53 protein-coding genes (1 of these 53 cut by a window edge) are annotated in these 57,127 nt (G+C 72.1%); 39 read left to right on the forward strand and 14 right to left on the reverse strand.

Going from position 1 to position 57,127, the window contains the following annotated elements:
- Positions 1-90 precede the first annotated feature (90 nt).
- Positions 91-423: a DUF1800 family protein gene (locus ACIG87_RS29155; RefSeq protein WP_396854822.1), complete on the reverse strand. Its 333-nt coding sequence runs from the start codon at positions 421-423 to the stop codon at positions 91-93.
- Positions 424-693: 270 nt separating this feature from the next.
- Here ACIG87_RS29155 and ACIG87_RS29160 point away from each other — a divergent pair, with 270 nt between their 5' ends.
- Genes ACIG87_RS29160 through ACIG87_RS29185 form a run of 6 tightly spaced genes read left to right on the forward strand, consistent with a single transcriptional unit; the run spans position 694 to position 8,229 of the window.
- A complete protein-coding gene (locus tag ACIG87_RS29160; RefSeq protein WP_396854823.1) occupies positions 694-1,848 on the forward strand; it encodes a glycosyltransferase in 1,155 nt (384 codons plus the stop codon).
- Complete coding sequence (locus ACIG87_RS29165) at positions 1,835-3,016, forward strand: glycosyltransferase (RefSeq protein WP_396854824.1); 1,182 nt, start codon at positions 1,835-1,837, stop codon at positions 3,014-3,016. The genes ACIG87_RS29160 and ACIG87_RS29165 overlap by 14 nt, the downstream gene beginning before the upstream one ends.
- The gene (locus tag ACIG87_RS29170; protein WP_396854825.1) at positions 3,013-4,266 is read left to right on the forward strand and encodes a glycosyltransferase; all 1,254 of its coding nucleotides are present in this window, start codon (positions 3,013-3,015) and stop codon (positions 4,264-4,266) included. The genes ACIG87_RS29165 and ACIG87_RS29170 overlap by 4 nt, the downstream gene beginning before the upstream one ends.
- A complete protein-coding gene (locus tag ACIG87_RS29175; protein WP_396854826.1) occupies positions 4,263-5,459 on the forward strand; it encodes a glycosyltransferase family 4 protein in 1,197 nt (398 codons plus the stop codon). The genes ACIG87_RS29170 and ACIG87_RS29175 overlap by 4 nt, the downstream gene beginning before the upstream one ends.
- Complete coding sequence (locus tag ACIG87_RS29180; RefSeq protein ID WP_396854827.1) at positions 5,456-6,880, forward strand: lipopolysaccharide biosynthesis protein; 1,425 nt, start codon at positions 5,456-5,458, stop codon at positions 6,878-6,880. Before ACIG87_RS29175 ends, ACIG87_RS29180 begins: the two co-directional genes overlap by 4 nt.
- 2 nt (positions 6,881-6,882) lie before the next feature.
- Positions 6,883-8,229, forward strand: coding sequence for an O-antigen ligase family protein (locus ACIG87_RS29185; protein WP_396854885.1), 1,347 nt, complete (start codon positions 6,883-6,885; stop codon positions 8,227-8,229).
- Here the strand turns inward: ACIG87_RS29185 and ACIG87_RS29190 are convergent.
- Positions 8,168-9,370 (reverse strand): hypothetical protein, encoded by a 1,203-nt coding sequence (locus ACIG87_RS29190; protein ID WP_396854828.1) that lies wholly within the window; start codon positions 9,368-9,370, stop codon positions 8,168-8,170. The genes ACIG87_RS29185 and ACIG87_RS29190 overlap by 62 nt on opposite strands.
- Positions 9,371-9,871: 501 nt before the next feature.
- Between ACIG87_RS29190 and ACIG87_RS29195 the strand changes: the two genes are divergently transcribed.
- Positions 9,872-11,359, forward strand: coding sequence for an endo-1,4-beta-xylanase (locus ACIG87_RS29195; protein ID WP_396854886.1), 1,488 nt, complete (start codon positions 9,872-9,874; stop codon positions 11,357-11,359).
- A gap of 166 nt (positions 11,360-11,525) precedes the next feature.
- Here ACIG87_RS29195 and ACIG87_RS29200 read toward each other — a convergent pair whose 3' ends face one another.
- On the reverse strand, positions 11,526-11,771 hold the full coding sequence (locus ACIG87_RS29200; RefSeq protein WP_396854829.1) for a hypothetical protein: 246 nt from the start codon (positions 11,769-11,771) through the stop codon (positions 11,526-11,528).
- A gap of 307 nt (positions 11,772-12,078) precedes the next feature.
- Here ACIG87_RS29200 and ACIG87_RS29205 point away from each other — a divergent pair, with 307 nt between their 5' ends.
- The 10 genes from ACIG87_RS29205 to ACIG87_RS29250 are packed head-to-tail and all read left to right on the forward strand — an operon-like array spanning position 12,079 to position 22,526.
- Positions 12,079-13,071 (forward strand): Gfo/Idh/MocA family protein, encoded by a 993-nt coding sequence (locus tag ACIG87_RS29205; RefSeq protein ID WP_396854830.1) that lies wholly within the window; start codon positions 12,079-12,081, stop codon positions 13,069-13,071.
- Positions 13,072-13,080: 9 nt separating this feature from the next.
- Positions 13,081-14,004 (forward strand): ABC transporter permease, encoded by a 924-nt coding sequence (locus ACIG87_RS29210; RefSeq protein WP_396854831.1) that lies wholly within the window; start codon positions 13,081-13,083, stop codon positions 14,002-14,004.
- Positions 14,005-14,007: 3 nt separating this feature from the next.
- Positions 14,008-14,958 carry an ABC transporter permease gene (locus ACIG87_RS29215; RefSeq protein WP_396854832.1) on the forward strand — a complete coding sequence of 317 codons (951 nt, stop codon included), beginning with the start codon at positions 14,008-14,010 and terminating at the stop codon, positions 14,956-14,958.
- A gap of 21 nt (positions 14,959-14,979) precedes the next feature.
- On the forward strand, positions 14,980-16,497 hold the full coding sequence (locus ACIG87_RS29220; protein WP_396854833.1) for an ABC transporter substrate-binding protein: 1,518 nt from the start codon (positions 14,980-14,982) through the stop codon (positions 16,495-16,497).
- A 26-nt stretch (positions 16,498-16,523) separates the two neighbouring features.
- Complete coding sequence (locus ACIG87_RS29225) at positions 16,524-17,546, forward strand: ABC transporter ATP-binding protein (RefSeq protein WP_396854834.1); 1,023 nt, start codon at positions 16,524-16,526, stop codon at positions 17,544-17,546.
- Positions 17,521-18,543, forward strand: a complete 1,023-nt coding sequence (locus tag ACIG87_RS29230; RefSeq protein ID WP_396854835.1) for an ABC transporter ATP-binding protein — start codon at positions 17,521-17,523, stop codon at positions 18,541-18,543. The genes ACIG87_RS29225 and ACIG87_RS29230 overlap by 26 nt, the downstream gene beginning before the upstream one ends.
- Positions 18,540-19,502, forward strand: a complete 963-nt coding sequence (locus tag ACIG87_RS29235; protein WP_396854836.1) for an N-acetylglucosamine kinase — start codon at positions 18,540-18,542, stop codon at positions 19,500-19,502. Before ACIG87_RS29230 ends, ACIG87_RS29235 begins: the two co-directional genes overlap by 4 nt.
- Positions 19,502-20,185 carry an N-acetylmannosamine-6-phosphate 2-epimerase gene (locus ACIG87_RS29240; protein ID WP_396854837.1) on the forward strand — a complete coding sequence of 228 codons (684 nt, stop codon included), beginning with the start codon at positions 19,502-19,504 and terminating at the stop codon, positions 20,183-20,185. The genes ACIG87_RS29235 and ACIG87_RS29240 overlap by 1 nt, the downstream gene beginning before the upstream one ends.
- A complete protein-coding gene (locus tag ACIG87_RS29245; protein ID WP_396854838.1) occupies positions 20,185-20,892 on the forward strand; it encodes a GntR family transcriptional regulator in 708 nt (235 codons plus the stop codon). The genes ACIG87_RS29240 and ACIG87_RS29245 overlap by 1 nt, the downstream gene beginning before the upstream one ends.
- The gene (locus ACIG87_RS29250; protein ID WP_396854839.1) at positions 20,892-22,526 is read left to right on the forward strand and encodes an FAD-dependent oxidoreductase; all 1,635 of its coding nucleotides are present in this window, start codon (positions 20,892-20,894) and stop codon (positions 22,524-22,526) included. The genes ACIG87_RS29245 and ACIG87_RS29250 overlap by 1 nt, the downstream gene beginning before the upstream one ends.
- Positions 22,527-22,562: 36 nt before the next feature.
- Here ACIG87_RS29250 and ACIG87_RS29255 read toward each other — a convergent pair whose 3' ends face one another.
- Both ACIG87_RS29255 and ACIG87_RS29260 read right to left on the reverse strand, forming a co-directional pair.
- Positions 22,563-23,636, reverse strand: coding sequence for an alkene reductase (locus tag ACIG87_RS29255; RefSeq protein ID WP_396854840.1), 1,074 nt, complete (start codon positions 23,634-23,636; stop codon positions 22,563-22,565).
- 228 nt (positions 23,637-23,864) lie between these two features.
- Positions 23,865-24,041: a hypothetical protein gene (locus ACIG87_RS29260; protein ID WP_396854841.1), complete on the reverse strand. Its 177-nt coding sequence runs from the start codon at positions 24,039-24,041 to the stop codon at positions 23,865-23,867.
- A gap of 297 nt (positions 24,042-24,338) precedes the next feature.
- Here ACIG87_RS29260 and ACIG87_RS29265 point away from each other — a divergent pair, with 297 nt between their 5' ends.
- Positions 24,339-25,799 (forward strand): hypothetical protein, encoded by a 1,461-nt coding sequence (locus ACIG87_RS29265; RefSeq protein WP_396854842.1) that lies wholly within the window; start codon positions 24,339-24,341, stop codon positions 25,797-25,799.
- On the opposite strand, the gene ACIG87_RS29270 is transcribed toward ACIG87_RS29265, so the two are convergent.
- On the reverse strand, positions 25,778-27,739 hold the full coding sequence (locus ACIG87_RS29270; RefSeq protein ID WP_396854843.1) for a hypothetical protein: 1,962 nt from the start codon (positions 27,737-27,739) through the stop codon (positions 25,778-25,780). The genes ACIG87_RS29265 and ACIG87_RS29270 overlap by 22 nt on opposite strands.
- A 293-nt stretch (positions 27,740-28,032) precedes the next feature.
- On the opposite strand from ACIG87_RS29270, the gene ACIG87_RS29275 reads away from it, so the two are divergent.
- Positions 28,033-29,481, forward strand: coding sequence for a S8 family serine peptidase (locus ACIG87_RS29275; protein WP_396854844.1), 1,449 nt, complete (start codon positions 28,033-28,035; stop codon positions 29,479-29,481).
- Between the two features lie 51 nt (positions 29,482-29,532).
- On the opposite strand, the gene ACIG87_RS29280 is transcribed toward ACIG87_RS29275, so the two are convergent.
- The gene (locus tag ACIG87_RS29280) at positions 29,533-31,104 is read right to left on the reverse strand and encodes a ricin-type beta-trefoil lectin domain protein (protein ID WP_396854845.1); all 1,572 of its coding nucleotides are present in this window, start codon (positions 31,102-31,104) and stop codon (positions 29,533-29,535) included.
- 208 nt (positions 31,105-31,312) lie between these two features.
- Here ACIG87_RS29280 and ACIG87_RS29285 point away from each other — a divergent pair, with 208 nt between their 5' ends.
- The 4 genes from ACIG87_RS29285 to ACIG87_RS29300 all read left to right on the forward strand — a co-directional run bounded on the left by ACIG87_RS29285 (position 31,313) and on the right by ACIG87_RS29300 (position 35,627).
- Positions 31,313-32,986: a beta-1,3-glucanase family protein gene (locus ACIG87_RS29285; protein ID WP_396854846.1), complete on the forward strand. Its 1,674-nt coding sequence runs from the start codon at positions 31,313-31,315 to the stop codon at positions 32,984-32,986.
- A 184-nt stretch (positions 32,987-33,170) separates the two neighbouring features.
- Positions 33,171-33,731 (forward strand): sigma-70 family RNA polymerase sigma factor, encoded by a 561-nt coding sequence (locus tag ACIG87_RS29290; RefSeq protein WP_396854887.1) that lies wholly within the window; start codon positions 33,171-33,173, stop codon positions 33,729-33,731.
- Between the two features lie 100 nt (positions 33,732-33,831).
- Positions 33,832-34,809: a zf-HC2 domain-containing protein gene (locus ACIG87_RS29295; protein WP_396854847.1), complete on the forward strand. Its 978-nt coding sequence runs from the start codon at positions 33,832-33,834 to the stop codon at positions 34,807-34,809.
- Positions 34,810-34,880: 71 nt separating this feature from the next.
- Positions 34,881-35,627, forward strand: a complete 747-nt coding sequence (locus tag ACIG87_RS29300) for a hypothetical protein (protein WP_396854848.1) — start codon at positions 34,881-34,883, stop codon at positions 35,625-35,627.
- A gap of 48 nt (positions 35,628-35,675) precedes the next feature.
- Here the strand turns inward: ACIG87_RS29300 and ACIG87_RS29305 are convergent, their stop codons facing one another.
- Positions 35,676-36,458: a lytic transglycosylase domain-containing protein gene (locus tag ACIG87_RS29305; RefSeq protein ID WP_396854849.1), complete on the reverse strand. Its 783-nt coding sequence runs from the start codon at positions 36,456-36,458 to the stop codon at positions 35,676-35,678.
- 214 nt (positions 36,459-36,672) lie between these two features.
- Between ACIG87_RS29305 and ACIG87_RS29310 the strand changes: the two genes are divergently transcribed.
- The 12 genes from ACIG87_RS29310 (at position 36,673) to ACIG87_RS29365 (ending at position 48,464) form a co-directional block, all read left to right on the forward strand.
- A complete protein-coding gene (locus ACIG87_RS29310) occupies positions 36,673-37,212 on the forward strand; it encodes a DUF6668 family protein (protein ID WP_396854850.1) in 540 nt (179 codons plus the stop codon).
- Positions 37,209-37,529 carry a hypothetical protein gene (locus ACIG87_RS29315; protein ID WP_396854851.1) on the forward strand — a complete coding sequence of 107 codons (321 nt, stop codon included), beginning with the start codon at positions 37,209-37,211 and terminating at the stop codon, positions 37,527-37,529. Before ACIG87_RS29310 ends, ACIG87_RS29315 begins: the two co-directional genes overlap by 4 nt.
- 110 nt (positions 37,530-37,639) lie before the next feature.
- A complete protein-coding gene (locus tag ACIG87_RS29320) occupies positions 37,640-37,960 on the forward strand; it encodes a hypothetical protein (protein WP_396854852.1) in 321 nt (106 codons plus the stop codon).
- A gap of 33 nt (positions 37,961-37,993) precedes the next feature.
- A complete protein-coding gene (locus tag ACIG87_RS29325) occupies positions 37,994-38,704 on the forward strand; it encodes a hypothetical protein (RefSeq protein WP_396854853.1) in 711 nt (236 codons plus the stop codon).
- Between the two features lie 93 nt (positions 38,705-38,797).
- A complete protein-coding gene (locus tag ACIG87_RS29330; protein ID WP_396854889.1) occupies positions 38,798-39,943 on the forward strand; it encodes a hypothetical protein in 1,146 nt (381 codons plus the stop codon).
- A gap of 84 nt (positions 39,944-40,027) precedes the next feature.
- The gene (locus ACIG87_RS29335) at positions 40,028-41,521 is read left to right on the forward strand and encodes an SCO6880 family protein (RefSeq protein ID WP_396854854.1); all 1,494 of its coding nucleotides are present in this window, start codon (positions 40,028-40,030) and stop codon (positions 41,519-41,521) included.
- Positions 41,518-43,260: an ATP/GTP-binding protein gene (locus ACIG87_RS29340; protein WP_396854855.1), complete on the forward strand. Its 1,743-nt coding sequence runs from the start codon at positions 41,518-41,520 to the stop codon at positions 43,258-43,260. Before ACIG87_RS29335 ends, ACIG87_RS29340 begins: the two co-directional genes overlap by 4 nt.
- Positions 43,257-45,065: a type IV secretory system conjugative DNA transfer family protein gene (locus tag ACIG87_RS29345; RefSeq protein WP_396854856.1), complete on the forward strand. Its 1,809-nt coding sequence runs from the start codon at positions 43,257-43,259 to the stop codon at positions 45,063-45,065. Before ACIG87_RS29340 ends, ACIG87_RS29345 begins: the two co-directional genes overlap by 4 nt.
- A 377-nt stretch (positions 45,066-45,442) precedes the next feature.
- Positions 45,443-46,513 carry a Rieske 2Fe-2S domain-containing protein gene (locus ACIG87_RS29350; RefSeq protein WP_396854857.1) on the forward strand — a complete coding sequence of 357 codons (1,071 nt, stop codon included), beginning with the start codon at positions 45,443-45,445 and terminating at the stop codon, positions 46,511-46,513.
- Complete coding sequence (locus ACIG87_RS29355; protein ID WP_396854858.1) at positions 46,510-46,728, forward strand: hypothetical protein; 219 nt, start codon at positions 46,510-46,512, stop codon at positions 46,726-46,728. Before ACIG87_RS29350 ends, ACIG87_RS29355 begins: the two co-directional genes overlap by 4 nt.
- Entirely contained in the window at positions 46,725-47,678 is a 954-nt protein-coding gene (locus ACIG87_RS29360) for a PDR/VanB family oxidoreductase (RefSeq protein WP_396854859.1), read from the forward strand. The genes ACIG87_RS29355 and ACIG87_RS29360 overlap by 4 nt, the downstream gene beginning before the upstream one ends.
- A 30-nt stretch (positions 47,679-47,708) precedes the next feature.
- Positions 47,709-48,464 (forward strand): IclR family transcriptional regulator, encoded by a 756-nt coding sequence (locus tag ACIG87_RS29365; RefSeq protein WP_396854860.1) that lies wholly within the window; start codon positions 47,709-47,711, stop codon positions 48,462-48,464.
- Positions 48,465-48,607: 143 nt separating this feature from the next.
- On the opposite strand, the gene ACIG87_RS29370 is transcribed toward ACIG87_RS29365, so the two are convergent.
- Positions 48,608-49,075, reverse strand: a complete 468-nt coding sequence (locus tag ACIG87_RS29370; protein WP_396854861.1) for a MarR family winged helix-turn-helix transcriptional regulator — start codon at positions 49,073-49,075, stop codon at positions 48,608-48,610.
- A gap of 84 nt (positions 49,076-49,159) precedes the next feature.
- Between ACIG87_RS29370 and ACIG87_RS29375 the strand changes: the two genes are divergently transcribed.
- The 4 genes from ACIG87_RS29375 (at position 49,160) to ACIG87_RS29390 (ending at position 53,130) form a co-directional block, all read left to right on the forward strand.
- Positions 49,160-50,086: an SDR family oxidoreductase gene (locus ACIG87_RS29375; RefSeq protein ID WP_396854862.1), complete on the forward strand. Its 927-nt coding sequence runs from the start codon at positions 49,160-49,162 to the stop codon at positions 50,084-50,086.
- Between the two features lie 106 nt (positions 50,087-50,192).
- Positions 50,193-51,074: an amidohydrolase family protein gene (locus ACIG87_RS29380; protein ID WP_396854863.1), complete on the forward strand. Its 882-nt coding sequence runs from the start codon at positions 50,193-50,195 to the stop codon at positions 51,072-51,074.
- A gap of 17 nt (positions 51,075-51,091) precedes the next feature.
- Entirely contained in the window at positions 51,092-51,544 is a 453-nt protein-coding gene (locus ACIG87_RS29385; protein ID WP_396854864.1) for a MaoC family dehydratase, read from the forward strand.
- Positions 51,545-51,603: 59 nt separating this feature from the next.
- Positions 51,604-53,130: a long-chain fatty acid--CoA ligase gene (locus ACIG87_RS29390; protein WP_396854865.1), complete on the forward strand. Its 1,527-nt coding sequence runs from the start codon at positions 51,604-51,606 to the stop codon at positions 53,128-53,130.
- On the opposite strand, the gene ACIG87_RS29395 is transcribed toward ACIG87_RS29390, so the two are convergent.
- From ACIG87_RS29395 to ACIG87_RS29415, 5 genes are all read right to left on the reverse strand, one after another.
- Positions 53,054-53,941 carry a PaaX family transcriptional regulator C-terminal domain-containing protein gene (locus tag ACIG87_RS29395; protein ID WP_396854866.1) on the reverse strand — a complete coding sequence of 296 codons (888 nt, stop codon included), beginning with the start codon at positions 53,939-53,941 and terminating at the stop codon, positions 53,054-53,056. The two genes, ACIG87_RS29390 and ACIG87_RS29395, sit on opposite strands and share 77 nt — an antisense overlap.
- 38 nt (positions 53,942-53,979) lie before the next feature.
- On the reverse strand, positions 53,980-54,792 hold the full coding sequence (locus ACIG87_RS29400) for an ABC transporter ATP-binding protein (protein ID WP_396854867.1): 813 nt from the start codon (positions 54,790-54,792) through the stop codon (positions 53,980-53,982).
- Positions 54,785-55,609, reverse strand: coding sequence for an ABC transporter permease (locus tag ACIG87_RS29405; RefSeq protein ID WP_396854868.1), 825 nt, complete (start codon positions 55,607-55,609; stop codon positions 54,785-54,787). The genes ACIG87_RS29400 and ACIG87_RS29405 overlap by 8 nt, the downstream gene beginning before the upstream one ends.
- Complete coding sequence (locus ACIG87_RS29410; protein ID WP_396854869.1) at positions 55,606-56,409, reverse strand: ABC transporter permease; 804 nt, start codon at positions 56,407-56,409, stop codon at positions 55,606-55,608. The genes ACIG87_RS29405 and ACIG87_RS29410 overlap by 4 nt, the downstream gene beginning before the upstream one ends.
- A gap of 65 nt (positions 56,410-56,474) precedes the next feature.
- Positions 56,475-57,127, reverse strand: the 3' portion of a protein-coding gene (locus ACIG87_RS29415) for an ABC transporter substrate-binding protein (RefSeq protein ID WP_396854870.1). 322 nt of this gene lie beyond the right edge of the window; the window shows 653 of its 975 coding nt (coding positions 323-975); the start codon falls outside the window, past its right edge; the stop codon is at positions 56,475-56,477.

A 57,127-nucleotide genomic window follows, 5' to 3' on the forward strand; every position in this document is an offset into this window, starting at 1 on the left:
GGATCACCGCAGCGGCCCTCGTACTCCTGCACGTCGAGCACAACCGCACAACCTGATCACCCAACGCCACGACCCGTTACGCGGAAAGGCTCAGTGGCCGTGCCAGAAGAAAATCAGTTTCTCCGTGGCCTGATGGTCGGCGACGGTCATCCGGTCCAGCCACCATCGGGTGAGGACCGTTGCCTGCACGCGCCGTCGCTCGTCGGCGGAGACCCGTTGCGCGTCGGTGGGCTCGGGTCTGCCGGCGTACGGGTCGGAGCCGAGCGGGGGCACGGGCGACCGGGTGGCGCCGATGTCGGGCCCGACGGGGGCGGTCAGCGCAGCCAGAGTGGCGGTGAAGCCGGCCCGCCGGGCGGCGGCCAGTTCGTTGGCGGTCGGCCCGAACCCTGTCCGGCGCAGCAGCAGCGCCACGTCGTCGGTCATGGTGACACCACGGGTGAAGATTCCCACCGGGAATGACGTCTGGAGCTCATCACGATGTTCCGCCGATGGTCGGCGAGCGGATCAGCGTCGCGACCGTGGCTTTCTCCGCCGCGGCCGGAATCGAGTCTAGTGGATAGGTATCTGCGCGACGAACCGGTGTCCGGTTGCCGATCTCCGTGCGCCAACTGATGCGTCCCGTTGAATGTATTCGCTATCATCGGCGTCTTCGCGATTCGCCGATCGTCCACACTCTTGCGGGGGTACGAGGTGATGGGTCAGCGTGTTCCGCCCGACCGGCACCAGTTGCCCGGGCGGACGCCGGTGGCGCTCGCGGGGGTCGAGGCGTCGACCGGTTGTTCGATCGCGTTGGTGCACGAGTGGTTCACCGCGACCGGCGGCGCGGAACAGGTCTTCCGGCACCTGATCGAGGTCTTCCCGACCGCCGAGCGTTTCGCGCTGTGGAGCGACGACGACTCCGACCCGCCCCGACTGCGGGTGTCGTGGCTGGCCCGGACCCCGCTACGGGGCAACAAGGCAGCCGCCCTGCCGTTCATGCCGTTGGTCTGGCGGACCCTCACCCGCGAGCGGTTCGACGTGGTGATCTCCTCCAGCCACGCCTTCGCGCACACCGTCCGGCTCGGGCGACCCGAACGCACCCGGCACCTCAGCTACGTCCACGCCCCCGCCCGCTACCTGTGGAATCCCGCGGTCGACGACCGGGCGGCCGGCCCGTTGCTGGCCGTTCCCCGCCGGGTGATGCGCGCCCTCGACGTCGGGCTCAGCCAGCACGTGCACAGCTACGCCGCCAACTCCGTCGAGGTGCGGAACCGGATCCGACGCCACTGGCAGCGCGACGCCCGGGTGATCAACCCGCCGGTGGACGTCGACTTCTTCGCCGCCGCCCCGGCCACCGACCGGGCCCAACCGCGCGACTACCTGCTCGGCGTCGGGCGCTGGGTGCGCTACAAGAACTTCGACCTGGTCGTCGCGATCGCCGAGGCGGCCGGCATGCCGCTGGTCATCGCCGGGTCGGGACCGGAGGAGACCCGGCTGCGGCGCCTGGCGCACCACGCCGGGGTGCCGGTCACCTTCGAAGTCCGCCCGGACCGGATCCGACTGCGGCAGCTCTACTGGGGCGCTCGCGCCCTGCTCTTCCCGGTCCACGAGGACTTCGGCATCGTCCCGGTCGAGGCGCAGGCCTGTCGTACCCCGGTTCTCGGGTGGCGACGCGGCGGCCTGCTGGAGACGGTCGTCGATGGCGAGACCGGCATCCTGACCGACTCGGCAGATCCCCGCGACCACGCGGCGGCGCTTCCCCGGCTCGACGGGCTCGATCCGACCAGGATGCCCGTCCAGGCGGCCCGGTTCTCCGCGCAGACCTTCGCCCGCCGAGTGACCGAGTGGGTCGCCCATGAGTGCGGCTGAGCCGATGCGGGTGCTGCACGTCACGCACACCGCGCAACCCGGCGGCGCCGAGTTGGCCCTGGCCCGGCTGCTCACCCAGCCGCATCCCTGGCGGGCGGCCCTCTCCGGCCCCGCCCCCGGCGCTGCCTTCGACCACCTTTCCACCGAGGAGATACCGCAGGCCCGGGACCTGCCGACACTGCCGACCGGCGGCACCCGGAGCCGGGCGCCGCTGCTGGCGGCCCGCTACCTGGCGGGCCTGCGGGACGCCGCCCGGGTGCTGCGGCGGAGCCCGTTGTTCCGCGAGGCCGACCTGGTGCACGCGAACACCGCCGCCGCCGCGATCATCTGCGCGCTCGCCGACCGGGCCCGACGCCGGCCCCTCGTGGCGCACCTGCGCGGCCCGTTGACCGTCGAGAGCCTGGGGCCGATCGGTCTGCCCGCGTTCCGCGCGCTGGCCGTACGCCGTGCCGACGGGCTCATCGCCAACTCCCGGTTCACCCTCGCCAGCGTTCCCCAGGGCGCGCGGTTCCCGGCCCACCGGACGGTGATCCAGAGCCCCAGCGGGATCACCGACCGGGTCCGGCGCCCCGAGATCCGTCCGCAGGTGCGGGCCATCGGCATGGTCGGTCGCCTCCAGCACTGGAAGGGCCAGCACGTCTTCCTCCACGCGTTCGCCGCCGGCCTGCGCGGGACCGGTGTGCGGGCGTACCTCTGCGGTGCGCCGCTCTTCGGCGAGGGGGCCTACGAGACGCGGCTGCGGGAACTCGCCGCCGAACTCGGCATCAGCGAGCAGGTGACGTTCCTCGGACACGTCGAGGATCTCACCGGCTTCTTCGACTCGATCGACATTCTGGTGCACGCCTCGCTCGGGCCCGAACCGCTGGGACAGACGGTGCTGCAGGGGCTGGCCCGGGCGCTGCCGGTGGTGGCCACGAAAGGCGGCGGGCCGGGGGAGTGGATCCGCTCGGGGGTCAACGGGATACTGCTCCGCCCCGGCGACCAGGACGCGCTGGCCTCGGTGCTGCGTACCCTGGTCGCCTCGCCGCGGCTGCGGCACGACCTGGCGACCGCCGCCGCCGGCACTCCCGGCCTGCTCTCCGACGCCGAATGCGTCGCTCGGCACGCCGAGTTCTTCGCGACCGTCCAGCGTGCCCACCACCCGGTCGTGGCGGGACGCGCCAGGTGAACGGAACGGCCCTGCGGATCGGGTACGTCCTGGCCCGCCCACCCGGGCTCACCGAGACCTTCGTCCCGGCCGAGATCCGGGCGGTGCGGGCGGCCGGGGCGACCGTCGAGGTGTTCGTGGTCGCCCCGGACGGCAACCGGTACGCCCTGCTGCGTCGTACCGCCGCCCGGTTGCTCCGTCGTCCCGCCGGGCTCCCGGCCGACCTGCGCCTGCTCGGGCTGCCGTCGTCCGCCGGTGGATGCTCGTCGTCGGCTCGCGGCGTGCTGGCCAGTGCCGCCGCCACCGCACTCGCCGCCGAGGTCGCCCGCTTCGCCCCGGACGTCCTGCACGCCCACTTCGTCAACCTGCCCACCTCGGTCGCACTCCTGCTCGGGCAGCGGCTCGGACGCCCGGTGACGGCGACCGCGCACGCCGCCGACTTCCTGCTCGACCCGGACCCCACCGCCCTGCGTCGGCGGCTGACCCGACTGCGGCACCTCTTCGTCGTCTCCGCCGCGACGGCCGACCAACTCGCGGACCGGGGAGCGCCGATGTCGACGATCCCGCACCAGATCGTCCGGGCCGCCGTCGACGCCCGGCTCCTCGACGCCCCACCGGTCGGCGCCGTCCCCGCGACCGCGCCGGGCGTCCCGACGAGGCCGGGCAGCCCGACGAGACTCGTCACGGTCGCCCGGCTCATCCCCAAGAAGGGGGTGGAGACCGCCGTCGACGCGGTGGCCAGGCTTCTGGACGCCGGCCGGCCCGTCCGGTACGACATCTACGGCGACGGCCCGCTACGCGACAGCCTGAGTCGCCGGATCGCCTCGGCGGGCCTGACCGACGCGGTGACGCTGCACGGCGCGGTGCCGCACCCGGTGGCGACGTCCGCGCTGGCCGGCGCGGACGTCGCCGTCCTGCCCTGCCGTCCCGCCCCCGACGGCGACCTCGACGGCATTCCGGTGTTCCTGATGGAGGCAGCCAGCCAGGGCGTGCCCGTGGTCACCACCGGCGTCTCCGGCATCCCGGAACTGGTCGGTCCGGGCAGCGGCTGGCTGGTGCCCCCGGACGACCCGGCCGCCCTCGCCGCCGCGATCCGGGCGGTGGTCGACGACCCGGTCACGGCCCGGCGACGGGCCGGGGCCTTGCTGACCCGGCTCCGGTCGGAGTTCGCCCCGTCGGTGCAGGCCGACCGGTTGCTCACCGCCTGGCGGGACCTGGCCGGGACCGGCCCGACCTCGCCGGTCACACCACCCGGAGGTGGCTACCGGTGAGCCTCACGATCGTCTCGTCCTACTTCCCCGTTCCGCCCGACCGGGGCGACCCGGTGCGGGTGTCGATGATGCTGCGCGCCCTGGCTCAACTGCCGGGCTGCACCCTGCTGGTGGTCCGTCGCCCGACCACCACCTCGGCGCAGGTGGAGCAGCTGCGCCGGATGCTCGTCCCGATGCCGGTCCACGCCTTCCCGGCCACCCCGTTCCGCTACGACCGCTTCGGGCCGGTGGGCCGGTACCCGGAGGCCCTCGCGTACGGGCTGCCGACCTGGATCAGGAGCCGCTACAGCGCACCCCTGCACGACGAACTCCGGCGACGTGACGGTGCCGCGCTAGCCCTCGGCGAGGCGGCCGGAGCCTACTTCCGGGGGACCGGGCTGCGCTGGCACTGGGACAAGGCCAACGTGCTCGCCGCCAGTGTCCGGCAGGAGATCGGGACGGCCGGCGACCCGGTGCACCGGCTGCGCGCCCGCTATCTGTCGGTGGTCTCGACCCGGTTCGAGCGACGGGCCCTGGCGTCCTGCGCCACGGTGTCGGTGACCAGCGAGGCCGAGGCCGACCGGCTGCGCCGGCACCACGGCCGGGCCGCCGCCTTCGTGCTGCCCAGCAGCGTCCCGCTTCCCGCGGGCCACCAGCCCGGACCCCGGGAACGGGAGCTGGCCTGGCTGGGCAGCTTCGCGTACGAGCCGAACCTGGCCGGCCTGCGGCGTTTCCTGGCCGAGGGATGGCCGCCGCTGGCCCGAGCCGGCTTCACGCTCACCCTCCTCGGTTCGGGGCTTGCCGCGCCGACGCGGGCCGAACTGGAGCGGCACCCCGGGGTACGGGTCCGGGGTTACGTCGAGGACCTGAGCATGGCGCTCGCCGGCGTCCGGGCCGGCGTCGTGCCACTGTGGAGCGGCGCCGGCGTGAAGCTGAAGACGCTCACCCTGTTGGCCCACGCGGTTCCGGTCTTCACCACGGCGGTGGGCGCCGAGGGGCTACCGGCGAGCCCCGCCGTCCGGATCGCCCCGGACCCGGCCGCGATGGCCGGGCAGATCCTCGGCACCGCACCGGGCGCGCTCGACGCGATGGCCGTCGAGGCGACCCGGTTGGTGGAGCAGGGGTTCTCCGAGGCCCGGTTCGCCGAGCGACTGCTCAGGGCGCTCACCGCGCACGGGTGCCTCACCGGTGGCGACACCGGGCCAGGGCGATGAGGGCCGCCGGTCGGCTGGTCACCGCCACCGCCGCGAACCTGCTCGTCCCGGTCAGCGGGCTGCTCGTCAGCCCCTTCCTCTCCCGTGAGCTCGGACCGGAGGGACGGGGACTCTACGCCGCGCTCACCCTGCCGATCGTGGTCTGCGGCTGGCTGGGCACCTACGGCCTGCAGGACGCGCTCGCCTTCCACGTCCGGCAACGCCGGTTGTCCCCGCGCGACGCTGCCCGGGTCAGCGTGCTGGCCGCCGTACCGCTGGGCCTGGCCGCCGTGCTGCTGCTGGGCGTCCTGGGTCTCTTCGTCTTCGACCGGACGGCCGACGAACGGCAGCAGTTCATGGCGCTGACCCTGCTCGCGCCGCTGCACCTGGTGGTGAACCTGGTCATCGGAGCCCTCACCGGGGCGTCGGACGTCGGCGGCGTCAACCTGATGAAGGCCGTGCCGGCCCTGATCCGGACGGTGTTGATGGTCGTCGCCTGCGTGGCGTTCGACCTGAGCGCCTTCTGGGCAGCGCTGCTCTTCCTGACGTCGACGGCCGGTGGCATCCTCATCGGCCTGCCCCGGCTGCGTCGCGGGGCGGGCGCGGCGAGGTGCGCCGGACCGGGGAACAGGGCCGGGCCGACGGCACCGCCTGAGCCGGCCGACCATGCAGGGCCGGCCGACCAGAGCGGGCCGATCCCGGTGGGATCGTTGGTCCGGTATTCGTTCGTCTGCCTGCCGGGAGTGCTGGCGGCGACGTCCAGCGCCCGACTCGACCAGGTCGTCGGCCTGCCGCTGCTCGGTGCCCGCGAACTCGGCTTCTACGCGGTCGCGGTGAGCGTGGCGGAACTGCCGACCGTGGTCGCGACCGCAGCCCGGACCATCCTGATGGGCGGGCCGGGCGACGAGGGCGGCGCGTCGGTGCTGTGGGTGGCCCGGATGGCCGTGCCGGCGGCGGCGTTCGGCTGCGCGGTCCTCGCCGCGAGCGCGGGGCTCCTGGTGCCCCGGTTCTTCGGCGTCGCGTTCGCCCCGGCGGTGCTGCCCACCGTCATCCTCTGCGCGGCCACCATCGTCTACACCTGCGTGCAGGTCTTCAGCGCCCTGCTGCTCGCCAACGGCGAGCCGGCCAGGTCCTCGACCGCTCTGGTTGCCGGCTCGCTCACCGGCGTGCTGCTGCTCGTGGTGCTGGCCCCGTCGGGCGCGGTCGGTGCGGCCCTGGCGAGCCTGGCCGGGTACGCCGTCGCGGCCGGCATCGCAGCCCGGTCGGTGCACAGGCTGGCGGCGGTACCGTCGCTGCGCGCGGTGACCGTGCCGTACGCCGCCGATCTCCGCCGGTTGTACGCCTGGCTTGCGAAGGCCCGGCGGGGTCGCCGGAGCAGCCCGAGCGAGGGGCGGGACGACGTCGGTTCACGGGTGGTCGACACCGGCAGGAGTGAGTGGTGAGCATGCTGTCCCGGGATCGGATGGCCACCGCTGTGCAGCGGGCGGTCGCCCTGCGCCGATCGGACTCCGCCATCTCGGACCGGGTCGCCACCGGGGGCGTGGCCGTGCTCCTGAGCCTCGCGTGGGCGAGGGTCACCTTTCCCCCGCTCCTGGACGTCCTGGCCAACGGCCGACCGGTCTTCAACTCCCCGGTGGACTCCATGCCGGCCACCGGCCGTGTCCTCGGCGACACCATCACCGCGAGCGTCATCGGGCTGTCCCTGCTCCTTGCCGGGTACGGGCTGCGGCGGCGACGCGCCCGTCGGCCCGGTGAACTCGTCGTGGTCCTCGCCCCGCTGTGCGCCCTGCACCTTGCCGGGCTGGTCAACGGCGAACACCCCGGGCCGGTGGCGTTGGCCCTGCCGGCCGCCGTCCTCGCGATCTGGGCGCTCCGACCGGGGACGCACGCCCTGGCCACGATCGGGGTCCTCGGGGCGGTCACCGCCGCTGGCGCGCTCCTGCTGGCGGCGCTACGGCCTGATCTGGCGCTGCTCACCGGAGCCGGGCTGGGGGCCAAGAGCTGGGCTGTCGGCGGACTGCTCACCGGACCGTACCCGCACTCGAACGTGCTCGGACTCATGCTCGCGCTCAGCCTGCCGTTCGTGTTCAGCCTGCGGCATGCGTGGTCGCGTCGGGCCGCACTGGTGACGATCCTGGTCGTGTTGGTCTGGACCGGTTCCCGGACCAGTCAACTGGCGGCCCTCGTCGCCCTGCTGACCTGGGGACTGCTCCACCCGCGGGTGGCTGGCCGGGCGGCGGTGGGTTGGCGGCCGTCGGTGCTCGTCGGCGTACCGGCGGCGGCCGGGCTCGCCCTGACCGTGTTCAGCCCGCTCCTCGTCACCGACCCGACCATGTTCACCAAGCGGGGGCGGATCTGGCGTGCCCTGCTGAGCCGGTGGGCCGAACGACCCCTGATCGGCCACGGACCCGGGTACTTCGAGCGGCGGCCGGAGTTGGCCGAGGCGCTCGGTGGCCGGTACACCCACGGGCACAACGTGCTGGTCCACCTGCTGGCCGTCGGGGGCCTGCTCACCCTCGTGCTCTTCGCGGTGCTGCTCGGCCTCGTCTGGCGGCGGTCGACGCTCCTGGCCGGGCTGGGCGCCCCGGCCCCGGCGCTCTTCCTGATCTCACTCGTCTGGATCTCCTGGCTGGAGGCGTCGCACCTGGCAGTCACCCTCGCCGGATTCCTGACCTGGCTGCCGCTCTGCCTGATCATGTGGGCTGGCCCGCCCGGGGGCCACGACCGGGTTAGAACACCAGCACGTCCCGAAGATAGTTGGCGACCCGGCGTAGCAGATTCGCGTTGGTGACCGGCGCCGTCATCCGCAGTACCAACTGCTGGTCGATGTCGCCCTCGCCGCTACGCCAGTAGGCGACCACCACCAGGCCGTACCGTCGCGCGCCGTCGACCGTGAGACTGCTGGTTTCGGCGTACGCGCAGGATAACCCGCAACGGATCCACTGCAGCCCCCAGGCCTCCTCAGCGGTACGCAGGGCGGTCTGTCGCGGCCCATCGCACGGCGTCGGGCACTCGCGTACGACCAGCTCACCGCCGAGTTCCCCGCCGCCGCCCGCCGGCCCGCCGCACCGGTGTCTGCTGAGCCCTTCGGCCCGCTCGACGGGCGTGCACTGCCATTGCGGCGGCAGTCTGACCGGGAAGCTCAACCCATCCAGCCCGGTCACGGTGCGGATCCGGTCGGCGGGGGTGAACCGCACCCACCCGGCAGGCCAGCGGCCGTCGGCCGGTGGTTCGAGCCCGGGGCTGAGCGGTGCGGCAGCGGGAGCCGGTGCCGGCAACGGCGAGCCGCTCGCGGTCGAGGGTGGCCGTGGCGGGTCCGTGCCCGGATCGACGAGCGTGACCAGGCCGCCGCCGGCCAGCAGCCCCAGGACGAGGCCGATGGCGAGGGATGGCCACCGGCCGACCCGAGGCCGGGGCAGTGACGGCGGCAGTTCGGCGGCCGGCGAGCGAGGTGGGGAGCCCGGCGGGGGTGACGCAACGGTCTGCGGGGGCTGTCCGGTCTGTCCCGTCGGGGGTGGCTGCTCGACCGCCGTCACCGGTCGGTTGGTCGGTGCCGGCGTCGGCCCGGCGTCCGGGTGCAGGTGTCGCCCTGCCGGTGCTGGCTCGGCGGCGTGGGCCGGAACCGGCTCGTAGGTCATTCCGAGAGCGAGGAAGGTGCGTTCCGCCGTGGGGAGACGTTCCTTCGGGTAGGCGACCCACGGTGTGTCGGCGGAGAAGTCCGCGGCGACGTAGGCCGGGCCGGCCGAGGCCGACTGCGCGATGGCGTTGGTGGTGGCCGCGAAGGCGTCCCGCCATCGTGACTCGCCGGCGACACCGGCGTCGAGCACCGCCACGACGAGAGAACGCTCCTGCTCGTCGACGGCGGACCAGACGCCGCCGATCTGGCAGGCGCCGAGCTTCGCGATGAGTTGGTACGGAATGACCGGCTGCACCCGCGACCTCCTCCGTTCCCCAGCGATGATATCCGGGCTGATCTATCGGGGGCAGTCCCGCAGCGCGCGCCGACCCGGTGTCCGGCCGGCAGACCGCCGATCGGCCGGATCACGCATTCCCCGGTGCCAGAGCTCGGTACGCAGCGTCAGCCAGCTCACGAGGTTCCCGCCCCGCTCGCGGCGGCAGCCCCGCAATGTTTCGACATCTGTGCCGTCGAGGATGGACGCGATCGAGCGTCGTCCCCTTGCCCCCGGTGCGGCGTCTGACCACGCTCTTTCTCCACCTGCGCGAACATGCGCCCGTCGAGGCCCTGACCTCCAAGGTGGTTTCCGAAATATTTCCGGAAGTTGTTGACATTATGGCCGGCCGGTATCGATACTGACCCCTCGAAGGGCATATATGAATATCGATCATTGGTGTCATGTGTTCAAGGAGGGCCCGTGGACAGCAGCCTGAGACGGCGTAGGAAAGTGGCGAGGACGGCCTTGCCGGTAGCGGTGTTGTTGCTGGTGGGCAGCGCTGTGACGGTCCAGTCCACCGCCCCGGCCGCCGCAGCCGAGACCACCCTGCGGGCCGCGGCCGCCAAGGCCGGGTTGTTCTTCGGCGTCGCCGCCTCACCCAACCGGCTCTATTCGATCGTCGGTCAGGAATTCAACCAACTGACCCCTGAGAACGACATGAAGCCGGACCGGATCGCCACGTCGAGCGGTGGGCTGCAGAACACCAGCGGCGCGGACACCCTGGTCAACCACGCCCAGAGCAACAACATGGTGGTCCGGGGGCACACCCTGGTGTGGCACTCGCAGGCCGGCGCGTTGCAGGGCGCCAGCCAGGCGACGCTGAACACCTTCATCGGCAACGCCATCAACCGCTGGGGCAGCAAGATCGCGTACTGGGACGTCGTCAACGAGGCGCTGGAGGACAACAACACCGGCCGACGCCGGAACCAGTGGCCGCACACCATGAACCGGGACGCGAACGGCGACGGTGACTACTTCGACGCCGGCGACACCGACGTCATCCGGGACTCGTTCATACGCGCCAAGCAGGTCGTGCAGGCCGGCGGGCTGACCACCAAGCTCTGCATCAACGACTACGACGTCGAGGGCCTGACGGTCCAGGGCGGTGGCCAGAACCGCAAGGCCAACGCGCTGTACGACATCGTCCGCACCTACCGGCAGTACATCGACTGCGTCGGGTTCCAGTCGCACTTCAACGACAACCCGAACAGCATCATCACCAACGACCTGCAGGCCAACATCCAGCGTTTCGCCGACCTCGGCGTCGAGGTGCACCTGTCCGAGGTGGACATCGACGACGACCTGAGCAACAACGACATCGGCACGGGCCAGGCGGAGAACTACCGCAAGGTCGTCCGGGCCTGCCTGAACGTCGCGAAGTGCACCGGCATCACCGTGTGGGGCATCTCCGACAGCGAGTCGTGGCGTTCCTCCGAGCGGGGCCTGCTGTTCACCGGGGGCAACGGGAGCTACCAGAAGAAGTCCGCCTACTACGCGGTCCTGGACGAGCTGAACAAGGGCCGTGGCTCCACCCCGCCGACGACCACCCCGCCGCCGACCACGCCCCCGGTGACGCCGACCGTCCCGCCGACCACGCCCCCGGTCGACCCGACCACCGTGCCGCCGACGACCCCGCCGGTGACGACCGCCCCGCCGACCACGCCGCCGAACCCGACGACCGGCTGCTCGGCCACGGTCTCGCTGAACTCCTGGACCGGTGGCTTCGTCGCCACCGTGCGGGTCACCGCCGGCACCTCGCCGATCAGCGGGTGGAGCGTCCAGCTCACCCTGCCGTCCGGGGCCGCGGTGACCAACGCGTGGAACGCCAACACCAGCGGCGCCAGTGGCACCGTGCGGTTCAGCAACGTCAACTACAACGGCTCGGTGAACGCGGGCCAGTACACCGAGTTCGGCTTCCAGGGCACCGGGGCCGCCACCGGCCTGACCCCGGTGTGCACCGCCTCCTGACGCACCACCTGTCCTGGGCGGGCGGCCTGCGCCCGTCCAGGACAGGCAAGACGTGACGACGGTGCTCGGCATCGACGTCTGCTCGGCCGGCGGCACGTCGTCGCCGGTGTTCTCGACGATCAGCGGCCCAGCCGCACCTCGAAGGTGCCGCACTGCCGGTGGTATTTCAGGCCGTTCCGCCCCAGATTGACGACCAGCCGCTCCCGCAGCCCCTCGACCAGGCGTTCCTGCGCTCACTGGTCTCGAGCAGTTGCGCGGTGAGCAGCGCGGGTTCGTCGTCGTTGGGGGAACTGGCCGTACCGACCTCGATCAGGGCGCGCTGGACGGCGAGCGGAGTCCGCAGGTCGGTCCCGAAGCTCTGTCGAAGCCTCCGGTCGGGGAGCCCCGCCCGGACACCGGCCCGTGTCCGCACGACTCCGTGGACCCTGCTCCCGGGGGCAGTCGGACGGGACGGCCGGTCCTGGTGGCGGTCGTCGGCACCGGCCCGAGCTGTCCCCACCCGGGTCCTGACGTCAGCGCCCGCCCTCGTTGCGGTGAGGGTCGAGCTGCGCGAGACAGCTTCCTTCCGGGTCAGGTGACCCCACTCTTGTTCGATTCCGCAGGTCGGCGCGGTGTGTGCCGGCAGATCCGGTCTTGCGCAGCCCTGATCGCAGGTGTACAACTATCGCAGCTAGGTACACATCTAGCTTTACATTGGTATGCAACAGTGGGGGCCGGGTGTGGACCGCTTAAGGATCGGTGTCGTCGGGATCGGGGTCCAGGGGCAGTTGCACGCCCGCGCGTTGCGCGACGTGCGGCAGGCCGAACTGGTCGCGGTCGCCGACGTCTCGCCGCGCAACCGCGACTGGGCCGAGACCAACCTCGGCGTCCGGGCCGTCCCGGACCTCGCCGACCTCCTCGACGAGGTCGACGCGGTCAGCATCTGCACGCCCGATCATCTGCACGAGGACGCGACCCTCGCCGCGCTCGCGGCGGGCAAGCGGGTGCTGCTGGAGAAGCCGATGGCGCTCTCCACGGCCAGCTGTGACCGGATCATCGCCGGTCGGCCTGATCCGGACGCCCTGATGATCGGCCATGTGCTGCGTTTCGACCCCCGGGTGCTGCGGCTGCGCGAGGTGGTGTGCTCCGGCGAACTGGGCGACATCTGGCACGTCAAGGTCTGGCGGTGCACCTCGCAGGCGGTCGGCGAGGGAATCTGGGACCGGACCTCGGTCGCCTGGTTCCTCGGCATCCACGACGCCGACCTGCTCCGGTTCGTGACCGGCCGCGACGTCGAGGTCACCGGTGCCGTCGGTCGCAAGGTGCTGTCGCCCAGCCATGACGTCGTGCACGCCACGGTCCGCTTCGACGACGGGGCCATCGGCACGATGGAGAACAACTGGACGCTGCCGCACTCCCGGCCGTCGCGGGCCGACGCCGGTCTGCGGATCGTCGGCGAGCACGGCATCCTCGAGATGAACCTCTCGCACAACGACCTGATGTACGCCCGCCGCGACGGCGTGGCCAGCTTCATGGACACCTACTTCTGGCCCAGCCGGGACGGCGGCGGCGCCTACAACCTGCGTACCGAGTTGGCGGCCTTCGTCGACGCCGCGCTGACCGGCGGACCGACCCCGGTCAGCGGCGAGGAGGGCCGCGCGGCCGTCGCCGTCGTCGAGGACATCGAGGCGGCGCTGGCCGGCGACCCGGTGTCGCCGCCACCCGGCAGCTGAGGGGTCGGGATGCTGCGCTACGCGCTGCGTCGCCTCGCGATCTCGGCACTGGTCCTGTTCGGTGCGGCGACGGTGGTCTTCTTCGCGATGCGGGCGGTCTCCGGCGACCCGGCGACCGCGGTGCTCGGACCGGACGCCGATCAGGCGGCCGTCGAGGCGCTCCGCCGGGAGTACGGACTGGACGCCTCACTGCCCGTGCAGTACGTCCAGTTCCTCCGACGGGCCGTCACCCTCGACTTCGGTGAGTCGTTCCGGCTCCACGACGCCGCGACGAACCTGGTGTTGACCCATCTGTCGGCGACGGCAGCCCTGGCCCTGACCGCCTTCGCCATCGCCCTGATCCTCGGGTTCGCGCTGGGCACGTTGGCGGCGACCCGGCCGAACGGTGTCGTGGACCGGGTGGTCTCCGTGCTGTCGATGCTCACCCAGTCCCTGCCGACGTTCTGGGTCGGCATCATGCTGATCCTGGTCTTCTCCCGGTTCCTGCACCTGCTGCCCAGCTCCGGGTCGGCGTCACCGGCCGCGATGGTCATGCCGGCGGTGACGCTGGCCCTGCCACTGCTCAGCGTGGTGCTCCGGCTGGTGCGGTCCGGGCTGCTCGACGTGCTGCACGAGGACTACGTGGTCACCGCGCGGGCCAAGGGCCTGTCCGAGACCCGGGTCGTCGGCTGGCACGCGATGCGCAACATGCTGATCCCCGTCGTCACCGTGGCCGGCCTGGAGTTCGGCAGCCTGCTGGGTGGCGCGGTGATCGTCGAGACCGTCTTCGCCTGGCCCGGCGTGGGCCGACTGATGACCGACGCCATCGCCGCCCGCGACTACTCGGTCGTGCAGGCGTGCGTGATCACGGTCGCGGTGATCTTCATCGTCATCAATCTCGTAGTCGACCTGCTGTACGTCCGGCTGGACCCGCGGGTCCGCGAGAGCGTCTGAGAGGTGACCAAGGTGTCTGACGGCGTACCCGGCTCGGCGACCGTGCTCGGCACACCGGTCGTGCCCACCGACGACGGCCGACCCGACGGGCCGGACGGTCCACCGGCCGTCGTGTCCCGCCGGCGACACCGTCGGCCGCGACTGTGGATCCCGCTCGGGGTGATCGCCGGCTACCTGGTCGCGGGAGTGATCGGACCGATGATCGCCCGGTACGACCCGATCGCGACCTCCGTCGCCGACCGGCTGCTTCCGCCCGGCAGCCGGATGTCCGACGGTGGCCTGGCCCTGCTCGGCACCGATCAGGTCGGCCGCGACCTGCTACCCCAGATCATGCAGGGCGCCCGGGTCTCGCTGCTGGTCGGCGCGGCGACCCTGCTGCTGGCCGGCACGGTCGGCGCCGCCCTCGGCATCCTCTGCGGCTACCTCGGCGGGGTGGTCGACGCGACAGTCATGCGGCTGGCCGACATCCAACTGGCCTTCCCGTCGATCCTGCTCGCCGTCTTCGTCGCCGGCGTGCTCGGCTCCAGCGTCACCAACGTCGTGCTCACGTTGTCCATCACCACCTGGCCGATCTTCGCGCGGGTGGCCCGGGCACAGACCCTGGCCACCAGATCCCGGGACTTCGCCAACGCGGCGCGCACCCTCGGCGCCGGGCCGTGGCACGTCGTACGGCACTGCGTGCTGCCCGCGGTCGCCAGCCCGCTGCTGGTCATCGCCACCGTCCAACTCGGCTTCGTCATCGTCGCCGAGGCGTCGCTGAGCTTCCTGTCGTTGGGCATCCCGGCCGGCACGCCGAGCTGGGGCACCACCATCGCCAACGGCCGCGACTACCTGGCCAGCGCCTGGTGGATCGCCACCCTGCCAGGGCTGGCCCTGGCCGTCTTCGTGGTCTGCGTCGGCGTGCTCGGCGACGAACTACGCGACCGCTCCGATCCCAACCTCTCCACCCGGTAACCGTCAGCGAAATGGGAAGACATGAGATCTCCGACCACCCGACTCGGTGCGCTGGCCCTCGCCGGCGTACTCGGACTGACCGCCTGCTCCTTCGGCGCCGACGACCCCGCCGGTAGCGGCGGGGCCGGCGCGACCACCCTCCGGGTAGCCAACCCGACCCCGGTGGTCTCGCTGAACCCGTTCGCCGCGAACTCGGCGGACCAGCCCACCCTCACCGTCGTCCAGGAGGTCTTCGAGACCCTGGTGGTCCGCGACAACGGCGAGATCGCCCCGAAGCTCGCCGAGAGCTGGACCAACCCCGACCCGCTGACCTGGCAGTTCGTGCTGCGAAGCGATGTCACGTTCGCCGACGGGACGCCGTTGACCAGCGCCGACGCCAAGGCGTCCCTCCAGGCGCTGATCGACGGCAAGGGGCCGCTGGCCGGTCTGTGGGCCACCGTCGACGAGATCCGTACGCCCGACGAGCGGACCCTGACCATCCACACCAAGAGCCAGCTCGGCACCGTGCTGAGCAACCTCACCCTGCTCTGGATCGCCCCGGCTGCCAAGATCACCGACAGCGCGTTCTTCGACGCCCCGTACGGCACCGGCCCGTTCAAGGTCTCGTCGTTCACCGCCGGCCAGACGGTCAACCTGGTCCGCAACGAGAAGTACCGGGGTGACCAGCCGAAACTGGCCGGCATCGCGTACCGCTACATCCCCGAGGTGTCCGGCCGGGTGACCGCGCTCGCGAACAACGAGATCGACGTGACCTGGGGGCTGCCCCCGGACCAGTTGACCGGGCTGCGCGACAACGACGACCTGGCCGTCAAGTCGTTCCCGACGTACGCCAACTACTACATCTGGTTCAACAGCTCACGTAAGCCGTTCACCGACGCCCGGGTCCGGCAGGCCATGTGGCACGCGGTCGACTTCTCCAAGATCAACAAATCGCTGTTCGACCAGGCCGGCACCACGGCCACCGGTCCGCTGCCGGAGGCCATCTTCGGCTCCGCCGCACAGAACCCGTACGCCTACGATCCGGCCAAGGCCCGGCAGCTGCTCACCGAGGCCGGCTACCCGAACGGGTTCACCACCACCATGATGTGGAGCAGCGGTTGCTGCACCAACGGGAACTCCTTCGCCGACGCGATGATCAGCGACTGGGCCAAGGTCGGCATCGTGGTCAAGCCCCAGGAACTGGAGCGGGCCACCTGGCTGGACAAGCTGCTCAAACTCGACTGGGACAGCACGATGACGACCGGCAGCACGGTCACCGGTGACGCCGACTTCACCCTGGCCCGGCTCTACCTGTCGACCGCCAAGCGCAACGGCTACGCCAACCCGGAACTGGACCGGATCCTGCTGGCCGCCCGTGCCGAACTCGACCAGGACAAGCGGGCCACGCTGTACGCCCAGGCCGGCAAGATCGTCTGGGAGGACGCGGTGGGCATCTTCCCACTCGACCTCAGCGGCAACGTCGTGCTGCGCAGCAACGTCGAGGGATTCACCCCGACCCCGAACGACCTGCCCGACTTCGCCGGCGTATCGCTGCGCTGACCCGACAACCGGACCCGGAGGACCCGATGGTCGCACCACCGCACGCCCCGCGCCCACTGCTGACGGTCGACGATCTCGTCGTCTCGTTCGCCGGCCCGCTCGGTTCCTACCGTGCGCTCAACGGCGTCTCGTTCCATGTCGACGCGGGCGAGACACTGGCGATCCTGGGGGAGTCCGGGTCCGGCAAGTCGGTCACCGTACGCGCGGTGATGGCGCTGCTGCCCCGGCACAGCGCGACGATCGAACGCGGCACCATCCGGTACGACGGCGAGGAGATCTCCGCGTTGCCGGTACGCCGTACCCGGGAACTCTCCGCCACCCAGCTGGCGATGGTCTTCCAGGACTCGTTGACCGCGCTCAACCCGGTCGTCCGGGTCGGCGAGCAGATCGCCGAACTGTTCCGGGTCCGGCAGCACACCTCGCGTCGGGAGGCCTGGCGGCGCGCGGTCGCCGGCCTGGACCGGGTCGGCATCCCGAACGCGGCCCGCCGGGCACACGACTATCCGCACCAGTTCTCCGGCGGGATGCGGCAACGGGTGGTGATCGCGATGGCCCTCGCGCTGCGGCCCCGGCTGCTCATCGCCGACGAGCCGACCACCGCGCTGGACGTGACCGTACAGGCGCAGATCATGGACCTGCTGCGCGAACTGCGCGAGGCCGACGGGATGGCGATGATCCTCATCACCCACGACCTCGGGGTGGTCGCCGACGTGGCCGACCGGGTCGCGGTCATGTACGCCGGCACGGTCGTCGAGTCAGGCCCGCTGCGCACCGTGTACGACGCCCCGGCCCACCCGTACACCCGGGGGTTGATGGCCTCGGTCCCCGCCCCGGACCGGCCCGGTGCGCGGCTGACCCCGATCGAGGGGATGCCACCCTCGCCGCTGGCGACGCCGGCCGGCTGCCCGTTCCATCCCCGGTGCCCCGTCGCCCGGGTGGACTGCCGCACCGACCGGCCGAGGCTGCGGGTCGTCGCCGCCGGTCACGAAGCAGCCTGTCACTACGCCGAGGAGGTGATGGCCGGTGTCGACGGCAGAGGCGCGGCTTGAGGTCAGGCAGCTACGGGTCAGCTATCCGACCCGAGGGGGCCTGCTGCACCGGGCCCCCGACGTCCACGCCGTGGAACGGCTCAGCCTGACCGTCACCGCCGGCCGCACCCTGGGGCTGGTCGGCGAGTCCGGTTGCGGCAAGTCGACCCTGGCCCGGACCATCGTCGGGCTGCGCCGACCGACCGGCGGCGAGATCTGGTACGCCGGTGAGCGGGTCGACGACGCCGACGCGGCCCGGCGGCGTCGGCTCACCGCCGAGATCCAGATGGTCTACCAGGACCCGTACTCGTCGTTGAACCCGCGCAAGAAGGTGTCCTTCATCGTCACCGAAGGCTGGCGGGTGCACCGTGGCATGGTCCCGCGCGAGCAGTGGACGGACCGGACGGCCGACCTGCTGGCCCGGGTCGGTCTCGCCGCCGAACTCGCCGACCGCTATCCGCACCAGTTGTCCGGCGGGCAGCGCCAGCGGGTCGGCATCGCGCGGGCCCTGGCGATGTCGCCGCGGATCCTGGTCTGCGACGAGCCGGTCAGCGCGCTGGACGTGTCGGTCCAGGCGCAGACCCTCAACCTCCTCGCCGACCTGCGCGAGGACCTGGGACTGGGCTACCTGTTCATCGCGCACGACCTGTCGGTCGTCCGGCACATCAGCGACGACCTCGCGGTGATGTACCTGGGCCGGATCGTGGAGACCGGACCGGCAGCAGCGGTGTACGACACCCCGGCCCACCCGTACACCCGGGCGTTGATCTCGGCGGCCCCGGTACCCCGCCCCTGGGCGACGCCACCGAGCGAGCGGATCCTGCTCACCGGCGAGGTGCCGTCACCGGCCTCGCCGCCGTCCGGGTGTCGGTTCCGGACCCGGTGCGGGCTCGCCCAGCCGCTCTGCGCCGAGGTCGAACCGGAGCTGCGCACGGTCGCCGGACGTGAGGTCGCCTGTCACTACGCCGAGTCCAGCCTCGCCGCCGGCGAGCCGTCGGTCCGGGCGGCGATCCGATGAGCGGCACCGAACCCGTCCGGGTCGGAGTCGACCTGGGCCAGGGCGGCTGCCGTGCGGTGGCCCGGTACGGCCGGTCGACCGGGCACGCCGAGACCCCGGGGTTCTGGACCGGCGACGTCGACGCCCGGATCGCCGACGCGGTGGCCGGCGCGCTGGCCGACCTGGGCCCGGTGCCCGGCGCGGCGGTGCTGGTCGGGGTCGGCATGACCGGACTCAACGGCCAACCGCCGGCGATCGACGGACTGCGGGCCCGGCTGCACGCGCTGGGTCGGCACGGCCGGCTGCGGGTCGCCGACGACAGCGTGACCGCGTACCTGGGCGCGCTCGGTCCGGTCCCCGGGGCGGTCGTCGCCGCCGGCACCGGGGTGGTGGCCCTCGCCGCCGACGCCACCGGCCGTACCGCCCGGTCCGACGGCTGGGGCGCCGACCTCGGCGACCGGGGATCAGGCCACTGGATCGGCCGTACCGCGATCCGGCTCGCCCTGCAGGACCGGGACCGGGCCGCACCCGGCCGCCTGGCCGACGCGGTGTTCGCCGCCTGGGGCCCGGTCGAGACGCTGCCGGCCCGCTGGCGGGCCGATCCACCGACCCCGGAACGGATCGCGGACTTCGCCGGTACGGTCGCCGAACTGGCCCGGACCGGTGACGACGGCGCCCGACGGATCTGGCAGCGGGCCGGCCAACTGCTGGCCGAGTCGGTGGTCGGGGCGCTGCGTCGGGCCGGGCTCGGCGCGAGCCCGGTGCCGGTCGCCGGCACCGGTGGAGTCTTCCACGCCGCGGATCTGCTGCTGCCGTCGTTCACCGCGGCACTGCGCGCCGGGGCGCCCGCAGCCCGGCCGGTGCCGGCCGCCGGGGATCCGCTCGCCGGTGCGCTGGCCCTGACCGACGGGTCGCGCGACCCGTCCCCGTTCACCGGACTCATCGTCCAGTCCGACATCGAAGCAAAGGCAGAACACTGATGAACGTGGCCGACGCCATCCGTGGACGCCTGGTCGTCTCATGCCAGGCACAGGGCCGCAGCCCGTTCACGGACACCCGGCACATGATGGCGATGGCGACCGCTGCCGTACTCGGCGGCGCCGCCGGTCTGCGTGGTCAAGGAGTGGCGCACGTCCGTGGCATGGTCGACCTCGGGGTGCCGGTGGTCGGGCTGGTCAAGCGGAACACACCCGGCAGCCCGGTCTACATCACCCCGAGCGAGGCCGACGTGACCGCACTGACCCGGGCCGGCGCGCAGATCGTCGCGGCCGACGGCACCGGTCGGCCCCGGGCCGGCGGGGAGAAGCTGTCCGACCTCGTCGCGGCCACCCACGCCGGCGGGGCGCTGTTCATGGCCGACGTCGACAGCCTGGACGCCGCCCTGGCCGCAGTCGACGCCGGCGCCGACCTGGTCGGCACGACGCTGTCCGGCTACACCGCCGGCCCCGTTCCGGACGGACCGGACATCGCCCTGGTGGGGATGCTCAGTCGACATTGTCCCGTTCCGGTCATCGCGGAGGGGCGATACCGTACCCGTACCCAGGTCTCGGCGGCCTTCGACGAGGGCGCGTGGGCAGTCGTCGTCGGCACCGCCATCTCGGACCCGGTCAACACCACGCGCAGGTTCGCGCAGGCCTGCCCGCATCCCCGGTTGGATTCGTGATGACCACCAAACTGAGCCAGATCCGTACCGAACTCCGGCGCCGCGTCGCGGACCTGCCGGCGCACTCGGCGCTGCCCCGCGAGCGGGACCTCGCCGAAGAACTCGGCGTGAGCCGGACGACGCTCCGCCAGGCGCTCCGTGAACTGCTCGACGTCGGCCTGGTCTACACCATCCGTGGCCAGGGCACCTTCGTCTCCGACACCCGGATCGCCAAGGACACCAGCCTCAGTGGATTCACCGAGGACATGTTGGCCCGTGGCCTGCTCCCGAGCAGCAAGATGATCGAGGCGGACGCGGTGGTCGCCCGCGACGCGGTGGCCACCGAACTCGGCCTGCCCGAGGGGTCGCTGCTCTACCGGGTGGAACGGCTGAGGCTCGCCGACGGCTCGCCGATGTGCCTCGAAGAGGTGCACCTGCCCGCCGACCTGTTCCCCGGACTGCTGGTCGAGAACCTCGACAACGGGCTCTACGAGACCATGAAGGACCGCTACAACATCCAGGTCACCGTGGCCCAGCAGATGATCGCCGCCGTCGTACCCTCCCGGCGGCAGTGCGACCTGCTGGAGATTCCGCCCACGGCGGCACTGCTCGAGGTGCGCCGGATCGGCTACGACGGACGCGGCCGGGCCATCGAACGCGCGGTGTCGTTCTACCGGGGCGACCGCTACCAGTTCTCCCTGACCGCACGACGAGGCGAGGCCGGCTGATGCGAACCACCACCACGACGGCCGAGCAGTACACCGACGTCCTGGTCGTCGGCGGGGGCGTCGGCGGGATCGCCGCCGCGCTGGCCGCCTGCGAAGGCGGTGCCCGGGTCGTCGTCGTCGAGCCGTACCGGTGGATCGGGGGGCAACTCACCTCGCAGGCGGTGCCGCCGGACGAGCACCCCTGGATCGAGACACACGGCTCGACGGCCGGCTACCGGCGGTTCCGGCAGGCGGTCCGCGACTACTACCGGAGCTGGTATCCGCTGGCGTCCGACCGGTCCGGGCAACCACTCAACCCGGGCAACGGCTGGGTCAGCCCGCTGTGTCACGAACCCCGTGTGGCGCTGGCCGTACTGGAGGCGATGATCGCCCCCTGGTGCGCGTCGGGGCGGTTGACCGTACACACCCGGGCGCAGGTCCAGCGCGCCTACACCGACGGGGACACCGTGACCGCGCTGGCCGTACGACTCGCCGACGGCACGGTCCGGCAGATCGGCGCCCGGCTGGTCCTGGAAGCGAGCGAGACCGGTGAACTGCTCGCCCTGGCCGGCATCGAGCACCGGACCGGCACCGAGTCACAGGCGCAGACCGGCGAACCGAGCGCACCGGACCGTCCCGCGCCACTGAACATGCAGGCAGCCACCGTCTGCTTCGCCCTCGAACACGTCGACGGCGACCACACGGTGGACCGGCCGGCGGACTACGACCACTGGCGGACCCGTACGGCGCCCGGCTGGCCGGGCCCGCTCTTCAGCTGGGCCTACCCCGATCCGCGGACCGGTCGGCCGGTCACCGGCCGGTTCACTCCGAACCCACGGTCGACGGCGGCCTCGATGGAGGAGGGACTGATCGCGCCGGAACTGTGGACGTACCGGCGGATCCTCGACCGGCGGGCGTTCCGGCCCGGCCTGTTCCACAGCGACGTGACGATCGTCAACTGGCCGATGACCGACTATCTGGAGGGGCCGCTGTTCGACGTGCCGGACGCCGAGCGGCACGTCCGGCGGGCCAGGGAGTTCAGCCACGCGTTCCTGTACTGGCTGCAGACCGAAGCACCCCGGGCGGACGGCGGCACCGGCTTTCCCGGTCTGCGGCTGCGCCCCGACGTGACCGGCACCGTGGACGGCTTCGCGCAGGCCCCGTACATCCGGGAGGCCCGCCGGCTGGCGGCGGTGACCACCCCGACCGAGCAGGACCTGTCGGTCGCCGTACGCGGCGCCGCCGGCGCGGTCGGCTACCACGACACGGTCGGCACCGGTCACTACCGCATCGACCTGCACCCGACGACCGGTGGCGACGGCTACCTCGACGTGGCCGCGCATCCGTTCGAGATCCCACTCGGCGCGCTGCTGCCCGAACGGGTCACCAACGTGGTCGCCGCGGGCAAGGCCATCGGCACCACCCACATCACCAACGGCTGCTACCGGGTGCACCCGGCCGAGTGGTCGATCGGTGAGGCCGCCGGCGCGCTGGCCGCCTACTGCCTGGACCGGCAGACCTCGCCGCACGGGGTCCGCGACAGTGCGAAGCTGCTCGAGGACTTCCAGACCGAGCTGGTGCGGCGGGGGGTCGACCTGCGCTGGCCGACGACCACCGCAACCGGCCCGGTCCGGGCCAGCTCACTGCCGAGTTGAGCTGGCCCGGTCCGTCGGGCGAGGAGGAGCCGGGTCTCACTGCTCCAGCGTCGGGTAGTCGATGTAGCCGCGCGGGCCCGGCGTGTAGAAGGTGGTCGGGTCCGGCTCGTTCAGCGGCGCGTCGGTCTGCCAGCGGCGGGGCAGGTCCGGGTTGGCCAGGAAGTTCCGGCCGACCGCGACGAGGTCGCCCAGGCCGTCGTCGAGGATGCGCTCCGCGTCCGGGCGGGTGGTCACCGAGGTGAAACCGTCGTTGGCGATGAACGGGCCACCGAACCGACGCCGCAGGTCGACGACCAGTGCGCTCGCCGGATCGGCCAGCGAGTGTAGGTAGGCCAGCCCGAGCGGCGCGATCGCGTCGATCAGTGCGCCGTACGTGGCGGCGAGGTCGGCCGCGTCCTCCTCCAGCGCCCCCTGGATGTTGTGGGCGGGCGAGATCCGGATGCCGACCCGGTCGGCGCCGATGGCGTCGGCGACCGCGTGGGCCACCTCGCCGACGAAACGGGCGCGGGGCTGCGGAGAGCCGCCGTATCCGTCGGTGCGGACGTTGCTCGACGGGGCCAGGAACTGGTGCAGCAGGTAGCCGTTTGCCGCGTGCAGTTCCACCCCGTCCAGGCCGGCCTCGACGGCGTTGCGCGTCGCCTGGACGAACTCGCCGACGATTCCCGGAAGCTCGTCGCCGGTCAACTCCCGGGGGACCGGGTACGGCCGCATGCCGTTCGGCGTGAAGATCTCGCCCGGCGCGGGGATGGCGCTGGGCGCCACCGACTCCAGCCCGTCCTTGTTGTCGGGGTGGCCGATCCGACCCGTGTGCATCAGCTGCATGAAGATCCTTCCGCCGCCCGCGTGCACGGCGTCGGCGACCGCCCGCCAGCCGTCGACCTGCTCGGCGGAGTGGATGCCCGGTGTGTTCGCGTAACCCTGGCCGACCGCACTCGGCTGCGTGCCCTCGGTGATGATCAGGCCCGCCGAGGCGCGCTGGCCGTAGTAGGTCGCGGAGATCTGCTGCGGCACCTGACGCTCGCCGGCACGGTTACGTGTCAGGGGCGCCATGACGATCCGGTTGGTCAGTTCCATCTTGCCCACCGTGAACGGGCTGAACAGGAGGGTCATCGTCTCTCCGCTTCGTCGGTCGAACGGACGTCGTGATTGCGGCGGCGTCCCGAATCGATGAACTCGGCACGGTGCTCGACGATTCCCGGCGGACCTGGACCGTGATGTGCGCCTCTGTGCGGTTCCGGCTGCCGGGGTGGTGGCCCGTGCCGGCGAGCACGCTGGGGCGGATCGTCGAGACGGTCGACGGCGGGGCCGGGCCCGATCTCGCCGCCACCGGCCCCGCCTCTACCGACCGCCAGCGCCGGGCACAATGACGCGATGCGCATCCGTGTGGTCCGCCAGGCTGAGCTTCCGCTCCTGCGAGACATCGAACGCGCCGCCGGCGAGTGGTTCCGCGATGTCGGCATGCCACAGATCGCCGACGACGAGCCCCTGCCCCTCGACATCCTCGCCGGCCACCACCAAGCCGGCCGTGCCTGGATCGCCACTGGCCGCGCATCTGCATGCGTCGAGATCTCCACGGGCCATCGCCGCGCCGTCCCGTCCCGGGACGCCCCGTCAGCACCCGGACACCACAGGTCCCGGCCGGTACGCGACGTGGGACCGCGCCAGACGACTGTCGTCCCACCGCGAGCGGGACTGTGGACGAACATTCGTCTTCCCGCCCCTTCCCGGTTGAACCTCCCGGACGCCGCTGCGTAGAAGGGGCCGAGACGAGAGGACGGCGATGGAGCGAGGGCGTGGAGGACAGCGGTGTTGATGCGGCAGACGCTGGCGTTGGTGCTGCTGACGGTCGGGTTCGTGCTGTTCGCCCCGGCGGTGCCGGCGGCTGCGGTGCCGGACGAGACGGGCAGGTACTACGTGGTCGGACCGCCGGTCAACGGCCAGCGCGAGTACCTCTACGACATCGCCCTGCGTACCCTCGGCAACGGCAACAGGTTCCGGGAGATCACCCAGCTCAACATCGGCAGAAAGCAGCCCGACGGCGGTACCTTCACCGACGGCGTCGAGTTGCGACCCGGTTGGTTCCTGGTGCTGCCGCGCGACGCCAAGGGGTCCGGGGTGCGGACCGGGACGCTGCCACCGGTCGTGGTGAACTCGCCACGGCCCGGTCCGAGCACTGCCGCACCCACGCCGAGCGCCACGGCACCCGAGCCCAGCGCCACGGTGTCGAGCGCCACGGTGTCGCGCGCCGTCACCCCGTCGCCGACGGCGGCCACGGTGGTCGCCCGCCCTCCCTCGAACTCCGGCGCGTCCGACGCCGACCAGTTCGGTCCCATCCTGATCAGGGGTGGCGCTGGCGTACTCGCGGCGGTGTTCGCCGTGATCGCCGTGTTGACGCTGCGCCGGGGCGGATACCGGTTGCGCGCCGTTGCCCTCGACGACACCGGCCCGTGGCCACCGGAGCGGCACCACACCCCGACCCCCGCCGAGATCGCCGCGGAACCCACCATGGCACCGCAGCTCGCGCCGCCGCCCCGCCTCCCCCCGCCGCCGCACTCCCCGCCGCCGCCTCCTTCGCCGCCGCCTCCTTCGCCGCCGCCTCCTTCGCCGCCGCCTCCCTCGCCGTCGTCTCCGCCCGCATCGTCGCCGAGACCCCTGCCGCCGGGTCCGCCGTTGCCACCTGTGTCGCCACCGGGCCCGCCGCCGGTGGAGTCGCGGCCGGCGGTACCGGCTGCGGGCGAGGTGCCGTACCTGCGGACCGAACTGCTCAGTGAGGAGGACTCCGTGCACGTCCGACTGGCCGGGCTGGCGAACCGTGGGGACACACCCGCCTACGCCTGGCTCGCCGAGACCGAGCCGGCGCCGCCGGCGATCGTGCCGCTGGTGCTGGGCAGCCGGGGCCCGTGGCGGCTCCACGTCGACCTCGGCCAGACCCCCGACGTCCTCACCCTCGTCGGCGCCCTCGACGCCAGCCAGCGGCTGGCCGCAGCCCTCGCCAGCCGGCTCCACTCCGGCGGAGTCGGAGTTGCCGTGGTCGGCGACGCGCTCGGTGCCGGGAACGTCGACGGCTACCGGACACTGACCGCCCTGCCGGATCCGCCGGCACCGGGCGAGAAGCTGCCGGATCCGTGCGTGATCTTCACCGCCGGCCTGCCGGCGGGCGCGGCGGACGGCATCCGCGGGCTCGCCGCCGCCACCGGCGGACGCTGCGTGCCGGTCGTGGTCGGTCCGGTCCCCGGCAGCCGGTGGTCGGTTCAGGTGGGGACCGGCGACTGAACCCGGGCGAGCACGGCGGGAAGTGGCCCGGCCTCCGTCCCCGGCACCCGTCGCCAGGAGTTCTCCTGCGCGAGGTACACGCGGCGGACCTGGACACGCTCGTACGAGCGGCTGCCGACGATCAGCTCGACCCCGGCGGCACGGAGCCGCTCCGCCTGGTTACGCACCCGGGAGAGCGGGGCGAGCATCGCGGCTGTCGACGTGACGTCGATGGTGCGGCCCCGGGGCACCCCGACCTCCAGCATGAGCCGGCCGGGCCGGGCCGGCGGCGCCTTCCGGTGGAGACGCAGCCAGCCGCGCGGTAGGCGGCTGCCCGACGCCGGCACGAGGAGGTACGCCCGCCGGGTGCCGACACCGGGCCAGCGGCGGACATCGTTGGGCAGGCCGGCGATCGTCCGGGAACGGGACGAACAGTGGATTCGCAGTGCACCGTCGAGGCACTCGGCCGTCGCAATGAGCCGGCCGAACCGGTACGTGCGGAAACCGCCGAGCGGGGACACCCTGTCCAGCCGCGCCGCCGGCAGCAGATAGGCGTCGTTGACTCCGCGTAGATGCTGGAGACGCGCGGGTATGTGCGAGCGGAGGGTCGCCATGGGGATCGCGCCCCCGGCGGCGACGCGTACCCGGAGCAGGTGGCTGTCGTCCGGCACCGAAACGGGGTCCAGCAGGGCGATCAGGAAGAGTTCGGCACTCGGCACCCCCTCGGCGACAGCGCGGGCGGGGTCCACCGGGCAGACGACGAAGGCCTCGAACTCCTCGGCGTTGACCTGTTGCCCCGGGGGCAGCCACGCCGGGCCGTACCCCGGCGCCCGGCGGCCCTCGGTGATCAGCACGGGGCGGGGGAGGGCCTTGGCCGGCACCGTGACCGGCCCCTCCACCGGGTCCCGCCGGCCGTCGGACGGCGGCGCGGTGAGGGGCGCCGCGAGGCGTGCGGACACCGTGATGCTGGGGCGGGCCAGCGCCGGCACGAGGAGACCGTCCGGCGTCGCGCGCAGCGCCAGCGGGCCGGCGGCGGACCTCGGCCGGTGCGCCTGCCACTCGGCGGGGCTGCCCGCCGGGTCGAGCGCGCGGAGGTCGTGGCCGCCGTCGACCAACTCGGCACTGCCGCCCGGTGGTGGCGTCCACACCGTCGCGCCGGTCCTCTCGGCGAACTCCCGCGCCTGCTCGGCGAGGCCCTGCTGCTCCTGTGGATCGGAGGGCCAGGTGACCCAGAGCCGTAGGTCGCTGCCGTAGAGCGGGAGGTCGCCGAGGAGGGCGGCGAGTTGCTCACCACCGTGCACCTTCTGCGTCCCGCCGTAGTCGCCGACGAGGAATCCCGCCGAACGTGCCGTGACGGCGACGGTGATCAGGCCGTCCGGTGTGGAGGCGAACCGATGTGCGGTGGCGCGACGGGTCACGAAGTCGGCCCGGGTGGCGAGGGCAAGCCCGGCCGGCAGCGGGAGACCGACCACACCGGTCCGGGGACGGACCACGCCCCGGTCCACCGCGAACCAGCTCGGCAGGGGGGTGGCGAGGTCCGGCGGCTGGATCACGAGCCAGTCCATCGGACGGCGGGTCACCCGGTCCAGCGGGACCGCGTGCAGCGGCCCGGCCCCGGCGTCCGCCCGCCGTCGGTGCCGGATCTCGGCCCCGTCCGGGCTGACCAGCACGTCATGCCCGAGCAGCCCGGCGACATCGCTGAACAGGTCCAGGTTGCGGGCGCCATCACCGGTCAGGATCCGGACGTCGTCCGCGGACTCCCCGGAGCGTCGGACCAGGTCGGCGATGCCCCGCGCGTCGAGGGTGCTGCTGGGTTCCGTCGGCACCACCAGCCCGCCCCGGGGTCCGGGCTCCAGCCAGAGGTCGAACAGACCGGGGATCCGGAGGTGTCGGCGTGGGTCGAACCGGCTGGTGGCCGGCAGCCCGTCGACGCCCGCGTCGACCGTCGTCACCGGGTACATGGATTCCCCACCGTCCATCCGTTCCGTCTTCGTACGCGCCGATGTCTGGGCTGCCGACCGGCGATCCACCGCGCTCTGCGGCCTCGGTATCCTCCATCCGCCCACATCAGATCTGCCCACACCACGAGGGCGATGGAACTCTGGTTCAGATTGATTTGAACGAACCGGGCGCTGATCCGCAATAGATGGTGACAGCCGGGGCGATCGGCCGCGGCGACTGAAGGGGGACAGCTGTGCTTGCGAAGCGCCCAACCCTTGCACGCCTGATCGCGGTCGTGGCGATGGCCGGCTGCATGATCGCAGCGGCGGCGGAGACGTCGGCGGCAGGCCGGGCACCTACGCCGGACCCGCAGGCATACGTCAAGTACTACGTGGTCGCGGCAGAGCACCAGGGCCAGCCGGAGAACCTCACCGAGATCGCGGTGCGCTTCCTCGGCAGCGGCGAGCGGTCCGCGGAGATCTACAACCTGAACGCGGGGCGGGTCCAGGCGGACGGCGCGGGCCTCACCGATCCCGCCAAGCTCCACCGCGGCTGGCATCTGGTGCTGCCGTGGGACGCGGCCGGGGAGGGGGTGCAGTACGGCCAACTCCCGCCAGCCCCGAAGCCCACCCGGACCGCCCCGAAGCCCATCCGGCCTGCGCCGAAGCCCTCGGTCACCGCGTCGCCCTCCGCGACGCCCGACCCCGGCACGTCGCCGGGCGGGCCACAGAACGGCAGCGGCACACCGTCCCGCTGCACCGCCACCTCCGGGTCGAGCAGCCGGTCCAACTGGGCCCAGCTACGGTTGGCGGCCGACGGCGCCTGGGATCTGAGCCGGGGCAACGGGGTCATGGTCGCGGTGGTCGATTCCGGAGTGGACGGCGAACTTCCGCAGCTCAAGGGCCGGGTCGCCGTCGGTGCGGACGTCACGGTCGGTAACGGGCGGGGGGACACCGACTGCCTCGGCACCGGCACCGCGATGGCGGGTCTCATCGCCGGCAGCGCCAGCGCCGACGACACCCCGGTCGGCATCGCACCCGACGCCACGATCCTGCCCATCCGGATGGTCGGCACCTCCACGAGCAGCCGGGCCATGGACGCCGCGAACGCCATCGAGGTGGCGGTCAGCGCGGGCGCCTCGATCGTCGCGCTGGGCTCCCACGTCGATCTGGGCGACCCCACGGTGGCGGCCTCCATCGCCACGGCGTTGAACCACGACGTGGTCGTGGTGGCGGGGGCGCCCACCAAGCCCGTCACGCTTCCGTCGCCCGCAGAACGGTCCGGTACCGGTGCCCTGCTCCTGTCCGGCGGCGTCGGTGCCGACGGTCAGCTCGCTGAGGAGTACCAGCAGGGGACGGTGGACGTCGTCGCTCCGGGCATCGACGTGGCGAGCCTCGGGATCAGTGGCACCGGCGTGCTCAGCAACACGGGCACCCGGTTCGCGGTGGCTTTCGTGGCCGGTCAGGCGGCGCTGGTCCGGGCGGCCTACCCGGACCTGACCGCCGTACAGGTCAAGGAACGCATCCGGAGCACGGCCGACGCGATGGGCGCCGGCAGCACGGACGCCCGCTACGGCGCCGGAATGATCAATCCGGCCGTTTCCGTCGCTCGGAACCTCAACGAGGAGCGGCAGGTGGCCGGCGACCAGGATGGTGGCGGTGGTGGTGGGACCGCGCTCGTTGTCCTCTTCGGCCTCGGGCTTGTCGCCGTCGGCGGTTCCGTCGCCGCGATCCGCTTCCGCCGCCGCGCGAACGGCGGGTAGCGGAGCGGGCGCGGCCCGGGTACGCGGAGCGTCCGCGTACCCGGGCCGTCGTCACCGCCAGGACCAGATCTGCTCGCGGTTCTCCACGAAGGTCCAGACGAGCAGCGGCTTGTTCGGCACGTTCACGTTCGCGTCCAGCGCCTTGAGGATGTGCAGGTTGAGCACGCCGCCCTTGGCGTTCATCCGCCACACCTGGGACGGGCTTCCGTCGCAGGTGGAGGCAAGGACGGCCGTCCCGTCCCGGCTGGAGCCCTCGGCCAGGTCCATGCAGAGGCCGGACGCCCGGTACGTGCCATCGGCGAGGACCACCCACCACTGGGTCGGGTCGTCGTTGTCGCAGGTACGCAGGGTCAGCCGGGTTCCCGGACCGTCCGTGCCGGTGCTGACGCAGAGCTTGGTCATCGGGTGGTAGAGCTGCTTGGCGCCGACGGGGCGGACGGGTGGGTCGGTCGGCTGCGGGGGCGTCGGCGGGTCGCCGGCCTTCGGCGTCGGCGTGACCGGCGTCGGCGTGACCGGAGTGGCTGACGGCGACCCGGACGGGGAGGGGGAGGAGGGTGGCCTGGGACCGGCCACCAGCCGTCCGTCGAGCGCGTAGAAGTCGGTGAGCGACTTCACCGACTTCAGGAACGCCTTGGTGCCGTCGTCGAGGCTGCCGCCGCTCTGCCGCACCGTGGTCGGACCGTTGCGGTAGGCGGCGAGCGCGAGCAGGTAGGGGTCGCCCTCAAGGGGGGACAGCTCCTCGGCCATCGCACACATCGCGGTGCCGAGGGCCGGGATCGCGACGGCGGGATCCCAGGCGGAGGCGTCCTTCGGCCCGTACGCCTGCCACACCTCGGGAAGGAACTGCGCGATTCCCCGCTGGCCGGCGGACCCGAGCAGGTTCGGGTCGAATCCGGAGAGCGCCATCAGCTGCGCCGCGACCGCCGGGGGAGTCACCGCCGTGCAGACGGAGCCCGCCCGGACGATCAGGTCGACGTACGCGGCCGGGACGCCCTTGGCCTCCGCCGCCGGTCCGGTCGGCGCGGCACCACCGGTCCCGCCGAACTGGGCACGCTTCCCGTAGTACGCGGCGTAGCCGCTGACCTGGTCGACGTAGTCGACCGCGTCGGCGGGCAGCCCCGCGGACGCGGTCACCGACTCCAGTCCGCTGTGGAAGGCGGCGACGGACAACCGCCACGAGTCTCCGGGGATCTTGGTGATCCGCAGTTTGCCGCTGTAGTCGCACACCTGGTGGGCCAGTGCGACGATGTTCGCGGCGCTGTCGGAGCGTTCCGCGTCCGGCCACGGCTTCCAGAGCTTCCAGTCCTGGCTGTCGAGTCCGGCGATACCCGTACCGCCGGAAACCGTGTCCTTCGCCGCCGGGGCCAGTTGCGACTCGGCCATCAGCTGGCCGGCGAGCCTGGCGGGCGTGAGCATCGGGCAGGAGCGGGCGGCGGCCACGATGGCCGCCAGGTGTTCGTCGGAGACCGCTTCGCCGATGAGCTGGTCGCGGGCCGAGGCGACGCCCCAGCTGATCGCGGCGATGGCCGCGAAGACGACGGCCAGGCCGGCGGCGGTGGCCGCCACGACTCGGCGCGGCGTCCGGCCGAACCAGGACCGGATGGTGCGGGGGTCGGTTGTCACGGGCCATCCCTTTCGGCGTGGCGGCATCACTGTCGTGACGGATCGGCTGCCGCATATGTTCACCGCACGACCACGAATCCCACAAATTCGTCCCGCCGACGATTGAACCGGCAGGGGGTCCGGACCGTCGTCGCGGCTGTCCCCCGACGGTTCGGCGTCTCGACGGCCCGACCGCCCAGCACGCCGATCAATGGAGGTGGGTCCTTTGGTGACCAGACGAAAGATGCTCGGGTTGGGGTTCGCCGGGGCTGCGGTGGTCGGGGTGCCGCTGGTGGCTACGCCGCTGCTGGCGCGAGCCAGGGCCGAGGGCGGACTGCCGCTGACCGTGGTGAACAGTACCGGTCGCTACCCGAACGCGTCGATCCACATGTACATCACCGGCTACCACCCCGAGACCAGGGAGATGGGCTACGTCAGGAGCCCGGGGAAGTTCACCCCCGCCTCGTTCTCGGACAACGGCGCGGACGGGTTCCTGGACATCGCCGTTCCGCTCGCCGGCGAGGGGGCGACCTCGTTCGTCCTCCCGATGCTCGACGGCGGCCGGGTCTACTTCTCGATCGACGGGCGGCTGCGGTTCAAGGTGGTCGACGGCGGCGGACGACCCATGTTGCAGGAGCCGGCGGGAGCGGTGGAGAGCGATCCGAACTTCGGCGTGCTCTGGGACTTCTGGGAGTTCACCTACAATCCGAACGGAATGCACTGCAACACCACCATGGTGGACATGTTCAGCATCCCGATCTCGACCCGGCTGGTCGGCGCGGGGGAGCACACCGCCGGGAAGCTCACCGACGGCGGCCGGGACGCGATCTTCGCGGAGGTGGCGCGGCAGCCGGGGTACGAGCGCCTGATCATCGGTGACGGGCTGCGCGTCATCGCGCCGGGGCACGGCATCATCGCGGGTCGCTTCTCACCCACCTACTTCGACGGGTACATCGCCGAGATGTGGGACCGGTACCGCAGTGCCGACCTGCGGGTCTCCAACGAGTTCGGCGCCTTCACGGGCCGGGTGGGCGATGACGGGAAGATGCACTTCGACGGTGGGATCGCTCCCTTCGACCGGCCGTCGACGATGGACGTGTTCATGTGCAACGGCACCTTCAGCAGGCCGAACGACGCCAGCGGGAAGGTGGCCGCGACCCTGGCTGCCGGGTTCAACCGGTCGGTGCTGGACCGGCCGTACCAACCGGTGGACGACCGGGCGGCCTTCTACCAGCATTCGGTGACCAACCACTACTCCAGGATCCTGCACCACCACTCCGCGAACGGCCGGGTGTACGGCTTCCCGTACGACGACATCGTCGGGGACGCCTCGTACATCCAGGACTCCGCGCCGCGGGAGGTGACGATCACCCTCACCCCGTTCGCCGGGGGCGAGGCGTCGTACCCGATCGCGCAGCCCTCACCGGCGGCGGACACCTCCCAGACCGTCGGGGCGGTCCCGCCGAACGGCGCGAAGGGGGTCGTCGGCGGCCAGGTCCGCGTCGCGGACCAGGAGATTCCCGCCTCCAGCTTCGACCGCGAGCACGGCGTACGCCGGGAGTCGTGCAGCGAGGGTGGCGAGAACATCTGCGCCATCGCCAACGGTGACTGGGTCGCCTACCAGGGAGTCGAGTTCGGCGACCAGCCGATGACCCAGTTCGTGGTCCGGGCCGCCTCCGGCGCTGGCCTGGGTCTCTCCGGGCTGGTCCAGGTGCGTCTGGACAGCGAGACGAACCCGCCGATCGGGACGATCGCGGTGGCCAGCACCGGCGGCTGGCAGCAGTGGCTGACCATCCCGGGAAACATGGCACCGGTGACCGGCCGGCACGACGTGTTCCTCACCTTCGCCAGCGGGCAGCCCCAGGAGTACCTGAACGTCCGGTGGCTGCGTTTCGCGCGATGAATCGACCGACTCTACTGTGGCCTGTCACCGTCGGCCACCTTCCCTCAGCCGTCTCGGGGCCGAAACATGCCGTTCGGCTGGTACGGCTATCCTCCCCGAAGAGTGCCCGGTCGTTGACGGACGGGGCGCTGGTGCGGGCGTGCGGGTCCGACCCGTACGCCAGGGGAGGCGGTCTGTGTCGGCGGTGCATAACGAAGCGATCGGTCCGTGGTCAGCGGACTCCGCCGCCAGCGGCCCGTCCGCCACCGAGGCCCTCATGCGGCAGATCTTCGAGGAGCACCGGGGGCCGCTGCTGCGGTTCCTCACCCGGCTCGTCCTCGGCCAGCGGGAGTTGGCCGAGGATCTGATGCAGGAGACGTTCCTGCGTACCTGGCGCAACCTGGACACCCTCGCCGCCGACCCGCAGAGGATCGCCCCGTGGTTGTACACGGTCGCCCGGCACGTGGCCATCGACGCGATCCGCTCGCGGCAGGCGCGTCCGCAGGAGATCAACCTTCCGGACCTCAACCGCGTCTCCTCGGCCGAGGACGTGATGGACCGCGTCGTGAGCGCCCACACGGTGCAGTTGGCCCTGAAGCAGATCAGCCCGGAGCACCGGCAGGTGCTGATCGAGATGTACTACAAGGGGGCTTCCATCGCCGAGGCGGCGGAGCGGCTCGGGATACCCGAGGGTACGGTAAAATCCAGGACGTACTATGCGGTTCGCGCGCTGCACGCGGCGATCGGCCCGACGGAGTCGTCGTGATCCCGGTCCGGCCGTTCCGATCCTGGCATGATGACCAGCACGCAGGCGGCCCCGAGGTACCACCACCGGGCGGGGCGTGGACGCATTGAGGAGAAGCCGGATGGTTGCAGGCGGTGAGCACGCCACGGAGGAGCAGTCCAGGCTGGCTCTCTACCTGCTCGGCAACCTCGGCGACGCCGAGCGGGTGGCATTCGAGGAGCATCTCGCCGGCTGTTGGCGCTGCCTGAACGAGGCGACCGAGATCGGAGCCTCGACGAGCGGCCTGGCCGGTCTGGCGGACGTCGACTGGGAGCTTCCGGCTGACGCCGACCCGCTGCCGACCGCCGACCCGGTGCTGACCGCCGACCCGGTGCTGACCGCCGACCCGGTGCTGACCGCCGATCCGCTGGTGACCGCTGGCCCGGTGGGGACTACTGACCCGGTGCTGACTGCCGATCCGGTGGCGACCTCCGGGTCGTCGGTGACTGCTGAGCCGCTGGCGACGGAAGGCCCGGCCGGCGGCACCGTACCGCCGGAGCCGGCGCGCAGCCCCGCAGACCGGCCGGGTCGCGCCCCGACCGGGTCGGTGCGACCGGCCGGCGGGCGACCCGGCGGGGACCGCGCGGCGGGCACCCGTCCGGATCGCGGCCCGACCGCCGGGCGCGGCGGCTCACGTCGTCGTCGCTGGCGGGTCTGGGCCGGTGCCGCCGCCGCGGTCCTCGCCCTGGCCCTGGCCGGCGGGGTCGTCGCGATGAACGGGCTCGGCGGCACCGACGACCGGGTGCTGACCGCCTCCGGCGAAGCCCCGGGCTACGGCGCGAGCCTCTCCGTCTCCATCACCACCGACGACCGGGACCGCTCCACGATCCGGATCACCGTCACCGGGCTGCGGCCGGGCATCCACTACCGGCTCTTCGCGGTGACCCGCGACGGGACCACCCACACGGTACGGGACTGGATGGCGTCGAGCGGTCCGCAGGAGGTGACCGGCGAGACGTCGTTGCCGGTCGACGAGCTGGCGTTCATCACCGTCGGGACCAGCGACGGCAGCGGCATCGTCACCGCGCCGATTGCCCGGGGCGCGGGCCCTCCTCGCTGACCGGGTGAACCCCGGCGGCGGTGAGCCGTAGAGCTGCACAGCAGAATCCGCAGCTCGCCGGAGGTACCGCCATGGCCGAGGCAACCGGACCCGAACCGCAGCACGACCAGCCACAGCCCACCATGGACGTCAGGGCGGAAGCCCTGGCGCTCATGACCATCGGAAGCGACCTGCGAAGGCTCCTGGCCAGACGGAACAGTGCTGGCGAGCAGCCTTCCGCGGACGAGATCGAGGCGATCAAGTTCGTCAACGAGCGCCTGACACGTCTTCCGTCGGAGCCAGCGGCGCAGCCTGCTGCGAATCGCCCGTCCAGACCGTCGGCGGCCTCGGGTTCCGCGGCGTTCGCGACGGACATTCAATGGCAGGACGAGTTCCTCAACCTCCTCGTGCGGACCGCCAAGAGGGTTAAGCGCTGGCTGGAGGGATCGGACGAGGGGACGAACCGGCTCGACCTGCCGTCCGCCCCCGCGCCGGACGTGCGGCTGCCGTCCGACCTGCCCGATGTGCGGGATCTCGACAGCATCGACCCCCGCAGCGATCTCTACCAACGGACGTGTATCCGGCTGGGGGAACTGCTCGACCAGAGCCCGGCCCTGAAGCAGCTTTCCTCGAACGGCGACCTCGACCACGTGTCGAAGCACCTCCCGCGGCGGGGGAACTCAGGCCCCGGCTCGCCGGCCCTGGCGGGCATCGCGGCCATGCCGTCCCTGCGGGTCGGGGCGGCGTCCGGTCAGAACAGGGAGGCTCGCCGGGCAGAGTCGGGTAGGCCGGCGCACCTGCGGTCCCAGTCGCCGAGGGCACGGTCGGCGCGGCAGTGACCGCGCATCCCTCGACGACTGTCGGACGGGTCGGCCGCTCGTGGTGACTCAGGTCGGGCTGGCGGACGGGAAGTTCGGCGGTGGGCCACCCAGGCCCTGGTACTGGCCGAAGCGGGCCCGAACCTGGGCCACGTAACCCTGGGCCTCGGCCGTGGCGGGAATGCCACCGGCCTCGCGTACGGCGTCCATGCCCTGGTCGTACGCGACAAGCGCCAGGTCGAGCGCGCTGCCGATCGCCTCCTTGCGGTCGATGAGCCCCTGTGCCTCGTCCGCCAGGGCACAGAGGTACCTGGCCTGCGCCATGACCGAGTCTTCCTGGTCGAGGGCGGACGTCTTCTTGTTCTTGTCGGTGTCCTCGCCGTACCGGTCGAAGACGGCCGGTGGCAGCTGCGAGATGCCCAGCTCGCCGTCGGGGCCGACCTTGGCGCCGTCCCACCCCGACTCCACCTGGATCTGCGCCGCGATCACGATCGGGCTGATCGAGGTGCAGACGGCTCCCGCGTCCTCGATCGTGTCGGCCAGGGCCGCGGGGACCTGGGTCCGGTCCAGGGTGCCCTTGCCGTCGCCCTCGAAGGCGGCCAGCGACTCGTCGGCCCGGTCCCAGGCGTCGGCGCTGCTGCCGTTGTCCAGGCCGGTGAACAGGATGATCAGCACGATCAGCGGGAACAGCAGGACGCCGAGCCCGCCGATGATGAGCACCGCCCCGGCGACGACCACGACGGCGGCCGGGCTGATCAGACAGGTCGTGGCTGCCGCGATCGCCGCGCCGACCAGGAGCGCTTGGCTCTTCTGCGAACCACCACCCGCACCCTTCTCACCTGAACCGCTCATGTCTTCTCCCTCGGGTTCGTCGTACCGGAAAAAGTTCGAGCCCGCCTTGAACCGGGGGCAGGGGTCTCCCGTAGAGGCGTCCGTCATCCGGTCCGGGGTCGCCGGTCCAACGGGACGGAACAGCGTGTGGTTCACCCGCGGCGGTCCGAATGTCGCCGGACCGATGGCAACGGACTTCGACAGCGATGCGGACAGGAAGGGGGTGGTGTTCCGGATGGGCGTCTCATCGGCGGTTGGTACGGCACCGCGCGCGCTGCCGGGACCGGCCGACGTTCCGGCGGCCTACGGCACCGTCGCGGCCCCACGGCAGGGTCTTTCCGAGCAGGGATTCGGCTGGATAGCGGCGCACGGCGGTGCCGGGACCACCACGCTCACCGGGCTGCTGGGCGGAATCGACCTGGGCTGCCGCTGGCCGGACGCCGCGCTCCGGGAGCCGGCGAAGGTGCTGCTGGCGGCGCGTACCAACGCCGAGGGCATGCGTGCCGCCGGGCGGGCGCTGAACGCGCTGCGCGAGGGCCGTCACCCGGCCGGTATGCGACTGGTCGCTCTGGTGCTGGTGGCGGACGCGCCCGGTCGGCTCCCCCTTCCGCTCGCGCGCCGGATCCGGGTGCTGCGGTCGATCGCCCCGCTGTACCGGGTGCCCTGGATGCCCACCTGGCGCCTGGGTATCGAGCCCACGCGGGTGCCGAAGGAACTGTTCGGTCTGGCCGATGCCGTCGGTGCCGACCGCGATCGGCCCGGGAGCAAAAGGTGATCCAGTTCGCCGGAGCACCGTACGCCGGGCTGACGCCGCGCCGGGAACAGTTGCCGCCGGTCGCGCCGCTGCCCCAGTACAACCCGCTCGACAGCGGCGGACTGGAGCCCCTGCTCAACCTGCTCGCCTGGAGTGTCACGGCCGCCAGCGTCGCCGGATTGATGATCGTCGGCATCTCGATGGCGCTTCAGCTCAATCGGGGCACGCCCGGCGAGGAGAGCGAACACTTCCGCGGGTTCACCGTCGTCGTGCTCTCCTGCGTTCTCGGCGCCAGCGCCGGGCCGCTGGTGACCTGGTTCGGCGACCTCGGGCTGTGAGCAGGAGATCGCGCCGCTTTCTGTCTGTTTCGGATGAGCCTCGTTTCGGATGAGTCGGGCCCTACCCCTGCGGTCACTTCGGTGGCCCACGCCTCAAGGAGATGCACCCCATGAACCTGATGGACCTTCCGTACACCCTTGCCGCCTCCGTTGTCGTCCGCGTCCCGGAGCTGCCGGGGCCTGTTCGGGGTGTCTTCGACCCCAAGCCGAACGCGCCGGACAAACTGAAGAGCCTCATGGACACTCTGCTTGGTCTGCTCGCCTGGGCCGGGACCGCTGCCGGTGTCGCCGGGGTGTTGATCACCGGGGTCATGATGGCCATCTCGATGAAGCGGGGCGAGAGTTCGGAGCACATGTCCCGGCTCGGCATGGTGCTCGGCGGCTGCATCCTGGTCTCCGGCGCCGGCCCGCTCGCGGACTTCTTCCTCTGACGGCCGACCGACCAGTCAGGCGGGAGGCGCATCGTGTTCGGCAACAGCAGAGGGCGCTCCGGTGAGGATCCGCCGTTCTGGCGGCAGCAGATGTGGATCCTCTCGGTGGCCTTCATCGTGGGTTCCGCGCTGCTCGCCGCCGCCATCGGGTTGACCGGCGGTGGCGGGGCCCCGGCCGGCTCCGCCACGGGGGGCGGGGCGATGACGGCACCGGTCCCGTGCGCCGCCGGGGTACCGGCGGCACCGACGTCGACCCTTCCTCCGGACGACCTGACCTGGCAGGTGCTGGAGAGCGGGAAGCGGATACCGGTCTCGGCGAGCAACGGCCCGAGGTACGCCGACGGGCAGGTGCTGCGGTGCTTCGCGCACACCACGATGGGCGCGGTGCTGGCCGCGCACGTGGTCCCGACCCAACTCGGCGAGCAGGGCTGGCGCGCCACCGTGGCCCAGCAGGTGATCGCGGGCACCGGCCGCGATGTCCTGGCGGGACGCCTCGACTTCGCCACGCCTGGCGCGGGCAGGAGTCACGGCAGCTATGCCGGCTACAGCGTCGTGACGTACTCGCCGCAGGCCGCGTCCGTGCGGTTGCTGGTCAGGACCACGGCCGGGCAGTACGTCGCGACCGTCGTCGAGGTGCGGTGGGATGCCGGCGACTGGAAGGTCCAGCCGTCCCGGGTCGGCGAGGTGCGTACGGCGTCGGAAACGGTCACGGGAAACGCCGGCTTCACGATGTGGAAGAACTGAGAGGGGGGTGACGTGGACTGTGCTCCCGGAGACGCGCTCGGCGGCGGCGGTACGGGCTTCTTCGACTTTCTCGGCGACCCGATCGGGACGCTGATGCGGATCGTGGCGAACATCATCCTCGCCGGTGCGATCAGCATCTTCGGCGAGCTGAGCGAGTCGGTGCCGACCCTCGGTCCCAACTTCAGCGAGGACAACGCCGGTGTTCCGGGGCAGATCAGTGACCAGATCGAATGGGTGGTCACCTACCTGGCGATCGGATCGGTGCTCTTCGCCGCCGCCAAGATGGCGCTCGACCGGCGGGGCGAGGCCGGGCGGGTCGCGATCCAGGGCTTCCTCAGGGTCATCCTGGTCGCGGGCGCCGGTACGACCGTCGCTGCCAATGCCGTGAAGATCTCCGACGACTATTCCGACCACCTCTACCAGAGTGCGGCGCTCAATCTCGTCAAGAGCGTCCCGTGCATCGGCCTGGGCACCACCATGGAGGCTTTCCTCCTGCTGTTTCTCGCCTTCCTGCTGCTGCTCTCGGCGATCGTGCACGTCCTGATGCTCTACATCCGCCTGGGCGTGGTGACCATGCTGCTCGGCACGCTGCCGATGGCGGCTGCCGCGTCCATGACGAACTGGGGCACCGGGTGGTGGCGTAAACACATCGGCTGGCTGATCGCCTGGCTCATCTACAAACCGGCCGTCGGTCTGATCATGTTCTCCGGCTCCGCGATGATCACCGAAGGGAACCGGACCAGTCTGGTCCACATGCGCATCGCCGGTGTCGGCGTGCTGCTGCTGTCCGCGATCGCGATGCCCGCCCTCCTCAAGATCATTGTCCCGGCCACGGCGGCACTCGGCACGGGCGACCCGTCCGGGGCCGCTGCCTCCGCCGTGGTGGGCGGGGTCGCGACCGGGGCGAAGAAAGTCGCCGGCTCCGCCATGTCCTACCAGGGCGGGAGCGCTCCGTCCGGCGCGCGCGGCGCAGGATCCTCCCAGGGTGGAGACGGAGGACAGGGTCCATCCGGTGGACAGGGAACCGGTGGAGCTTCCGGGCCAACGGGTGACCAGGGTCCGCATGGTGCCCAGGGCGCGACGGGTGACGGCGCGAGTACGGGGAGCAGAGCCGTCCCGGTGGCGGGCGTCGTCGCGGGAGCCGCCACCGACGCGGCGCTCGGTGCCGGTCGGCACGGCAGGAACATCCTGACGAGCTCCGTGGAAGGTGCCGACGGCAACGCAGGACACAACCAGTAAGGCTCCGGCCACGGTCGGGGCACGGCGGACCGGACTCCCGCGTGATCGGGGCAGGTCCCGGTGTCAACGGAAGGAACAAGGGCGATGTCGGTGGAATCCGCGATCGAACCCACGTACGGCAACTGGCGGCGACCGCGCCGGGCCGGACTCGGTCCGCTCGGTCTGGTCGGCACGGTCGGTGTCTTCGGCGGCCTGGTCGTGGTGCTGTTCGCGTCGATGATCTCGCTCACGGCGGCGGCGGTGGTCGGCATCCCGATCCTGGCCCTGGTGGCGCCCCTGGCGGTCCGCACCCAGGACGGGCGCAACATGTATCAGCTCCTGACCCTGCGGATCGGCTGGTCACAGCGGAAGTCCCGGGGTGAGCACCTCTACGTCTCGGGCCCACTGTCGGCCCGCCCCGGCGGCCGGTTCCGCCCGCCCGGCCTGCTCACCCGGGTGAGCGCGCTGGAGGGCCGCGACGGCTACGACCGCGCCTTCGGGGTGCTGCACCACAAGGGACGCAACCTCTACACCATCGTGCTGCGGTGCGAGCCGGACGGCGGCTCGCTTGTCGACCCGGACCAGATCGACACCTGGGTGGCGCTCTGGGGCGAGTGGCTGGCCCGGCTCGCCCACGAGCCGGCGCTGCGTGGCGCCTCGGTCGTCGTCGAGACCGCCCCGGACCCGGGGACCCGGTTGGCGAACGAGATCCTGCCCCGCCTCGCCCCGGACGCGCCCGCCGCCGCTCGGGCCGTCATGACGGAGGTGGTCGACCACTACCCGTCCGCCTCGTCCGAGATGAACTCCTACATCACGCTCACGTACGGCGCGGCCGGCGGGCATCGGCGCGATCCCGAGGACGTGGTCGCCGACCTGGCCATCCGGGTGCCGAGCCTGCTGACCGGGCTGGTCAGCGCGGGCGGGGGCGTCGCCGAGCCGTTGAACGCCGAGCAGATCGCCGAGATGGTCCGGGTCGCCTACGACCCGGCCTGCGCCGCCGAGGTGCTCAACGTACGGGCCGCGCACGGCCGTACCGGCCTGGAGTGGGAGGACGCCGGCCCGGTCGTGGCGGTGGAGTCGGTCGACGCGTACCACCACGACTCCGGTGTCTCCCGGACCTGGCTGTTGACGCTCGCGCCCCGGGGCACGGTGCGCGCCAGCGTGCTGCGCACGATGCTGGACGCCTCCGACGGAACCCGGCGCAAACGGGTCGCCCTGCTCTACCGGCCGCTCGATCCGGCGACCTCCGCGCGGATCGTCGAGTCCGACCGGCGTACGGCGCAGTTCATGGCGACGTCCAAGCGTGGCATGGTGCAGGCCCGCGCCAGCGCCGAGATGCGCGCCGCCGAGCAGGCCGCCGCCGAGGAGGCGACCGGGGCGGGGCTGGTGGAGTTCTCGCTGATGCTCACCATCACCGTCGACACCCCCGACCAGCTCGACGACGCCTCGGTGGTCGTCCGCAACATGACCGGTTCCAGCCGGATCGCGATGCGCCCCGCCAACCGCATGCAGGCCGCGGCGTTCAGCTGCACGCTCCCGGTCGGGATCCTGCCCTGGGAGCAGACCCTGCTGCCGCACGAACTCCAGGAGGCGATGTGACCGACATCCGAGCCCGCTCCGCCGGCAGCCAGCGGGCCGGCACCGTGACGCGGGCGGTCGACCTCGGCGCCGGCTGGCCGGCCGGGCACTCCGGCGGTGCGACCGCGCTGACCGGACTCACCGGCGACCCGGCCGACGGTGCCCCGGTGGTCCCCAGCCACAACCCCAGGAAGCGGCCGGCCCCGGCGGAGTCGACGCGCGGTTGGTCGGGCCGGGGCGGTGGCCGGGTCGGCTATCTCGACTCGCCGACGATGTGGCGGGCGACCACCGTACAGGCGTGCGGGCTGTGGCCGTTCTCCGCCGGTTCCGGGGCGCCGATGTCCGGGGTGCCGATCGGGCAGCACCTCTTCACCGGCGCCACGGTCTGCGGCGACCCGCTGTCCTGGTTCACCCGCGCCCGCTACATCTCGAACCCCTCGCTGTTCATGCTCGGCATGCCCGGCCTGGGTAAATCCACGCTGATCAACCGGATGGCGGTCGGGCTGGCCGCCACCGGCGTGGTCCCACTGGTGCTCGGCGACCTCAAGCCCGACTACGCCGACACGGTCCGCGCGCTCGGTGGCCAGGTGATCCCGATCGGGCGCGGGGTCGGCGGCATCAACGTGCTGGACCCGGGGGCGATGGGCATCGCCGCCGAGCGGATCGGCGGCCAGGCGGGCAAGGCGCTCGCCGCCGAGACCCACGGGCGGGTGTTGAACATGGTGGCGGCGCTGCTGACCATCGTGCGGGGTAGGGCGCTGGACGACCACGAGCAGGCGGTGCTCTCCGCCTGCCTGCGTCACCTGCGGGAACGTACGCCGAGTCACCGCGCGGCCCTCCTGCCCGATCTGCTGCGGGTGCTGGAGGAGGGGCCGGACCGGGTCCGTGCGGTGACCCTCGACCGGGGCCAGGAGACCCGGTACCGGGACGCGGTGGACCCGCTGCACCGGTCGCTGCTGGGCATTCTCGACGGGGCGCTGGGGGACACCTTCGGCGCGGAGACCTCCACCCGCATCGACCCCGACGCCCCGGCCGTGTGCATCGACATCTCCCGGATCGGTGAGGCGGACACCCAGCTCACCGCGGCGGCGATGCTCGCGGCCTGGTCCGACGGTCTGGGTACGGTGGCCGCCTCGCACGCCCTGGCCGACGCGGGGTTGGCGCCGCGCCGCTGGTTCTTCACCATCCTCGACGAGTTGTGGCGTCCGTTGCGGGCCGCCTCCGGGATCGTCGACCGGATCGACGCCCTGACGAGGCTCAACCGTTCGCTGGGCCTCGGCGACGCGAAGATCACCCACACCCTCAAGGACGCCGAGGCGCTGGGGAGTGACTCGGACCGGGCGAAGGCGCGCGGCTTCGTGGAGCGGGCCGGGATCGTCGCCTGCGCCGGCCTGCCGATGGCCGAGATGCAGGAGCTGGGCCGGGTGGTGGGCATGTCCCGGCGGGAGATCGAGCTGGTCTCGTCGTGGTCGTCCCCGCCCGGCTGGGCGAGCACCGGCACGAACGAGGAACCCCCCGGTCGCGGCCGGTTCCTGATCAAGGTCGGCGGACGGCCGGGCATCCCGATCCGGGTCACCATCACCGACACCGAGCGGCGACTGCACGACACGAACCTGCGCTGGGCGCAGAACGGGTACGCGCAGGAGCAGGCCGCCGAGCGGGCGGCGGCCCGGATGCTGGCCTTCGAGGCCGAGGCCGAGCTGAGCAACCTGGTCACCCGGCCGGAGCTGGTGACCGACGGCGAGGGGTGGTCGTCGTGAGCGGCTCGCCCGGCGGCCGTCCGCAGGGCGCCGACATGTTCTTCTGGGTCTTCTCCATCGTGGCGCTCGCGAACGCCGCGATCTTCCTGGTGGCCTGGTGCGGCGGCACTCTCGGCGCCGTGGCGACCATGCACGGCTGGCACCCGCCACCGTTGACGCTGGACTCGTACGTCCTGCTGGTCTCCGGGCGGACCGGGGTGCTCTGGCCGGGCGTGTCGCCGATCGCGGTCTACGCCGGCATGCTGGTACTGACCGTGCTGCTCGTCCTGCCCGGCAGCCTTGCCGTCCGTACCGTCATGGAACTGCGCCGACGTGGCAAGGGACTCGCCGGGGCGCACGAGTTGGCGTCGCTGGCACCGGCGGGGATCGCGGCCCGCGCCCGCGAGCTGCGTCCTTCGCTGCAGGGCATCCGGGACCTGCCGCCGGACGAGCGGGGCAACCTCCTCGGCGACCTGATGCCGAACGGGCCCGAACTGCGATCCTCCTACGAGGACGTCGAGCTGGACCTGATGGCGCCGCGCGCCGGCAAGTCGACCGGGATCGCCATCCCCCGGGTCCTCCGGGCCCGCGGAGCGGTGCTGCTCACCTCGAACAAGTCCGACGTGTACTCGGTGACCCGGGCCGAGCGGGAGCGGATCGGCACGGTCTGGACCTTCGACCCGCAGGGCATCGCGCACACCCCCCGCGAGATGTGGTGGAACATGCTCGCCGAGTGCGTGACGATCGAGGGCGCGCGGCGGCTGGCCGGGCACTTCGTGGCCTCGGTCAACGACGACACGGCCAAGAAGGACTTCTGGATCTCGGCCGCGCAGAACACCCTCACGGCGCTCTTCCTGGCCGCCGCAAGGGGCAGGGCCACGGTTTCCGACCTGTTGGGCTGGCTCGCCGACCCGGCCGACCGTACGCCGATCGATCTGCTCCGCGACGCCGGGATGAGCGCGATGGCCGAGCAGTTGCAGGGTACGGTGCGCGGCGCGGTCGAGACCCGGGACGGCATCTACGAGACGGCCCGCCAGTGTGTGGCCTGCCTGCTCGACCCGGAGATCCTCGCCTGGGTGTCGTACGACCCGAACCTGCCGCAGTTCCGCCCGGACCTGCACGTGCTCGGCCGGGACACGCTCTACCTGCTCTCCAAGGACGGCGGCGGTTCGGCGGCCGGGGTGATCGCCGGCATCGCCGACGCCACCCTCCGGGCCGGAGTGGTCGCCGCGGAGCGGATGGGTGGGCGGCTGGACCCGCCGATGACGGCGGTGCTCGACGAGGCGGCGAACGTCTGCCGGATCTCCGACCTGCCCGACCTCTACTCCCACCTCGGCTCGCGGGGGATCAACGTGGTGACGCTGTTGCAGAGCTACCGGCAGGGGTCACGGGTCTGGGGTGACGCGGGGATGGATGCGCTGTGGGGTGCCGCCACGATCAAGTTGCTCGGTGCGGGCCTGGACGACGCCGACTTCGTGGAGAAGATCTCCAAGCTGGTGGGCCAGCACGACGTGAGCACGATCAGTGTCTCGCGCAGCCGCGACGGCTCCTCACGCTCCACCTCGTACCGGCAGGAGAACATCCTGCCACCGGACAGGATCCGCGCACTGCCGAAGGGGACCGCGCTGCTGCTGGCCACCGGCATCCGCCCGGCGGTGATCCGGCTGCGTCCCTGGTACAAGGAGCCCGATGCCGCCCGCATCTCCGCCGCCGCGAAACAGGAGGTCGCCGCGATCACGGAGCGGGCCGCCCGGAAGGCGTTCGACGGTCGTCGGCAGCCCCCGAACCCGTTCGCCGCGCCGTCCGGCCCGGCTCCGTACCGGTGACGGATCGGCGTCGAGAGACTCCAGATTCGACCTTCCGTGGTCACCGTGACGAGTGGCTACGAGGGTTCGGGACGTTTCCGACGACCGCATCAGGCGGGACCGCCGTGGGCGACAGCGGCTGACGGCAACCGGTTGGATCATCGGGCGGGTGAGACACGCGGCTCGGCCAACACCGCACGTAGGCGAGGGTGCATAGGACCATCGTACGAACGGTGGTGCGACTCCAGATCGTCCCAAAGTACGACCGATGGCTGATCGGCTCGGGCGGCCCGTTCGTAGGCCGGGTATGACGTCGCCCGAACCCCGGCCCCGGCTTCCATTCAGTGAAAGCCCCGGTCCCCGCGGCGGACACCGCACGGGATGATGCGATCCCATCGATGCGCGTCGAGGAGGAGGTCGGTCGGATGGCGTTCGCCCGGGACCAGTGGTACGTGGCGGCCCACGGCAGCGAGGTCGGGCGGGATCTGCTCGCCCGCACGGTGCTCGGTGAGCCGCTGGTGCTGTACCGCACCGGCGCCGGGCAGGCGGTGGCGCTGGCCGACCGGTGCGTGCACCGGCGGTTCCCGCTGTCGGAGAGCCGGCTCGACGGCGACACGATCGTCTGCGGCTACCACGGTTTCACCTACGACCCGACCGGCGCCTGTGTCTTCGTACCCGGTCAGCAGCGCATCCCGCGCACCGCGCGGGTCGCCTCGTTCCCGGTGGTGGAGCAGGACTCCTTCGTCTGGGTCTGGATCGGCGACCGGGACCGGGCCGATCCGGCCGCGATTCCCCGCGCGCCCTGGCTGGCCGACCCCCGGTACGCGGTGGTGCGCGGCATGGCCCCGCTGAACGCGCGGTACGGGCTGCTGGTGGACAACCTGATGGACCTGTCCCACGAGACCTACCTGCACGGTGGCTACATCGGCACACCGGAGGTGGCGAACACCCCGATCACCACCGAGGTGGACGAGGACCGGGGCGTCGTCCACGTCAGCCGGCACATGGACGACGCCGAGTGCCCGCCGTTCTACGCGCGTTCGACCGGGATCACGGGACGGATCACCCGGTGGCAGGACATCGAGTACCACCCGCCCTGCCTCTACCTGCTGCACAGCCGGATCGCACCGCAGGGGGTCCTTCCACCCGCCGGGGGCGAGGACACCGAAGCCTTCCATGCCGAGATCGTGTACGCCATCACCCCGTCGACCGAGCACACCACGTACGACTTCTGGGCGGTGGCGCGCGACTTCGCGATCGACGACGAGTCGGTCAGCGAGTACCTCCACCACAGCAACCACACCGTGGTCATGCAGGACGTGGCGGCGCTCGACATCCTGGAGCAGGTGATCGCGGCCGAGCCGGACCGGTACCAGGAACTGAGCATCAACATCGACACCGGCGGCCTGGCCGCCCGGCGGCTGCTGGCCCGCCTGGTCGGGTCGGGGACGGTGGGAGCGCCGCGGTGACCGCCCGAGTCGGCGTGCTCACCGGGGACCGGGTCTACCGGGTCCACTGGGTGCCGGGCACCGACACCCTGCGCGGGATCTGCCACTGCGGCGCCGAGCGGATAGCCGAGGAGCCGGTCGAGCTGTGGGAGTGGCTGCTGGCCCACCCGCAGGACCACCGGGCCACGGCCGTGGCGGCGTCCGGAACGCCGGGGCCGCTGGCGGTGCGGGTGTGACCGCGGACGAACTGGCCGGGACGGAGTTGGCGGTCGCGGGTCGGGAGGAGGTGGCGTCGGAGGTCGTCGCGATCAGCCTGCGCTGTCCGGACGGCGGCGACCTGCCCGAGTGGACGCCGGGCGCGCACGTCGACCTGGAGTTGGGCGCCGGGCTGGTCCGCCAGTACTCGCTCTGCGGCGACCCGGCGGACCGGTCCGCCCTGCGGATCGCGGTGCAGCGCGAGTCGCACGGGCGTGGCGGTTCCCGGCTGGTGCACGATCGGCTCACCGTCGGCGTCACCGTCCGGGTGCGCGGGCCCCGCAACACCTTCCCGCTGCTCGCGGCCCGGCGTTACCTGTTCGTCGCCGGCGGCATCGGGATCACCCCGATCCGGCCGATGGTCGCCGCCGCCGACGCCGCCGGCGCCGACTGGCGACTGGTGTACGGGGGACGCCGCCGCGCCACCATGGCCTTCGCCGCGACCCTGCGGGAGAGCTACGGCGACCGGGTGAGCCTGTACCCGCAGGACGAGACCGGGTTGCTCGACCTGGCCGGGCTGCTGGGCGGGCCCGACACCGGGTTGGTCTACTGCTGCGGGCCGGAGCCGCTGGTCAGGGCGGTGGAGGAGCACTGTCGTGACTGGCCGCCCGGCTGCCTGCACGTGGAGCGCTTCACCCCGACGGGCGACGTCGGCCCGGCGGGGACGGCGATCGAGGTCGAACTCGCGCTCTCCGGGCGGACGGTGACCGTGCCACCGGGCACGTCGATCCTGCGGGCGGTGGAGGAGGCCGGCGTGCCGGTCCTCTCGTCCTGTCGGGAGGGCACCTGCGGCACCTGCGAGACCCCGGTGCTCGCCGGCGTGCCGGAGCATCGTGACACCGTGCTCACCGCGCAGGATCGGGCTGCGGGGGACACCATGCTGATCTGTGTGTCCCGGGCCCGTACGCCCCGGCTCGTCCTGGAGCTGTGACCGGCCGGCGCGGGCGGGGATGATGGCGGGATGCGCGGGCAGCCGGGACGGTCGGTGACGAGCCGGGTGCTGGCACTGCTCGACGCGTTCAGCCCGGCCAGCCCGGCGTTGACCCTGAGTGAGCTGGCCCGTCGCGCCGGGCTGCCGCTGCCCACCGCGCACCGGCGGGCCGCGGAACTCCTCGCGTGGGGAGCGCTGGAGCGCGGCGACGACGGGCGGTACCGGATCGGCCTGCGGCTGTGGGAGGTGGGTTCGCTCGCGCCACGGGGTCTGGGGCTGCGGGAGGTGGCCCTCCCGGTCATGGAGGACCTGTACGAGGTGACGCACGAGAACGTCCAGCTCGCCGTCCGGCAGGATCTCGAACTCGTCTTCATCGAACGGATCGCCGGACGGCACGCGGTGCCCGTACTCACCCGGGTGGGTGGCCGCTTCGCGCTGCACGCCACCGGCGTCGGGCTGGTCCTGCTCGCCCACGCGCCGGCCGAGGTCCAGGAACAGGTGTTGGCCGCGCCCCTGGAGCGCTACACCGACCTGACCGTCACCGACCCGGGGCGGCTGCGCCGCTGCCTCGCCGAGGTGCGCCGGGTCGGGTACGCGGTCAGCGACCGCCAGGTCACCATGGACGCCCTGTCGGTGGCCGCCCCGATCCGCGCCCCGGAGGGGGTGGTGGCGGCGATCTCGTTGGTGGTCGCCCACGACCGGGCGGACCCGGTGGCGCTGGCCCCGTTGGTCCAGGCGGCGGGCCGGGTGGTCTCCCGGGCGCTGGGCAGCAGTGCGCGTCGGTGACCACCCGGGCGGGCGCGATCACCGCTGCGTACGCGACGCCGTGACCGGGCCCCGCCGGTCACCGCCGAGCGGGTGAGGTCACGACGGCACCGCGCCCGCATGCTCGTCGGTGCGGACCCGGTAACCGCTCGCCCCGGTCACCGTCAGTCGGGGAAGGCCAGCCGCCGCAGCAGGTGGGCCAGCCGTTCGTGGTCCTCCGGCGTCACGGCGGCCAGCGAGCCGAGCTCCACGGCGCGGGCGGAGTCCTGGGCGCGGGCGAACAGGGCCCGGCCGGCGTCGGTGGCGACGAGGACGTTGGCGCGGCGGTCGGCGGGGTCGGCGCGCCGCTCGACCAACTGGCGCTTCTCCAGCCCGTCGATGAGGGCGACGACCTGGCTCGGATCGAGACGGAGGAACTCGGCGAGTTCCCGCTGGGTGGGGCGGACGTCGTCGGCGGCCAGGGCGAGCACCGAATAGGAGCGGGCCTTCAACCCGTGCGCGGCGAGGGCGGCGTTCGCCGCCGCGAGGGTGAGCGCGTTGACCCGGGCCAGCAGGAAGCTCAGGTCGTCGGCGAGCACGCTGTCCCGCAGCCGGTCGCGTCCGGTCGACCGGGTCCTTTCGACGGGGGACATGGCGACGATGGTAGCAAGCATCCCAAATAATTGACATTGTCAACGGTTCGTGCTCAGATCGCATCGACGAAAGGAAGTGTGTCAATGTCACTGCACGGCAAGGTCGCCATCGTCACCGGCTCCGGACGGGGTCTCGGGCTCGCCTACGCGCAGGAGCTGGCGCGACGTGGCGCCGCCGTCGTGGTCAACGACATCGACGCCGAGGCCATCGCCGACGCCGTGGCGGCGGTCGGGGCGGCCGGCGGCCGGGCCGTCGCGGTGACCGCGCCGGTCGGCCCGACCGAGACCGCGAAGGAACTCGTCAGCACGGCGGTGGAGCACTTCGGGCGGTTGGACATCCTGGTCACCAACGCCGGCCTCCTGCGCGACACGGTGCTGTGGAAGATGAGCGACGACGACTTCGACACCGTCATCAACGTGCACCTGCGCGGCACGTTCACCACCGTGCGCGAGGCGGTGCAGCACATGCGGCAGGCCGGCGAGGGTGGGCGGATCATCTGCATCGGGTCACCCACCGGTCAGCGGGGCACCTTCGGCCAGACCAACTACGCGGCCGCCAAGGCGGGCATCGTCGGCATGGTCCGTACCTGGGCGATCGAGCTGAAGCGGGCCGGCATCACCGCCAACACCGTGGTCCCGGTCGCCGCGACCGCGATGACCGCCAGCGTCCCCTACTTCGCCGCAGCGGTGCGGGCCGAGGCCAACGGCGAGCCGGTGCCCGCGTTCTTCCGGCACGACCTCGGGTTCGGCACGGCCGACGACGTGGCCGGGCTGGTCGCGTTCCTCGGCTCCGACGCGGCGGCCTCGGTGACCGGGCAGGTGATCGGGGTGGGCGGTGACCGCCTCCAGATCTGGACCCACCCGGAGGCGGCGCTGACCGCGTACCGGGAGGGCGGCTGGACCTACGACGCGCTGAGGGCGGCGTGGCCGGCGACGTTCGCCGGGGCCGCGCAGGGCGTCGGTGAACGCTTCCCGGAACTCCCCGAGGAGTTCCAGCCCGCGGCCCCCTGAGCCCGCCCGACCTGACCCGGCACGCCGCGATCGGCACACCCGCCGACGAGACCGTCCGCCCGACCTGACCCGCCGGACCAGACCAGCCCGACGAAGGTTGCCACCCATGTACCAGCCCGCGATCGACCTCGACACCGTCACGGCGATCGACATGCACGTGCACATCGAGGTCGACGACCACGGTCACGCCTCACTGCCCGAGCCGCTCGTGGCGGCGGTGTCGAGGTACTTCCGGACGGACGGGCCACGGCCCGCGATCGACGCGGTGGCGCAGTACTACCGCGAGCGGAACATGGCCGCCGTCGTCTTCACCGTGGACGCCCGTACGCAGCTGAGACACCCGCCGCTGTCCAGCACCGACATCGCCCGCGCGGCGGCCGGGCACGCCGACGTGCTCATCCCGTTCGGGTCGGTCGACCCGCGCACCGGCGAAGCCGCCCTCGAACTCGCCGCCCGGCTGATCGAGCAGGAGGGGGTACGCGGCTTCAAGTTCCACCCCACCGTGCAGGGCTTCGACCCCAGCCACGACGAGTACGCGCCGCTGTGGGCCCTGATCGAACGGGCCGGGGTGCCGGCGCTCTTCCACACCGGGCAGAGCGGCATCGGCGCGGGCACGCCGGGCGGCTACGGCCTGCGGCTCGGCCTGTCGAACCCGATGCTGCTCGACCCGATCGCGGCCGACTTCCCCGACCTGCAGATCATCATGGCCCACCCGTCGGTGCCCTGGCAGGACGAGGCGCTGTCGGTGGCCACGCACAAGCACAACACCTGGATCGACCTGTCCGGCTGGAGCCCGAAGTACTTCCCGGCCGAGCTGGTGCGCCACGCCAACTCCGTGCTGAAGCGACGGGTGCTCTTCGGCACCGACTACCCGCTGCTCACCCCCGACCGTTGGCTGCGCGACGTGGCGGCCACCGACCTCAAGCCGGACGTGCTCCCGGGCATCCTGAAGGACAACGCGGCCCGGCTGCTGGGCCTGGCCCGGTGACGACGAGAGGAACCGCCATGACGACGACCATCACCTACGACCAGCTCGCCGAGCTCGCCGGCACCGATCTCGGGCGCACCGGGTACCGGACGGTCACCCAGGACCAGGTCAACCTGTTCGCGGACGCCACGGACGACCACCAGTGGATCCACGTCGACGCCGAGCGGGCGAGGACCGGCCCGTTCGGCGCACCGATCGCGCACGGCTTCCTCACCCTGTCGCTGGCGGTCCCGTTCTGGACCGAGCTGCTCGAGGTCAAGGGCGTGTCCACGAAGGTGAACTACGGCCTCGACCGGGTGCGTTTCCCCGCGCCGGTCGTGGTCGGGGCGCGGGTGCGGATGCAGGCCACCGTCGTCGAGGTCGTCGAGGTCCGCGGCGGCTACCAGCTCGTCGTCGACCAGACGATCGAGATCGAGGGGGGCACCAAGCCGGCGGTCGTCGCGCGCGGGTTGTACCGCTTCCACGCCTGAGCCCGGGGGCGTCCGCCGCGCCGGGTGAGCGCACCACCTCCACCCCCAGGAGACTGATGATGCACCAGCACGGAATCGGCGTCTGGGTGGCCAAGCGCCGGCTCAAGTCCCCGGACAGGGTCGCCCTGGTCCACGGCGACGGGGCGACGATGACGTACGGACAGTTCGCCGACGCCGCGGACCGGGTCTCGGCGGTGCTGCGTCAGCGGGGTGTCGGCAAGGGTGACGCCGTCGCCTACCTGGGTGAGAACAGCCCGGAGTTCCTCCAGGTGATGTTCGGGGCGGCGCAGGTCGGTGCCGTCTTCGTGCCGGTCAACACCCGGCTCGCCGCACCCGAGATCGGCTACGTCCTGGCGGACTGCGACGCCCGGGTGCTGATCCACGACCCGGAGTTCGCGACGCCGGTGGCCGCCGCCCTGCCGGCCGCCCGGCCCCCGTACGTCATCGTCACCGCAGAGGGCACCACGGATCTGCCGGGGCTCGCCCGCCTGGCGCGGGCCGTCGACGCCGGGTCCACCGGCCGGACCGACACCGGGCCCGGCGATCCGGCGGCGATCGTCTACACCTCGGGCACGACCGGCCGGGCCAAGGGCGCCGTGCTGACCCACGGGAACCTCACCTGGGTCGCGCTCAACTGTGTGGTCGACTACGACGTCGTCTCGACCGACGTGGCGCTCATGATCTCGCCGCTGTTCCACGTCGCCTCGCTCGGGATGGGTGCCCTGCCCGTCATCCTCAAGGGCGCCACGATGGTCCTCGAGAAGGGTTTCGAGCCGGGCCGCGCGCTCGCGCAGATCGCGCGGCACGGCGTCACCATGCTCAGCGGCGTGCCGACCACCTACCAGCTGATGGCCGACCATCCCGCCTGGGCCTCGACCGACCTGTCGACGCTGGCGAAGCTCACCTGCGGCGGCTCGGCCGTGCCGGCCCGCATCCTGCACGCGTACGAGACGCGGGGTCTGTCGTTCTCGCAGGGGTACGGCATGACCGAGGCGTCTCCGGGTGTGACCGCGCTGCCGCCGCCGATGACCCGTGCCAAGCAGGGCAGCGTCGGCCTGCCGCACTTCTTCACCGACGTGCGGATCACCGACCCGACCGGCGCCGTGCTGCCCGCCGGCGTCGTCGGTGAGATCGAGGTGGCCGGGCCCAACGTCTTTCCCGGCTACCACGGGCGCCCGGAGGCGACCGCGGAGGCTTTCACGGCCGACGGCTGGTTCCGCTCCGGCGACCTGGGTCACCTGGACGCCGACGGCTACCTGCACGTCACCGGCCGGCTCAAGGACATGATCATATCGGGCGGCGAGAACATCTACCCGGCCGAGCTGGAGCTGCTGCTCGGCGAGATCGACGGGGTGCTCTCGGCCGCGGTCATCGGGGTGCCGGACGAGCGCTGGGGGGAGGTGCCGTGGGCGATCGTGACCGTCCGGGAGGGGGCGTCCGTGGACACCGACACCGTCCGGGCGTACCTCGACGGCAGGATCGCGCGCTACAAACTGCCGAAGAACGTGGTCATCGTGGACGAGCTGCCGCGGACCGCGTCGGGGAAGGTGCGGAAGGCCGACCTGCGGGCCCGCTTCGGCGGCTGACGGCTGGCCGGGCCGTGACCAGTTCGGCGAACTCCGCCGAGGACGCCTCGGCCAGCCTCCGGTGCATCCGACGGTAGGTCTCCACCGACCGGTTGGCCGGCCACTGCGCGTCCATGAACTCGGCCGGCAGCCTCGGGTCGGCCCGCAGCAGCGCGAGCCAGTCCGCCACCAGCATCGTCCGTACGGTCAGCGCGCTCGACGCCGTCGTCGTCGCGGCCGGGTCGTCCCAGATGTCGATGAAGGCGAGGTGCTCGCGCCGGATCGCCTCGATGTCCCACGCGGCGCGTACGCTCTCGCCGATCGGGAAGCCGGCGAGTTCGCGGGCGTGGAAGGCGACTACGGCGTGGGGCGCGAGGTCCTGCCGCAGCGGCTCCAACGACCCGGCCAGGTCGACCTCGCCGGGTGCCAGCCAGAGCCCGTCCCGGATCGGCGCGAAGCCCTCCCAGGTGAGGGTCGAACGCAGCCGGTGTCGCAGCATCCGCTGGCCCTCCGGGATCGAGAAGGTGACCAGGGTCCAGCCGCTGCCCTGGGGGTCGAACGGGCGCGGCCCGCGTACCCGGTACGTCGCCTCGCGCAGCACCGCCACCCCGTGCTCGGTCAGCGAGAACAGGGTCTCCCGGCCACTCCTGCTGCGGACGAGCAGGCCGCTGCGGACGAGCCGGTCGAGGGTCGCCCGCGTCGCCGGCGCGGCGACGCCCGCACCCTCCAGCACGGTGATCAGGACGCTCGCCCGGATCGGCCCGGTGGCATCGTCGACCACGTGCTCGCCGAAGAAGGCGAGCAGCAGTTGCTTCGGCTGACGGCTGCCCACAGTCCTCCCCTTCGGCGAGTTCGTCGTCCGCGCGCCGATCACGGCGCGGACTGCGGTGCCACCGTCTGCCCGCGCTTGGCCCGCTGGATCTCGCCGTAGACGTGCGTCCGCAACTCCGTGAAGCGGGGCAGGGCGCGGGTGGTGATCTGGTCGCGCTCCGGCGGCAGATCGATCGTGAGGTCCTCCCGGACCCAGGTCGGCGAGTTGGACAATACTAGAACCCGCTGGCCCAGATACACCGACTCGTCGATGTCGTGGGTGACGAAGAGAATCGAGATGCCGCGGCTGGTGTGCAGCTCGCGGACCAGGTCCTCCAGGTCGGCCCGGGTCTGCGCGTCCACCGCCGCGAACGGTTCGTCCATGATCAGGACCTCGGGCTGGTAGGCGATGGCCCGCGCGATCGCCACGCGTTGCTGCATCCCCCCGGAGAGCTGCCACGGGTGGCTCCGCGCGGCGTGCGCCAGGCCCACCGCCTCGAGCGCGTCGGCGACCAGTGTGTCGCGGTCCGCGCGGGAGAGCTTCTTGTGCCGCAGCGGAAGTTCGACGTTGCCGCGCACCGTCAGCCACGGATAGAGGCTGCGGCCGTACTCCTGGAAGACGACGGCCATGGCCGGGCTGGGGCCCGTCACCGGCGAGCCGTCCATCTCGACCACGCCACCGGTGGGCCGCAGCAGGCCGGCGAGGCACTTCAGGAGGGTGGTCTTGCCGCACCCGGACGGCCCGACGATGCAGACGAGTTCGCCGGCGTCCATCGTGAAGCTGATGTCCCCGATCGCCTCGACGTTCCCCGTGGCGGACTCGTAGACCTTTCGCAGCTGCTCCACCCGCAGCAGGGTGCGCCGGTCAGGCACGGTGGACCTCCCTGATTCCGTGGTACCAGCGCAGGACGCGCCGTTCGACGAGACCGAAAGCGACGGCGAGGAAGACACCGACGAGGCCGAGCAGCAGAATGCCGCTCCACATCTCGGCGATGAGGTAGTTGCGCTGGAAGTAGGCGATCCGGTAGCCGAGCCCGGAGGACGAGGCGAACATCTCGGAGATGACCATCAGGATGAGCGCGACCGAGAGGGCCTGTCGGACCCCGGCCATGATCCGGGGGCTGGCGGCGGGGAGCACGAGGAACCAGAGCCGTTCCCACCAGGTGACCCGGAACGACTGCGCGGTCTGCGTCATGACGCTGTCCGTGGCGCGGACGCCCTCGATCGTGTTCAGCAGGATCGGCCAGACCGCGCCGGAGACGATCACGACGACCTTCATGGTGTCGGTGATGCCGAGCAGCAGCATCACCACCGGGATCAGCACCGGCGGCGGGATGGCCCGGAGGAACTCCAGCAGTGGTTCGAGGAGGTCGCGCAACCATTGGGTCAGGCCGATGACGGTGCCGGCGGCGATGCCGAGCACGATCGACGCGGCGACACCGAGGCCCAGGCGGTAGAGGCTCGGCAGCACGTCCTCGACGAACGCGGGCCCGATCCAGGTGTCCACGAAGGCTTCGGCGATCGTCGTCGGGTCGGGGAAGAACAGGCTCGTCGCCCTCGTCGCCGCCAGGCCCCAGACCACCAGGAGCAGCAGCGGCAGCCCGAGCGCGTGCAGCAGGCCCGCGGCGAGGCGGGAGCCGACCCCCGGGCGGCGGGGGGTGGTGGCGGTCCGGCCGGTGTATGCGGTCACTGCACCTGCTCCCCTCGGACGGACTGGTGCCAGGACAGCGTCCGACGTTCGACGAACCGGAAGACGATGTTCACCGCCAGCCCGAGCAGGCCGGTGACCACGACGAGGGCGTACAGGCCGACGGCGTCTCCGGCGGACCGGGACAGCTCGATCATGCGGCCGAGGCCGGGGTTGCCGATCACCATCTCCGCGGTGATGGCGAGGATGAGCGCGACCGCCGCCGCGAGCCGCAGGCCCGTCATGAGGTACGGCAGGGTGGTCGGCAGCACGAGATGCGTCCACTGCTCGCGGCGACGCAGACCGAAGCTGCGCGCGGTGTCGCGGGCGACCGCGTCGACGTCGGCGACCCCGTAGATCACCTGCACGAACACCTGCCAGAACGAGGCGTAGACGATGATGACCAGGGCGGCCTGCCGCTGGATGCCGAACATCAGCACGGCGAGCGGGATGAGGGCGACCGACGGGATCGGCCGCAGGAACTCGACCATGGTGTGGGTCGTGCGCCGCAGGAACGGCACCAGGCCGACGACGGTGCCGAGGACGACGGCGGCGACCGTCGCCACCGTCAGGCCGATCGCCCAGGACGTCATGGTGCTGCCCAGCCGCCGCCAGAACGCGAGGTCGACGAGCTGCTCGGACAGCCGGGTCAGCACGTCCGTCACGTACGGCAGGTACTGCGGGTCGATCAGACCCAGCGTCGGGATCAACTGCCAGACGGCGAGGAACCCGGCCAGGCCGACGACGCCCAGCGACGCCTTGCGTAGCGCGCGCAGGCGTCGGGTGGTGGTGGGCACGCGCATGTCACCTCCGTGGTGGCGCGGGCGGCGCCGCCCTCCCCGGACCGGGGAGGGCGGGAACGCGCCGGCTACTGCTGGCGGATGAGGCGGTCCAGGTTGGGCTGCTGGTTGAGCACCTTGTACTTCTGCGCGAGTTCCGCGAGCGTCTGCAGGCTCGCCCGGTCGACGTCCCAACCGAACGCCGGCAGCTTGACCGACTCCGCCACCGGCGGCGGCAGTTCGAGGTTGTCCTTGATGGCCTGCCGGACGGCCGCCTCGTTGGCGGGGTCCTCGGCCCAGTCGAGGGTCTTCTTCATCGCCGCCGAGAAGTCCTCGACCAGCTTGGCGTCCTTCTCCGTGCGTTCGAAGGTGGTGATGGTGGTGAGGGTGGCCAGGCCGGGCACGACCGCCTGGTAGGGCGCGACGACGAAGGTGTCGCCACGGCTCTTCAGCTGGGTGACGAAGGGTTCGGGCACCCAGGCGGCGTCGATGTTGCCCGCCTGGAGCTGGGCCGGGGCGTCCGGGAAGGCGACCTCGACGAACTTGATCCTGGAGGGGTCGCCGCCGTCCTTCTCGACCGCCGCCATGATCGTCACATCGCCGGCGGCGCCCAGGCTGTTGACCGCGACCCGCTTGCCCGCGAGGTCGGCGGGCCGCTTGATGCCGGACTTCGCCGAGGCCACCACGGCATTGATGTCGTCGCCGTCGGCGTACGAGGAGGCGTAGTTGCCGATGATGACGA

Source organism: Micromonospora sp. NPDC051925, from assembly GCF_044548625.1.
Classification (GTDB): Bacteria; Actinomycetota; Actinomycetes; order Mycobacteriales; family Micromonosporaceae; genus Micromonospora.

Bases quoted from the DNA above. Each gene is read 5' to 3' on its own strand.
- ACIG87_RS29155 (WP_396854822.1), bottom strand. From the start codon at position 423: ATGACCGACGACGTGGCGCTGCTGCTGCGCCGGACAGGGTTCGGGCCG.
- ACIG87_RS29160 (WP_396854823.1), top strand. From the start codon at position 694: ATGGGTCAGCGTGTTCCGCCCGACCGGCACCAGTTGCCCGGGCGGACG.
- ACIG87_RS29165 (WP_396854824.1), top strand. From the start codon at position 1,835: ATGAGTGCGGCTGAGCCGATGCGGGTGCTGCACGTCACGCACACCGCG.
- ACIG87_RS29180 (WP_396854827.1), top strand. From the start codon at position 5,456: ATGAGGGCCGCCGGTCGGCTGGTCACCGCCACCGCCGCGAACCTGCTC.
- ACIG87_RS29185 (WP_396854885.1), top strand. From the start codon at position 6,883: ATGCTGTCCCGGGATCGGATGGCCACCGCTGTGCAGCGGGCGGTCGCC.
- ACIG87_RS29210 (WP_396854831.1), top strand. From the start codon at position 13,081: ATGCTGCGCTACGCGCTGCGTCGCCTCGCGATCTCGGCACTGGTCCTG.
- ACIG87_RS29220 (WP_396854833.1), top strand. From the start codon at position 14,980: ATGAGATCTCCGACCACCCGACTCGGTGCGCTGGCCCTCGCCGGCGTA.
- ACIG87_RS29225 (WP_396854834.1), top strand. From the start codon at position 16,524: ATGGTCGCACCACCGCACGCCCCGCGCCCACTGCTGACGGTCGACGAT.
- ACIG87_RS29235 (WP_396854836.1), top strand. From the start codon at position 18,540: ATGAGCGGCACCGAACCCGTCCGGGTCGGAGTCGACCTGGGCCAGGGC.
- ACIG87_RS29240 (WP_396854837.1), top strand. From the start codon at position 19,502: ATGAACGTGGCCGACGCCATCCGTGGACGCCTGGTCGTCTCATGCCAG.
- ACIG87_RS29245 (WP_396854838.1), top strand. From the start codon at position 20,185: ATGACCACCAAACTGAGCCAGATCCGTACCGAACTCCGGCGCCGCGTC.
- ACIG87_RS29250 (WP_396854839.1), top strand. From the start codon at position 20,892: ATGCGAACCACCACCACGACGGCCGAGCAGTACACCGACGTCCTGGTC.
- ACIG87_RS29255 (WP_396854840.1), bottom strand. From the start codon at position 23,636: ATGACCCTCCTGTTCAGCCCGTTCACGGTGGGCAAGATGGAACTGACC.
- ACIG87_RS29265 (WP_396854842.1), top strand. From the start codon at position 24,339: ATGCGGCAGACGCTGGCGTTGGTGCTGCTGACGGTCGGGTTCGTGCTG.
- ACIG87_RS29270 (WP_396854843.1), bottom strand. From the start codon at position 27,739: ATGTACCCGGTGACGACGGTCGACGCGGGCGTCGACGGGCTGCCGGCC.
- ACIG87_RS29275 (WP_396854844.1), top strand. From the start codon at position 28,033: ATGATCGCAGCGGCGGCGGAGACGTCGGCGGCAGGCCGGGCACCTACG.
- ACIG87_RS29295 (WP_396854847.1), top strand. From the start codon at position 33,832: ATGGTTGCAGGCGGTGAGCACGCCACGGAGGAGCAGTCCAGGCTGGCT.
- ACIG87_RS29300 (WP_396854848.1), top strand. From the start codon at position 34,881: ATGGCCGAGGCAACCGGACCCGAACCGCAGCACGACCAGCCACAGCCC.
- ACIG87_RS29305 (WP_396854849.1), bottom strand. From the start codon at position 36,458: ATGAGCGGTTCAGGTGAGAAGGGTGCGGGTGGTGGTTCGCAGAAGAGC.
- ACIG87_RS29310 (WP_396854850.1), top strand. From the start codon at position 36,673: ATGGGCGTCTCATCGGCGGTTGGTACGGCACCGCGCGCGCTGCCGGGA.
- ACIG87_RS29320 (WP_396854852.1), top strand. From the start codon at position 37,640: ATGAACCTGATGGACCTTCCGTACACCCTTGCCGCCTCCGTTGTCGTC.
- ACIG87_RS29330 (WP_396854889.1), top strand. From the start codon at position 38,798: ATGCGGATCGTGGCGAACATCATCCTCGCCGGTGCGATCAGCATCTTC.
- ACIG87_RS29335 (WP_396854854.1), top strand. From the start codon at position 40,028: ATGTCGGTGGAATCCGCGATCGAACCCACGTACGGCAACTGGCGGCGA.
- ACIG87_RS29350 (WP_396854857.1), top strand. From the start codon at position 45,443: ATGCGCGTCGAGGAGGAGGTCGGTCGGATGGCGTTCGCCCGGGACCAG.
- ACIG87_RS29365 (WP_396854860.1), top strand. From the start codon at position 47,709: ATGCGCGGGCAGCCGGGACGGTCGGTGACGAGCCGGGTGCTGGCACTG.
- ACIG87_RS29370 (WP_396854861.1), bottom strand. From the start codon at position 49,075: ATGTCCCCCGTCGAAAGGACCCGGTCGACCGGACGCGACCGGCTGCGG.
- ACIG87_RS29375 (WP_396854862.1), top strand. From the start codon at position 49,160: ATGTCACTGCACGGCAAGGTCGCCATCGTCACCGGCTCCGGACGGGGT.
- ACIG87_RS29380 (WP_396854863.1), top strand. From the start codon at position 50,193: ATGTACCAGCCCGCGATCGACCTCGACACCGTCACGGCGATCGACATG.
- ACIG87_RS29385 (WP_396854864.1), top strand. From the start codon at position 51,092: ATGACGACGACCATCACCTACGACCAGCTCGCCGAGCTCGCCGGCACC.
- ACIG87_RS29390 (WP_396854865.1), top strand. From the start codon at position 51,604: ATGCACCAGCACGGAATCGGCGTCTGGGTGGCCAAGCGCCGGCTCAAG.
- ACIG87_RS29410 (WP_396854869.1), bottom strand. From the start codon at position 56,409: ATGCGCGTGCCCACCACCACCCGACGCCTGCGCGCGCTACGCAAGGCG.